The 57546-nt window shown below is 60.2% G+C and carries 55 protein-coding genes and 1 pseudogene (1 of these 56 only partly in view); 20 read left to right on the top strand and 36 right to left on the bottom strand.

Going from position 1 to position 57546, the window contains the following annotated elements; genetic code table 11:
- Nucleotides 1-156: 156 nt before the first annotated feature.
- The 3 genes from OC71_RS20535 to OC71_RS20545 all read right to left on the bottom strand — a co-directional run bounded on the left by OC71_RS20535 (nt 157) and on the right by OC71_RS20545 (nt 3286).
- The gene (locus OC71_RS20535) at nt 157-1815 is read right to left on the bottom strand and encodes a cation acetate symporter (protein ID WP_041072885.1); all 1659 of its coding nucleotides are present in this window, start codon (nt 1813-1815) and stop codon (nt 157-159) included.
- Nucleotides 1812-2123, bottom strand: a complete 312-nt coding sequence (locus OC71_RS20540; RefSeq protein WP_041072887.1) for a DUF485 domain-containing protein — start codon at nt 2121-2123, stop codon at nt 1812-1814. Before OC71_RS20540 ends, OC71_RS20535 begins: the two co-directional genes overlap by 4 nt.
- Nucleotides 2124-2434: 311 nt before the next feature.
- Nucleotides 2435-3286, bottom strand: a complete 852-nt coding sequence (locus OC71_RS20545) for a glycine betaine ABC transporter substrate-binding protein (RefSeq protein WP_041072889.1) — start codon at nt 3284-3286, stop codon at nt 2435-2437.
- Nucleotides 3287-3587: 301 nt separating this feature from the next.
- On the opposite strand from OC71_RS20545, the gene OC71_RS20555 reads away from it, so the two are divergent.
- Nucleotides 3588-5183 (top strand): beta-1,6-glucan synthase, encoded by a 1596-nt coding sequence (locus OC71_RS20555; protein WP_041072891.1) that lies wholly within the window; start codon nt 3588-3590, stop codon nt 5181-5183.
- 93 nt (nt 5184-5276) lie between these two features.
- Here the strand turns inward: OC71_RS20555 and OC71_RS20560 are convergent, their stop codons facing one another.
- Nucleotides 5277-5645: a hypothetical protein gene (locus OC71_RS20560; RefSeq protein ID WP_041072892.1), complete on the bottom strand. Its 369-nt coding sequence runs from the start codon at nt 5643-5645 to the stop codon at nt 5277-5279.
- Between the two features lie 223 nt (nt 5646-5868).
- On the opposite strand from OC71_RS20560, the gene OC71_RS20565 reads away from it, so the two are divergent.
- Both OC71_RS20565 and OC71_RS20570 read left to right on the top strand, forming a co-directional pair.
- Nucleotides 5869-7167 (top strand): serine/threonine protein kinase, encoded by a 1299-nt coding sequence (locus tag OC71_RS20565; RefSeq protein ID WP_041072894.1) that lies wholly within the window; start codon nt 5869-5871, stop codon nt 7165-7167.
- Complete coding sequence (locus OC71_RS20570) at nt 7160-7948, top strand: VacJ family lipoprotein (RefSeq protein WP_041072896.1); 789 nt, start codon at nt 7160-7162, stop codon at nt 7946-7948. Before OC71_RS20565 ends, OC71_RS20570 begins: the two co-directional genes overlap by 8 nt.
- A gap of 177 nt (nt 7949-8125) precedes the next feature.
- Here the strand turns inward: OC71_RS20570 and OC71_RS20575 are convergent, their stop codons facing one another.
- Nucleotides 8126-9040, bottom strand: coding sequence for a DUF808 domain-containing protein (locus tag OC71_RS20575; protein ID WP_041072898.1), 915 nt, complete (start codon nt 9038-9040; stop codon nt 8126-8128).
- 134 nt (nt 9041-9174) lie between these two features.
- On the opposite strand from OC71_RS20575, the gene OC71_RS20580 reads away from it, so the two are divergent.
- The gene (locus OC71_RS20580; RefSeq protein ID WP_007969638.1) at nt 9175-9780 is read left to right on the top strand and encodes a TetR/AcrR family transcriptional regulator; all 606 of its coding nucleotides are present in this window, start codon (nt 9175-9177) and stop codon (nt 9778-9780) included.
- A gap of 128 nt (nt 9781-9908) precedes the next feature.
- Here the strand turns inward: OC71_RS20580 and OC71_RS20585 are convergent, their stop codons facing one another.
- Together OC71_RS20585 and OC71_RS20590 are read right to left on the bottom strand one after the other, a co-directional pair.
- A complete protein-coding gene (locus OC71_RS20585; RefSeq protein WP_041072899.1) occupies nt 9909-10367 on the bottom strand; it encodes a transposase in 459 nt (152 codons plus the stop codon).
- 210 nt (nt 10368-10577) lie between these two features.
- Complete coding sequence (locus OC71_RS20590; RefSeq protein WP_027613943.1) at nt 10578-11018, bottom strand: heme-binding protein; 441 nt, start codon at nt 11016-11018, stop codon at nt 10578-10580.
- A 268-nt stretch (nt 11019-11286) separates the two neighbouring features.
- Between OC71_RS20590 and gcl the strand changes: the two genes are divergently transcribed.
- The 8 genes from gcl to OC71_RS20630 all read left to right on the top strand — a co-directional run bounded on the left by gcl (nt 11287) and on the right by OC71_RS20630 (nt 21105).
- A complete protein-coding gene (gene gcl / locus OC71_RS20595; protein WP_041072901.1) occupies nt 11287-13062 on the top strand; it encodes a glyoxylate carboligase in 1776 nt (591 codons plus the stop codon).
- A gap of 176 nt (nt 13063-13238) precedes the next feature.
- The gene (hyi, locus tag OC71_RS20600) at nt 13239-14021 is read left to right on the top strand and encodes a hydroxypyruvate isomerase (protein WP_041072903.1); all 783 of its coding nucleotides are present in this window, start codon (nt 13239-13241) and stop codon (nt 14019-14021) included.
- A gap of 200 nt (nt 14022-14221) precedes the next feature.
- Nucleotides 14222-15115, top strand: coding sequence for a 2-hydroxy-3-oxopropionate reductase (locus tag OC71_RS20605; RefSeq protein WP_003222962.1), 894 nt, complete (start codon nt 14222-14224; stop codon nt 15113-15115).
- 170 nt (nt 15116-15285) lie between these two features.
- Nucleotides 15286-16560 carry a glycerate kinase gene (locus OC71_RS20610; protein ID WP_041072905.1) on the top strand — a complete coding sequence of 425 codons (1275 nt, stop codon included), beginning with the start codon at nt 15286-15288 and terminating at the stop codon, nt 16558-16560.
- Nucleotides 16557-17972: a pyruvate kinase gene (gene pyk / locus OC71_RS20615; RefSeq protein ID WP_041072907.1), complete on the top strand. Its 1416-nt coding sequence runs from the start codon at nt 16557-16559 to the stop codon at nt 17970-17972. The genes OC71_RS20610 and pyk overlap by 4 nt, the downstream gene beginning before the upstream one ends.
- 200 nt (nt 17973-18172) lie before the next feature.
- Nucleotides 18173-19087, top strand: coding sequence for an urea transporter (locus OC71_RS20620; protein WP_041072909.1), 915 nt, complete (start codon nt 18173-18175; stop codon nt 19085-19087).
- 21 nt (nt 19088-19108) lie between these two features.
- Nucleotides 19109-19933, top strand: coding sequence for an ion transporter (locus tag OC71_RS20625; RefSeq protein ID WP_041072911.1), 825 nt, complete (start codon nt 19109-19111; stop codon nt 19931-19933).
- A gap of 176 nt (nt 19934-20109) precedes the next feature.
- Nucleotides 20110-21105, top strand: a complete 996-nt coding sequence (locus OC71_RS20630) for a sulfate ABC transporter substrate-binding protein (protein ID WP_041072913.1) — start codon at nt 20110-20112, stop codon at nt 21103-21105.
- Nucleotides 21106-21249: 144 nt separating this feature from the next.
- Here the strand turns inward: OC71_RS20630 and OC71_RS20635 are convergent, their stop codons facing one another.
- Nucleotides 21250-21870: a DUF5666 domain-containing protein gene (locus OC71_RS20635; protein ID WP_041072915.1), complete on the bottom strand. Its 621-nt coding sequence runs from the start codon at nt 21868-21870 to the stop codon at nt 21250-21252.
- Nucleotides 21871-22113: 243 nt separating this feature from the next.
- Here OC71_RS20635 and OC71_RS20640 point away from each other — a divergent pair, with 243 nt between their 5' ends.
- Complete coding sequence (locus OC71_RS20640) at nt 22114-23301, top strand: MFS transporter (RefSeq protein ID WP_041072917.1); 1188 nt, start codon at nt 22114-22116, stop codon at nt 23299-23301.
- 54 nt (nt 23302-23355) lie between these two features.
- Here OC71_RS20640 and OC71_RS20645 read toward each other — a convergent pair whose 3' ends face one another.
- Nucleotides 23356-23760 carry a type II toxin-antitoxin system HicB family antitoxin gene (locus tag OC71_RS20645; RefSeq protein ID WP_041072919.1) on the bottom strand — a complete coding sequence of 135 codons (405 nt, stop codon included), beginning with the start codon at nt 23758-23760 and terminating at the stop codon, nt 23356-23358.
- Entirely contained in the window at nt 23760-23972 is a 213-nt protein-coding gene (locus tag OC71_RS20650) for a type II toxin-antitoxin system HicA family toxin (protein ID WP_041072921.1), read from the bottom strand. The genes OC71_RS20645 and OC71_RS20650 overlap by 1 nt, the downstream gene beginning before the upstream one ends.
- Nucleotides 23973-24239: 267 nt before the next feature.
- Here OC71_RS20650 and OC71_RS20655 point away from each other — a divergent pair, with 267 nt between their 5' ends.
- Complete coding sequence (locus OC71_RS20655) at nt 24240-25127, top strand: LysR family transcriptional regulator (RefSeq protein WP_041072923.1); 888 nt, start codon at nt 24240-24242, stop codon at nt 25125-25127.
- Nucleotides 25128-25231: 104 nt separating this feature from the next.
- Here the strand turns inward: OC71_RS20655 and OC71_RS20660 are convergent, their stop codons facing one another.
- The 10 genes from OC71_RS20660 to ccmA form a co-directional block, all read right to left on the bottom strand.
- Nucleotides 25232-25636, bottom strand: a complete 405-nt coding sequence (locus tag OC71_RS20660) for a hypothetical protein (protein ID WP_041072925.1) — start codon at nt 25634-25636, stop codon at nt 25232-25234.
- 27 nt (nt 25637-25663) lie between these two features.
- A complete protein-coding gene (gene ccmI, locus OC71_RS20665) occupies nt 25664-26866 on the bottom strand; it encodes a c-type cytochrome biogenesis protein CcmI (RefSeq protein ID WP_041072926.1) in 1203 nt (400 codons plus the stop codon).
- The gene (locus OC71_RS20670) at nt 26863-27333 is read right to left on the bottom strand and encodes a cytochrome c-type biogenesis protein (protein WP_041072928.1); all 471 of its coding nucleotides are present in this window, start codon (nt 27331-27333) and stop codon (nt 26863-26865) included. Before OC71_RS20670 ends, ccmI begins: the two co-directional genes overlap by 4 nt.
- Nucleotides 27330-27866 (bottom strand): DsbE family thiol:disulfide interchange protein, encoded by a 537-nt coding sequence (locus OC71_RS20675; RefSeq protein WP_041072930.1) that lies wholly within the window; start codon nt 27864-27866, stop codon nt 27330-27332. Before OC71_RS20675 ends, OC71_RS20670 begins: the two co-directional genes overlap by 4 nt.
- Entirely contained in the window at nt 27863-29851 is a 1989-nt protein-coding gene (locus OC71_RS20680; RefSeq protein ID WP_041072932.1) for a heme lyase CcmF/NrfE family subunit, read from the bottom strand. The genes OC71_RS20675 and OC71_RS20680 overlap by 4 nt, the downstream gene beginning before the upstream one ends.
- A 3-nt stretch (nt 29852-29854) precedes the next feature.
- Entirely contained in the window at nt 29855-30310 is a 456-nt protein-coding gene (gene ccmE / locus OC71_RS20685) for a cytochrome c maturation protein CcmE (RefSeq protein ID WP_041072935.1), read from the bottom strand.
- Nucleotides 30307-30483 (bottom strand): heme exporter protein CcmD, encoded by a 177-nt coding sequence (gene ccmD, locus OC71_RS20690; protein WP_003222944.1) that lies wholly within the window; start codon nt 30481-30483, stop codon nt 30307-30309. The genes ccmE and ccmD overlap by 4 nt, the downstream gene beginning before the upstream one ends.
- Nucleotides 30480-31235 (bottom strand): heme ABC transporter permease, encoded by a 756-nt coding sequence (locus OC71_RS20695; RefSeq protein WP_041072937.1) that lies wholly within the window; start codon nt 31233-31235, stop codon nt 30480-30482. Before OC71_RS20695 ends, ccmD begins: the two co-directional genes overlap by 4 nt.
- Nucleotides 31236-31312: 77 nt before the next feature.
- Entirely contained in the window at nt 31313-31981 is a 669-nt protein-coding gene (gene ccmB / locus OC71_RS20700; RefSeq protein WP_003222942.1) for a heme exporter protein CcmB, read from the bottom strand.
- A complete protein-coding gene (gene ccmA / locus OC71_RS20705; RefSeq protein ID WP_041072939.1) occupies nt 31978-32613 on the bottom strand; it encodes a cytochrome c biogenesis heme-transporting ATPase CcmA in 636 nt (211 codons plus the stop codon). The genes ccmB and ccmA overlap by 4 nt, the downstream gene beginning before the upstream one ends.
- Before the next feature lie 197 nt (nt 32614-32810).
- Between ccmA and OC71_RS20710 the strand changes: the two genes are divergently transcribed.
- Nucleotides 32811-34391 (top strand): flagellar hook-length control protein FliK, encoded by a 1581-nt coding sequence (locus tag OC71_RS20710; protein ID WP_041072941.1) that lies wholly within the window; start codon nt 32811-32813, stop codon nt 34389-34391.
- Nucleotides 34388-34717 (top strand): EscU/YscU/HrcU family type III secretion system export apparatus switch protein, encoded by a 330-nt coding sequence (locus tag OC71_RS20715; protein WP_041072943.1) that lies wholly within the window; start codon nt 34388-34390, stop codon nt 34715-34717. The genes OC71_RS20710 and OC71_RS20715 overlap by 4 nt, the downstream gene beginning before the upstream one ends.
- A 92-nt stretch (nt 34718-34809) precedes the next feature.
- On the opposite strand, the gene OC71_RS20720 is transcribed toward OC71_RS20715, so the two are convergent.
- The 15 genes from OC71_RS20720 to OC71_RS20790 form a co-directional block, all read right to left on the bottom strand.
- Nucleotides 34810-35202 (bottom strand): DUF2802 domain-containing protein, encoded by a 393-nt coding sequence (locus OC71_RS20720; protein ID WP_007961680.1) that lies wholly within the window; start codon nt 35200-35202, stop codon nt 34810-34812.
- On the bottom strand, nt 35203-35688 hold the full coding sequence (locus tag OC71_RS20725; protein ID WP_003222936.1) for a chemotaxis protein CheW: 486 nt from the start codon (nt 35686-35688) through the stop codon (nt 35203-35205).
- A 90-nt stretch (nt 35689-35778) separates the two neighbouring features.
- Nucleotides 35779-36738: a CheW domain-containing protein gene (locus OC71_RS20730; RefSeq protein ID WP_041072945.1), complete on the bottom strand. Its 960-nt coding sequence runs from the start codon at nt 36736-36738 to the stop codon at nt 35779-35781.
- Between the two features lie 2 nt (nt 36739-36740).
- The gene (locus OC71_RS20735) at nt 36741-37529 is read right to left on the bottom strand and encodes a ParA family protein (RefSeq protein WP_003222933.1); all 789 of its coding nucleotides are present in this window, start codon (nt 37527-37529) and stop codon (nt 36741-36743) included.
- A 43-nt stretch (nt 37530-37572) separates the two neighbouring features.
- On the bottom strand, nt 37573-38463 hold the full coding sequence (gene motD, locus OC71_RS20740; protein ID WP_003222931.1) for a flagellar motor protein MotD: 891 nt from the start codon (nt 38461-38463) through the stop codon (nt 37573-37575).
- A 15-nt stretch (nt 38464-38478) separates the two neighbouring features.
- Nucleotides 38479-39219, bottom strand: a complete 741-nt coding sequence (locus OC71_RS20745) for a flagellar motor protein (protein WP_007967839.1) — start codon at nt 39217-39219, stop codon at nt 38479-38481.
- The gene (locus OC71_RS20750; RefSeq protein ID WP_041072948.1) at nt 39219-40355 is read right to left on the bottom strand and encodes a chemotaxis response regulator protein-glutamate methylesterase; all 1137 of its coding nucleotides are present in this window, start codon (nt 40353-40355) and stop codon (nt 39219-39221) included. The genes OC71_RS20745 and OC71_RS20750 overlap by 1 nt, the downstream gene beginning before the upstream one ends.
- A gap of 49 nt (nt 40356-40404) precedes the next feature.
- The gene (locus tag OC71_RS20755) at nt 40405-42687 is read right to left on the bottom strand and encodes a chemotaxis protein CheA (RefSeq protein WP_041072951.1); all 2283 of its coding nucleotides are present in this window, start codon (nt 42685-42687) and stop codon (nt 40405-40407) included.
- A gap of 54 nt (nt 42688-42741) precedes the next feature.
- Nucleotides 42742-43530, bottom strand: coding sequence for a protein phosphatase CheZ (locus tag OC71_RS20760; RefSeq protein WP_027613919.1), 789 nt, complete (start codon nt 43528-43530; stop codon nt 42742-42744).
- Nucleotides 43531-43548: 18 nt separating this feature from the next.
- Nucleotides 43549-43920: a chemotaxis response regulator CheY gene (locus OC71_RS20765; RefSeq protein WP_003183998.1), complete on the bottom strand. Its 372-nt coding sequence runs from the start codon at nt 43918-43920 to the stop codon at nt 43549-43551.
- A gap of 167 nt (nt 43921-44087) precedes the next feature.
- Entirely contained in the window at nt 44088-44828 is a 741-nt protein-coding gene (gene fliA / locus OC71_RS20770) for an RNA polymerase sigma factor FliA (protein ID WP_007920004.1), read from the bottom strand.
- Entirely contained in the window at nt 44825-45655 is an 831-nt protein-coding gene (gene fleN / locus OC71_RS20775; protein WP_003222917.1) for a flagellar synthesis regulator FleN, read from the bottom strand. The genes fliA and fleN overlap by 4 nt, the downstream gene beginning before the upstream one ends.
- 113 nt (nt 45656-45768) lie before the next feature.
- Nucleotides 45769-47109 carry a flagellar biosynthesis protein FlhF gene (flhF, locus tag OC71_RS20780; RefSeq protein WP_041072955.1) on the bottom strand — a complete coding sequence of 447 codons (1341 nt, stop codon included), beginning with the start codon at nt 47107-47109 and terminating at the stop codon, nt 45769-45771.
- An 11-nt stretch (nt 47110-47120) separates the two neighbouring features.
- The gene (flhA, locus tag OC71_RS20785; protein WP_041072957.1) at nt 47121-49250 is read right to left on the bottom strand and encodes a flagellar biosynthesis protein FlhA; all 2130 of its coding nucleotides are present in this window, start codon (nt 49248-49250) and stop codon (nt 47121-47123) included.
- Between the two features lie 345 nt (nt 49251-49595).
- Nucleotides 49596-50264 carry a hypothetical protein gene (locus OC71_RS20790; protein ID WP_041072959.1) on the bottom strand — a complete coding sequence of 223 codons (669 nt, stop codon included), beginning with the start codon at nt 50262-50264 and terminating at the stop codon, nt 49596-49598.
- A 209-nt stretch (nt 50265-50473) separates the two neighbouring features.
- Here OC71_RS20790 and OC71_RS20795 point away from each other — a divergent pair, with 209 nt between their 5' ends.
- Together OC71_RS20795 and OC71_RS20800 are read left to right on the top strand one after the other, a co-directional pair.
- Nucleotides 50474-51037, top strand: a complete 564-nt coding sequence (locus tag OC71_RS20795; RefSeq protein ID WP_041072961.1) for an Ig-like domain-containing protein — start codon at nt 50474-50476, stop codon at nt 51035-51037.
- 256 nt (nt 51038-51293) lie between these two features.
- Complete coding sequence (locus OC71_RS20800) at nt 51294-51653, top strand: DUF6124 family protein (protein WP_041072963.1); 360 nt, start codon at nt 51294-51296, stop codon at nt 51651-51653.
- A 628-nt stretch (nt 51654-52281) separates the two neighbouring features.
- Here the strand turns inward: OC71_RS20800 and OC71_RS20805 are convergent.
- Nucleotides 52282-53586 carry a YncE family protein gene (locus tag OC71_RS20805; protein WP_041072965.1) on the bottom strand — a complete coding sequence of 435 codons (1305 nt, stop codon included), beginning with the start codon at nt 53584-53586 and terminating at the stop codon, nt 52282-52284.
- Between the two features lie 251 nt (nt 53587-53837).
- Here OC71_RS20805 and OC71_RS20810 point away from each other — a divergent pair.
- Both OC71_RS20810 and OC71_RS20815 read left to right on the top strand, forming a co-directional pair.
- Nucleotides 53838-54199: pseudogene (locus tag OC71_RS20810) on the top strand (DUF6124 family protein).
- A 796-nt stretch (nt 54200-54995) separates the two neighbouring features.
- Nucleotides 54996-57546, top strand: the 5' portion of a protein-coding gene (locus tag OC71_RS20815; protein ID WP_041072967.1) for a hypothetical protein. Its footprint extends 401 nt past the window's final position; the window shows 2551 of its 2952 coding nt (coding positions 1-2551); the start codon lies at nt 54996-54998; the stop codon falls past the right edge of the window.

Here is a 57546-nt window from a genome sequence, read left to right on the forward strand (position 1 = left end):
CGCCGTAAGGGCGGAACCCTAGGAGGCCGTTACCGCAGCAACGGATATGTACCCCATCCCCCACAAAAAAACACAACCCGCTCGATAACCGCCCACAAAAAGAAAATGCCCCGATCTCTCAACCAGGGCATTCCACTCAAACCATGTAACCAGATCTTAGTGCGAAACCGCCCCACTCGCCCCCAACCCCGTCTGCGAACGCACAAACTGCGGGAAGAACAGCGCCCGCTCGTTCTCGGCCGCCGCCGACTTGTCGGTGATCGAGAAGAACCAGATACCGATGAACGCAATAATCATCGAAAACAACGCCGGGTACTCGTAAGGGAAGATCGCCTTCTCGTGATGCAGAATCTGCACCCAGATGGTCGGGCCGAGGATCATCAGACCCACCGCACTCACCAGCCCCAACCAGCCACCGACCATCGCGCCGCGGGTCGTCAGCTTCTTCCAGTACATCGAAAGCAACAGCACCGGGAAGTTGCAGCTCGCTGCAATCGAGAACGCCAGGCCGACCATGAACGCGATGTTCTGGCTTTCGAACAGGATCCCCAGACCAATCGCCAGCACACCCAGGGCGATGGTGGTGATCTTCGACACGCGAATCTCATCCTTGTCGTTGGCCTTGCCCTTCTTGATCACACTGGCATACAGGTCGTGCGACACCGCCGAAGCACCGGCCAGAGTCAGACCGGCCACCACCGCCAGAATGGTCGCGAACGCCACCGCCGAGATGAAACCGAGGAAGATACTGCCACCCACTGCGTCAGCCAGGTGCACCGCCGCCATGTTGTTGCCGCCGAGCAGAGCGCCCGCTGCATCCTTGAAGGCCGGGTTGGTGCTGACCAGCAGGATCGCGCCGAAGCCGATGATGAAGGTCAGGATGTAGAAGTAGCCAATGAAGCCGGTGGCATACAGCACGCTCTTGCGCGCTTCTTTCGCGTCACTCACGGTGAAGAAGCGCATCAGGATGTGTGGCAGACCAGCAGTACCAAACATCAGTGCCAGGCCCAGAGAGAACGCCGAAATCGGGTCTTTCACCAGACCGCCGGGGCTCATGATCGCCTCACCTTTGGGGTGAACCTTGATCGCCTCGGAGAACAGCATGTTGAAGTCGAAGTTGACGTGTTTCATCACCATCAGCGCCATGAACGAAGCACCGGACAGCAACAGCACCGCCTTGATGATCTGCACCCAAGTGGTCGCCAGCATGCCGCCGAACAGCACGTAGAGGCACATCAGGATACCGACCAGAATCACCGCCACGTAGTAGTCGAGGCCGAACAGCAGCTGGATCAGCTTGCCGGCACCGACCATTTGCGCGATCAGGTAGAACGCCACCACCACCAGCGAACCACAGGCAGACAGCGTGCGGATCTGGGTTTGCCCGAGGCGGTAGGACGCCACGTCGGCAAAGGTGTATTTACCCAGGTTACGCAGACGCTCGGCGATCAGGAACAGAATGATCGGCCAGCCCACCAGGAAGCCGATCGAGTAGATCAGGCCATCGTAGCCAGAGGTGAACACCAGCGCGGAAATCCCCAGGAAGGACGCCGCCGACATGTAGTCGCCGGCAATCGCCAGACCGTTCTGGAACCCGGTGATCTTGCCGCCCGCCGCATAGTAGTCAGCGGCCGACTTGTTGCGCTTGGACGCCCAGTAGGTGATGCACAAGGTCGCACCGACGAACACCACGAACATGGCGATCGCGGAAACGTTGAGTGGTTGTTTGTGGACTTCGCCGGTCAAGGCGTCAGCAGCCCAGACAGCCGGAGCGAATGCTGCAATGCTCAAAAGAGCCAGTAGACGCCGGATCATTGCTGAGCCTCCTTGAGAATCGCATTGTTCAGGTCGTCAAACTCGCCATTGGCGCGTCGCACGTAGATACCGGTCAGGACGAAGGCCGAGACAATCAGCCCGACACCGATCGGAATGCCCCAGGTAATCGAAGACCCGGGGCTGAGTTTCGCTCCGAGCACTTGCGGCCCGTAAGCAATCAACAGGATGAATCCGGAATACAGCCCGAGCATGATCGCCGAGAGTATCCAGGCGAATTTTTCTCTTTTTCTCACCAGCTCCTTGAAGCGCGGGCTGTTTTGAATCGAGAGGTAAATGCTGTCGTTCATTGTTTTTATCCTCGCAGCACAGATTATTGTTGGAACGTATCCACTGTATGCGGCTGCGGAACGGCTTCCAGACGACCTTAGTATTAGAACGACATGACGTTTTCGCCAATTTTCGGACGCTAATTAGCCGAAAGAATTGGAAAGCGGCTTTGAGACAGCCGTAAACCCTGCAAGACGGGACTTGTCGCTGGAAACAAATGTGGGAGCGAGCTTGCTCGCGAAGGCGTCGTGTCAGCCAACATTTCTGTCAACTGTTATACCGCTTTCGCGAGCAAGCTCGCTCCCACAGGGGTCAGGCGTTGTTGGTACTTTTATTTGGTCCAGTCAGCCACGCGGTCCGGGTGCTTGGCGACCCAATCCTTGGCCGCCGCGTCAGGCTTGGCGCCGTCCTGGATGGCCAGCATGACTTCGCCGATCTCGTCTTTCGACGCCCACTGGAAGTTTTTCAGGAACTTGGCCACTTCCGGTGCCTTGGTAGCCAGTTCTTTGCTACCGATGCTGTTTACGGTTTCAGCCGCGCCATACACGCCTTTCGGGTCGTCAAGGAAGCGCAGTTTCCACTTGGCGAACATCCAGTGCGGCACCCAACCGGTGACGGCAATCGATTCGTTCTTCTTCTCGGCACGGGTCAGCTCGGCAATCATGCCGGCGCCGGAACTGGCCTTGAGGGTGTATTTGTCCAGACCGTAATCCTTGATCGCCTGATCGGTCTTGAGCATCACGCCCGAGCCGGCGTCGATGCCGACGATGCGGTTCTTGAAGCTGTCATCGGTCTTGAGGTCTTCGATCGATTTCGCCTTGACGTACTCCGGCACGATCAGGCCGATTTTCGCATCCTTGAAGTTCGGGCCGTAATCGACGACCAGATCCTTGTTCTTCGTCCAGTATTCGCCATGGGTCACCGGCAACCAGGCCGAGAGCATCGCATCGAGTTTGCCGGTGGCCACGCCCTGCCACATGATCCCGGTGGCGACGGCTTGCAGCTTCACGTCGTAGCCGAGTTTTTGCTTGATCACCTCGGCCGCCACGTGGGTGGTCGCGACGCTGTCGGACCAGCCGTCAACGTAACCGATGTTCAGGGTCTGTTTTTCAGCGCTGGCGAATGTGGAACTCATCGCAAGCACCAGAGCGGCACCTGCGCCTAAAAGTCGTCGCATCTTCATCGTTTACTTCCCCGAAATGCTGCGCCCGACGGATGCCGGGCATCGTCAACGTATTGTTATGGTGCACAGCGCCCCCATCACGCCTGACCGCAAACTCGTCCGAACATCAGTCGTCTTTTCTATAAGGGTACTGACGCTTTCGATCATCGGCCTGACGCCAAACGCGACCTGCTCTGTCAGCGACCTCAATACACCGAGAAACGACATCAGAAGGCCATTAATCACCTCTGAATAATTGGCGCCAGACAATCCGCCCGAACTTTGCATGTGCAAATCATGCAGGCCACCAACCCGCGGATAAATGCAGGTAACATGCGTCGCTTTGCAGCCACTCGGCCTGACCATGTCCGCGACCTCCCGCTTCCCGCTTGTTCCTTATCTCTTTGCTTGCCTGCTCGGCCTGTTGGCCCTCGGTGGCTTCTGGTACGGCCTCGGCAAACCGGTGATTCTGCCGGATGCCGCAACCCCGACGCACAAATTGCAATGCGCCTCCTACACGCCGTTCGACAAGGATCAGTCGCCGTTCGACGTGCCGTTCAAACTGCGCCCGGAACGCATGGACGCCGACCTCGCCCTGCTGGCGACGCGCTTCGAATGCATCCGCACCTACTCGATGACCGGCCTCGAAGCCCTGCCGCAACTGGCGCGCAAGCACGGTCTGAAGTTGATGATCGGCGCCTGGGTCAACAGCAACCCGGCGGACACCGAGAAAGAAGTCGACCTGCTGATTGCTTCGGCCAACGCCAACCCGGATGTGGTCAGCGCGGTGATCGTCGGCAACGAAGCGTTGCTGCGCAAGGAAGTCACCGGCGCGCAACTGGCGAAGCTGATCAACAAGGTCAAAAGCCGTATCAAGCAACCGGTCACTTATGCCGATGTCTGGGAGTTCTGGCTCAAGCACCCGGAAGTCGCGCCGGCGGTGGATTTCTTGACCATTCATTTGCTGCCGTACTGGGAAGATGATCCGTCGAATATCGATGTCGCCCTGCAACATGTGGCGGATGTACGCCAGGTGTTCGGCAACAAATTCGCGCCCAAAGACGTGATGATCGGCGAGACCGGCTGGCCCAGCGAGGGTCGCCAGCGCGAAACCGCTCTGCCAAGCCGGGTCAACGAGGCCAAGTTCATTCGTGGTTTTGTCGCGATGGCCGAGAAGGAGGGCTGGCATTACAACCTGATCGAAGCCTTCGACCAGCCATGGAAGCGTGGCAGCGAAGGTGCAGTCGGCGGTTACTGGGGCCTGTTCGATGCCGATCGCCAGGACAAGGGCGTGCTCGCCGGGCCGGTGACCAATGTGCCCTACTGGAAGGCATGGCTGGGCGTCGGCGGCCTGATTTTCCTCGCCACACTGCTGCTCGGCGGCCGGGTGCGCACCACCCGATCGGCATTGATCCTGCCGCTGCTCGGTGCGCTGGCCGCCTGCTCGATCGGCGCCTGGGGCGATCTGGCGCGAGTAACCACGCGGTTTGCCAGCGAATGGCTGTGGGTCGGCATGCTGACGGCATTGAATCTGTTGGTGCTGGCACATGCCGCGCTCAGCCTGAGCGCCCGCCAGGGTTGGCGTGAACGCGCGTTCAGTCTGCTGGAACGCCGCGCCGGATGGCTGGTTGCCGTGGCCGGTTTTGCGGCAGCGGTAATGATGCTGGAGATGGTCTTCGATGCGCGTTATCGCAGCTTCGCCAGCATGGCGTTCATTCTGCCGGCGCTGGTGTATGTGTGCCGCCCGGTCAGCGTGCCGCGTCGGGAAATCGCCCTGCTGACCTTTATCATCGGCGCCGGCATTGCGCCGCAGCTGTATGAAGAAGGCTTGTTGAATCAGCAGGCGTGGGGCTGGGCGCTGGTCAGCGGGTTAATGGTGGCGGCGTTGTGGCGCTGTCTGCGGGTTCGCAGTCGCTGATTAGCAGCAAGATCAAAAGATCGCAGCCTTCGGCAGCTCCTACAGGGTTCACTGCCCCTTGTAGGAGCTGCCGAAGGCTGCGATCTTTTTCTGTCAGGCGCTGCGGGATGCCCGGACCAGCCGCAATCCGGCAATCACCACCGCAAACACCGCCAGCGTCGTGTTGTACAACGCCAGCGCCGGCAACCCGAACACCAGCGCCAGCACCGCCAGCCACCACCCTGCCCGCCCCGGCAGCACAAAACCCAGCAGCGCCGCACCCAGCGCGGTCCAGCCCAACACCTTGAAGTGAATCATCAGCCCCAGGTTCGAACGCACCGTGCATTCCCAGCGGCTCGCCTCATCGACGCAGATGCCGACCCACTGCCCATCCTCCATGAAGCCATAACGCGCGCCATAACTGGCGGCCAGCCACAGCGGCAACAGCACGAGCAGCAGAATCACGGGCAAGCGGCGGGACATGAATCTCTCCAATCAACGAAATCGGCGGCCAGCTTAATCTGCCCGCACGCATTGGCAAGCACTAACAACTGTTAACTGGTCATCCGCGCCTTGCAGAGTGTATCGTCCAGCTACTATTACTCCGAATTCTGCCTGTTTGGTGCCGAGGCATGGCACTTTGGCGCAAGCCCGGTGGTCATAGCCTGCGAACTTCATTCGGCACCTTCCTTTAAGGGATCCAGTCATGCTCCGTTCCTTGCGCTTCGCCGCGCTCTTCAGCGGCCTTATTCTGAGTGCGTCCGCACTGGCGGTGGATATCGATGCCGCCAGTTATGGCTATCCCCTGACCAACCCGTTCGAGGCGACCATCGCCACCACGCCACCGGACCTGCGTCCAGAATTGCCGTCGAACGACGAGATCAATCAGTCCGACCACAGCATCACCCTGCGCCCGGAACGGGCCTTCATCCTCCCGGACAACTTCTGGCCGGTGAAAAAACTCACCTACCGTATCGCCGAGCAGGACAAACCGGCGCCGCTGATCTTCCTGATCGCCGGCACCGGTGCGCGTTATGACAGTTCGCTCAATGAATACCTGAAAAAGCTTTATTACAAGGCCGGCTACAACGTCGTGCAGTTGTCGTCGCCAACCAGCTTCGACTTCATCAGCGCCGCTTCACGCTTTGCCACCCCGGGCATCACCAAGGAAGACGCCGAAGACATGTACCGGGTGATGCAAGCCGTGCGCGCGCAACATCCGAAACTGCCGGTCACCGAGTACTACCTCAGCGGCTACAGCCTCGGCGCGCTGGATGCCGCGTTCGTCGCCCACTTGGACGAGACCCGACGCAGTTTCAACTTCAAGAAAGTCCTGCTGCTCAACCCGCCGGTCAACCTCTACACGTCCATCAGCAACCTCGACAAGCTGGTGCAGACCGAGGTGAAGGGCATCAACAACAGCACCACTTTCTATGAACTGGTGCTGAACAAGCTGACCCGCTACTTCCAGCAGAAAGGCTACATCGACCTCAACGACGCCCTGCTCTACGACTTCCAGCAGTCCAAACAGCACCTGACCAACGAGCAGATGGCGATGCTGATCGGCACCTCGTTCCGCTTCTCGGCCGCCGACATTGCCTTCACCTCCGACCTGATCAACCGTCGTGGCCTGATCACCCCGCCGAAATTCCCGATCACCGAAGGCACCAGCCTCACGCCGTTTCTCAAGCGTGCGCTGCAATGCGACTTCGACTGCTACCTGACCGAACAGGTGATCCCGATGTGGCGCGCCCGTACCGACGGCGGCAGTCTGTTGCAACTGATCGACCAGGTCAGCCTGTACGCGCTCAAGGATTACCTGCACGACAGCCCGAAAATCGCCGTCATGCACAACGCTGACGACGTGATTCTCGGCCCTGGCGACCTGGGTTTCCTGCGCAAGACCTTCGGCGATCGCCTGACTGTTTACCCACTGGGCGGCCATTGCGGCAACCTTAACTACCGCGTCAACAGCGACGCCATGCTGGAGTTCTTCCGTGGCTAAATATCTCCTGCTGATTGCAGCGCTCCTCAGTGCAGGCGTGGCCCAGGCCGACAACAGCAAAGCCAACGCGCCAGTGGTGGTCGACAGCGACGGCTTCAAGGAGCCGCTGTCCAAACTCAAGTTCAACCCGGGGCTGGACCAGCGTGAGTTCGAACGCTCGACACTCAACGCGCTCAACGTCTATGACCCGCTTGAGTCATGGAACCGCCGCGTCTACCACTTCAATTACCGCTTCGACCAATGGGTGTTCCTGCCGGTGGTCGACGGTTATCGCTACGTGACGCCAAGCTTCCTGCGCACCGGAGTGAGCAACTTCTTCAACAACCTCGGCGACGTGCCAAACCTGGTCAACAGCCTGCTGCAGTTCAAGGGCAAGCGCTCGATGGAAACCACCGCGCGCCTGTTGCTCAACACCACCATCGGCATTGCCGGCCTGTGGGACCCGGCGACCGCCATGGGCCTGCCGCGCCAGAGCGAAGACTTCGGTCAGACCCTGGGTTTCTACGGCGTACCGGGCGGCGCCTACTTCGTTTTGCCGATTCTCGGCCCGTCGAACATCCGCGACACCGCCGGCCTGGCCGTGGACTACACCGCCGAATCGGCGATCAACTACCTGAACGTGTCGAAAGTCAGCGAAAACCACCCAGAAATCTGGGCCCTGCGTGCAGTCGACAAGCGCTACCAGACCAACTTCCGCTACGGCCAGATGAACTCGCCGTTCGAGTACGAGAAAGTGCGCTACGTCTACACCGAGTCGCGCAAGCTGCAGATTGCCGAGTAGCTTCAGCGGCAACAAAAAAAGGGCCATTCGATGCGAGTCGAATGGCCCTTTTTCATGGCACAACCAGGATCAAACTGTGGGAGCGAGCTTGCTCGCGAATGCGGTGAATCAGTCAGCATATTCTTCGACTGGCACACCGCATTCGCGGGCAAGCCCGCTCCCACAGGGTTGTTGTGTTCAGCCTTTGATCGCGCACCAGATTTTGCCGACGGCCGAAACCACCGCCAGCACTGCCGCGCCCGCGATAATCCCCGCTACGCCATTGAGCAACACAGGCACGGCAAACCCGGCACTGCCAGCCGCTGCACCGACACTTTCAATCCAGTGATGCACCACCGGAATACCGTGGGTGAGGATGCCGCCACCGACCAGGAACATCGCCGCCGTGCCGATCACCGACAGGCCTTTCATCATGTACGGCGCGGCGCGCAGGATCGCGTTGCCAATGCTTTTTGCTGCTGCACCCGATTTCCGGGTCAGCCACAGACCCAGGTCGTCGAGCTTGACGATGCCGGCCACCAGACCATAAACGCCCACGGTCATGACGATGGCGATGCCCGACATGACGATCACTTGCTGGGTCAGCGATGCGTCGGCCACGGTTCCGAGGGTGATGGCGATGATTTCCGCCGAGAGGATAAAGTCGGTGCGGATTGCGCCTTTGATCTTATCCTTCTCGTAGGCCACCAGATCGGTGGTCGGCTCGGCCACCGCCGCGCTCAGTTGCGCGTGGTCGGCATCATCTTCGGCCTTGCTGTGCAGGAACTTGTGCGCGAGTTTCTCGAAACCTTCAAAACACAGGTACGCGCCGCCGACCATCAACAGCGGCGTCACCAGCCACGGCACAAATGCGCTGATCGCCAGCGCCGACGGCACCAGAATCAGTTTGTTGACGAACGAGCCCTTGGCCACCGCCCAGACCACGGGAATTTCCCGCTCGGCGCGAACCCCGGAGACTTGCTGGGCATTGAGCGCCAGATCATCGCCGAGTACCCCGGCGGTCTTCTTCGCGGCCATTTTGCTCATCAACGCCACATCATCCAGAACGGTGGCAATATCGTCGATCAGCACCAGCAAACTGCTTCCTGCCATGAATCGTGTTTCCTTATGTGAATAATGCCGCGCAGCATACCGCGACTGCGGGCCACACGGGGCATTCTTGAGCCATGCGCGAGGCCGGTGCTACCATGCGCAACCGCCAGAACAGGCAAGGAACCACCGGGTTTATGAGCACAATCCGCGAGCGCAACAAAGAACTGATCCTGCGTGCCGCCAGTGAGGAATTCGCCGACAAGGGCTTCGCTGCGACCAAAACCAGCGACATCGCCGCCAAGGCAGGATTGCCCAAGCCCAACGTTTACTACTACTTCAAGTCCAAGGAAAACCTCTACCGCGAGGTGCTGGAAAGCATCATCGTGCCGATCCTGCAGGCCTCGACCCCGTTCAACCCGGACGGCGTGCCGAGCGAAGTGCTCAGCGGCTACATCCGCTCGAAGATCCGCATCTCCCGCGACCTGCCCTTCGCCTCCAAGGTGTTCGCCAGCGAAATCATGCACGGCGCCCCGCACCTGAGCGCCGACCTGGTCGAGCAGCTCAACAGCCAGGCCAAGCACAACATCGACTGCATCCAGAGCTGGATCGACCGTGGCCAGATCGCCCCGATCGACCCCAACCACCTGATGTTCAGCATCTGGGCCGCGACCCAGACCTACGCCGACTTCGACTGGCAGATCTCTGCAGTTACCGGCAAGGACAAGCTGGACGAGGCGGATTACGAGGCGGCGGCGCAGACGATTATCCGGTTGGTGTTGAAAGGGTGCGAGCCGGACTGATAGACCGCGGTGACCCTATCGCTGGCAAGCCAGCTCCCACAAGGATCTGTTTCGTTCGCAAAGTTTGTGTTCAACACAAGAACCTGTGGGAGCTGGCTTGCCAGCGATGGCGGCAGCTCGGTATCAATTCAAACCCAGATAGCATCCCACAGCGGATAATCACCTAGCCTTTCGACCAATCCTGCCCGCAATGGATTGGCCACCACATAGCGCGCCATCTTCACCAGATCATCTTCCCGCCTCAATGCACGGTCATGAAAACCCTGCTGCCAAAGCGGCCCGCTACGGCCGATGGATAAATTCACTTCTCTGGTTATCAGCGACTTGGTTTCACCCATCAGCCTTCTGAGCGAACAGTTTTCCAGCACAACGAGCCAATGAAAATGATCCGGCATGACCACCCACGCCAGTGACTTTGCCAATCCAAGCTCTTGTGCCCGCCGAAATCGACGAACGACCAATCTGCCCAAAGCGAAGTCAGCAAAGATCGGCTCGCGATCAAGTGTATTGGTTGTCAGTAGATAGATGCGATTGGGCTCGGCATAGCGGCCGGTTCGCAGACGATGTGAAGCGGGAAGATCAGGCAATCCATTGCCCCTTCATGATGAGTTCATCAGAAGGCTAGACCTCAATGATCTGTTTGATTGGTGTGGTCTTTTTTCTTGATGTGTCAGACAGGCCGCCATCGCTGGCAAGCCAGCTCCCACAGAGCTTTGTGTCGATCACAAATCGTTGCCCAATACAAAACCTTGTGGGAGCTGGCTTGCCAGCGATGACTTTCGATCAGCCGCTAAAGATCAAGCCGCCACCCCCGCATCCGCCCGCAAATCCAGCGCCTCCACCGCTTTGATCGCCACCTGCTCATCAATATCCGACAGATCGCCGCTGATGCCGATCGCGCCCAGCACATTCCCCGCCTGATCACGAATCAACACGCCGCCCGGGGCCGGGACGACGCTGCCCTGGCCCATGCTGTTGAGTGCGGCGATGAAGGCCGGGCGTTGTTGGGCGTCCAGCGCCAGCAGGCGTGAGCCCTTGCCCAGGGCGATGGCGCCCCAGGCTTTGCCGATGGCGATGTTCGGGCGCAGCAGGCTGGCGCCGTCTTCGCGTTGCAGGGTGATCAGGTGGCCGCCGGTATCGAGTACCGCGATGGTCAGCGGCGCGGCGTTGATCCCGCGCCCGGTGCTGATGGCTTCGTTGACCAGGTTGACTGCGACTTTCAAGGTTAAAGCGCTCATGGTGCCGTCCTCATTTTGTTATTGGGAAAGTCGTGGAGCTGCGCGGTTGTGCCGCAGCCCGATGCCACAAATAGAACACAATGAGTTATTTTTTTGTATACAATAATTCTCGAAAAGCGCCACATGCGACGAAAAGCCACAGTAAAAATGGCTTCCGACGAATGAAACAGGCGCTTGAGAAAATGGATTGACCTGCGCCGTCCGCCGTGAATACACTCTGCGCAAAGCCACTTGTATACAATTACAAAACGTAAAGAGGCACAAAACCATGAGCAAAATGAGAGCAATCGAAGCCGCCGTTCTGGTGATGCGCCGTGAAGGGGTTGATACCGCTTTTGGCATTCCGGGTGCAGCGATCAACCCGCTGTACTCCGCACTGAAAAAAGTCGGTGGCATCGATCACGTCCTCGCTCGCCACGTCGAAGGCGCGTCGCACATGGCCGAGGGGTACACCCGCACCAAGGCCGGCAACATCGGCGTGTGCATCGGTACGTCCGGCCCGGCCGGTACCGACATGGTCACCGGGCTCTACAGCGCCTCGGCCGACTCGATCCCGATCCTCTGCATCACCGGCCAGGCACCCCGCGCCCGTATGCACAAGGAAGACTTCCAGGCGGTCGATATCACCAGCATCGTCAAGCCCGTCACCAAGTGGGCGACCACCGTTCTGGAGCCGGGCCAGGTGCCTTACGCGTTCCAGAAAGCCTTCTACGAAATGCGCTCCGGCCGTCCAGGCCCGGTGCTGATCGACCTGCCGTTCGACGTGCAGATGGCTGAAATCGAATTCGACATCGACGCCTACCAGCCACTGCCGCTGGCCAAACCGACCGCGAGCCGCGTTCAGGTCGAAAAGGCGCTGGCGCTGCTGGATCAGGCCGAGCGTCCATTGCTGGTAGCCGGTGGCGGCATCATCAACGCCGACGCCAGCGATTTGCTGGTGGAGTTCGCCGAGCTGACCGGTATTCCGGTGATCCCGACCCTGATGGGCTGGGGCACCATTCCTGACGATCACCCGCTGATGGTCGGCATGGTTGGTCTGCAGACGTCGCACCGTTACGGCAATGCCACGATGCTCAAATCCGATGTGGTGCTGGGCATCGGTAACCGCTGGGCCAACCGTCACACCGGTTCGGTCGACGTCTACACCGAAGGTCGCAAGTTCATTCACGTTGACATCGAAGGCACGCAGATCGGCCGTGTGTTCACCCCGGACCTGGGTATCGTGTCCGACGCTGCTGCGGCGCTGACCGTGTTCATCGAAGTCGCCCGCGAATGGCAAGCCGCCGGCAAGCTGAAAAACCGCAGTGCCTGGCTGCAGGATTGCCAGCAGCGCAAGGCCAGCCTGCAGCGCAAGACCCACTTCGACAACGTGCCGGTCAAGCCGCAACGCGTTTACGAAGAAATGAATCAGGTGTTCGGCAAAGACACCTGCTACGTCAGCACCATTGGTCTGTCGCAGATTGCCGGCGCGCAGTTCCTGCACGTCTACAAGCCGCGTCACTGGATCAACTGCGGCCAGGCCGGGCCGTTGGGCTGGACCATTCCGGCAGCGCTGGGCGTGGTCAAGGCCGATCCGAACCGTAAAGTCGTGGCCCTGTCGGGGGACTATGACTTCCAGTTCATGATCGAGGAGCTGGCGGTCGGCGCTCAGTTCAAACTGCCTTACATCCACGTCGTGGTGAACAACTCGTACCTGGGCCTGATCCGTCAGGCCCAGCGCGGGTTCGAAATGGACTACTGCGTGCAGCTGTCCTTCGATAACCTGAACGCGCCGGAACTCAACGGTTACGGTGTCGACCACGTCGCAGTCGCCGAAGGCCTGGGCTGTAAAGCGCTGCGTGTGTTCGAACCGGCGGACATCGCCCCTGCCCTGCGCAAGGCCGAAGAGCTGATCGAAGAGTTCAAGGTGCCGGTGATCGTCGAAATCATCCTGGAGCGTGTGACCAACATCTCCATGGGGACCGAGATCAACGCCGTCAACGAATTCGAAGACCTGGCGCTGGTCGGCAACGACGCGCCAACGGCGATTTCGCTGCTCGACTAACTGCTGACCGCTCCCACTGTGGGAGCAAGCCATGTGGCGAGGGAGCTTGCTCCCGCTCGGCTGCGAAGCAGTCGTGAAGCTTTTGGGGTCGCTTCGCGCCCCAGCGGGAGCAAGCTCCCTCGCCACACAGGCTCGCTCCCACAAGGGGGACCTCACAAGATTTACGGGAGACCACCATGCCGCGTTTCGCAGCCAACCTGTCCATGCTGTTCACCGAACAGGATTTCCTTGCCCGTTTCGACGCCGCCGCCAAGGCCGGTTTCAGTGGTGTGGAATACCTGTTCCCGTACGACTTCAGCTCTGCCGAAATCAAGGCAAAGCTCGAGGCCAACGGGCTGACCCAAGTGCTGTTCAACCTGCCGGCCGGTGACTGGGCCAAGGGCGAGCGCGGTATCGCCTGCCTGCCGGATCGGGTTGAAGAGTTCCGTGCCGGGGTCGATCTGGCGATTGCCTACGCGCAAGTGCTGGGCAACACCCAGGTCAACTGCCTGGCCGGTATCCGCCCGCAAGGCGTCGACGATGCCACTGTGGAAAAGACCTTCGTCGCCAACCTCAAGTACGCCGCCGACAAGCTGCAGGCGGCGGGTATCAAACTGGTGATGGAAGCGATCAACACCCGCGACATCCCGGGTTTCTACCTGAACAACACGGCGCAAGCCCTGTCGATTCGCGAGCAAGTTGGCAGCGCCAATCTGTTCCTGCAATACGACATCTATCACATGCAAATCATGGAAGGCGATCTGGCCCGTACCCTGCAATCGCACCTGGGCGAGATCAACCATGTGCAGCTCGCGGACAACCCGGGGCGCAACGAGCCGGGCACCGGCGAGATCAACTACCGCTTCCTGTTCGAACACCTGGATCGCATTGGTTATCAGGGTTGGGTGGGTTGCGAGTACAAGCCGCTGACCACCACTGAAGCGGGCCTCGGCTGGCTGAAAACTCATAACGCAATCTAAGAACACCACAAAACCCTTGTGGCGAGGGAGCTTGCTCCCGCTCGGCTGCGAAGCAGTCGTAAATCCTGCAAACCGATTTTGTCTGACACACCACAGTGGCTGGTTTTGGGGGTGCTTCGCCCCCCAGCGGGAGCAAGCTCCCTCGCCACAAAGTGTATTCGGCACATTATTTGGCTACACAAAAACAAGAGGATTTTCTCATGGCTAAAATCGGATTTATCGGCACCGGCATCATGGGCCACCCAATGGCTTCGAACCTGCAGAAAGCCGGTCACAGCCTGTTCCTGTCGGCGCACCACGACGCCGCTCCGGCCGATCTGGTCGCCGCTGGCGCCGTCGCCCTGGCCAACCCGCGCGAAGTCGCGCAGGAAGCTGAATTCATCATCGTCATGGTGCCGGATACCCCGCAGGTCGACGACGTGCTGTTCCGCGCCGACGGCGTTGCGGCTGGTATCGGCAAAGGCAAAGTGGTGATCGACATGAGCTCGATCTCGCCGACCGCCACCAAGGCTTTCGCCAAGAAGATCAACGAAAAAGGCGCGCAGTACCTCGACGCTCCGGTATCCGGCGGTGAAGTTGGCGCCAAGGCCGCGACTCTGAGCATCATGGTCGGTGGCGACGCCGATGCCTTTGAACGCGCGCTGCCGCTGTTCCAGGCCATGGGCAAGAACATCACCCTGGTCGGTGGCAATGGTGACGGTCAGACCGCCAAAGTGGCGAACCAGATCATCGTCGCGCTGAACATTCAGGCTGTCGCTGAAGCCCTGCTGTTCGCCTCGAAAAACGGTGCCGATCCAGCCAAGGTGCGTGAAGCACTGATGGGCGGTTTCGCTTCGTCGAAGATCCTCGAAGTGCACGGCGAGCGCATGATCAAGGGCACTTTCGATCCAGGCTTCCGCATCAGCCTGCACCAGAAAGACCTGAACCTGGCCCTGCAAGGCGCCAAGGAGCTGAACATCAACCTGCCGAACACCGCCAACGCCCAGCAAGTGTTCAGCACCTGCGCGGCGATCGGTGGCAGCAACTGGGACCACTCGGCGCTGATCAAGGGTCTGGAACACATGGCCAACTTCTCGATTCGCGACAAGAAGTAATCTGCGCTTCTGGCTCGCTCCCTGTGGGAGCGGGCTTGCCCGCGATGGCATCGACTCGGTCTGCCTGAATGACCGCGGCGCCTGAATCGCTGGCAAGCCAGCTCCCACAAGGATCGCGTCGCTGCACCGTTGTCGTTCCATCCCAATAACAAGAATTCCGGGAGCCCGCCATGTCGGTCGATCCGCAACAACTGCTGCGTGAGCTGTTTGCCACAGCCATCGACGCGGCCCATCCGAACCAGGTCCTCGAAGCCCATCTGCCTGCCGATCGCACGGGTCGGGTGATCGTCATCGGCGCCGGCAAGGCCGCAGCCGCCATGGCCCAGGTGGTCGAGCGCTGCTGGCAGGGTGAAGTATCCGGTCTGGTAGTGACCCGTTACGGTCACGGCGCCCCGTGCGAAAAAATCGAAGTGGTCGAAGCCGCGCACCCGGTACCGGACGCTGCCGGCCTGGCCGTGGCCAAACGCGTGCTAGAACTGGTCAGCAATCTGACTGAAGACGACCGCGTGATCTTCCTGCTGTCCGGCGGCGGCTCTGCCCTGCTCGCCCTGCCGGCTGAAGGCATCACCCTGGCGGACAAGCAGTCGATCAACAAAGCCCTGCTCAAATCCGGCGCGACCATCGGCGAAATGAACTGCGTGCGCAAGCACCTATCGGCGATCAAGGGTGGCCGCCTCGGCAAGGCTTGTTGGCCCGCCACTGTGTATACCTACGCGATTTCCGATGTACCGGGCGACCTCGCCACGGTCATCGCCTCCGGCCCGACCGTGGCCGACCCGAGCACCTCGGCCGAAGCGCTGGCGATCCTCAAGCGCTTCGGCATTGAAGTCCCGGCCTCGGTGCGCAACTGGCTGCAAAGCCCGGAATCGGAAACCGTCAAACCCGGCGATCCAAGCCTGGCCCGCAGTCATTTCCAGTTGATCGCGCGCCCGCAGCAATCGCTGGATGCAGCGGCGGTGAAATGCCGTCAGGCCGGTTTCAGCACGCTGATCCTCGGCGACCTCGAAGGTGAGTCCCGCGAAGTGGCGAAGGTCCACGCCGGCATTGCCCGACAGATCATCAACCATGGGCAGCCACTGGCTGCGCCTTGCGTGATTCTCTCCGGTGGTGAAACCACGGTGACCGTGCGCGGCAATGGCCGTGGCGGGCGCAACGCCGAATTTCTCCTCAGCCTCACTGACAGCCTCAAGGGCCAGCCCGGCGTCTACGCGCTGGCCGGTGACACCGACGGCATCGACGGCTCGGAAGACAACGCCGGCGCAATCATGACCCCGGACAGCTACGCCCGCGCCGCCGCCCTCGGATTGAGCGCCAGCGACGAGCTGGATAACAACAACGGTTACGGCTACTTCGAGGCGCTCGATGCGCTGATCGTCACCGAGCCGACCCGCACCAACGTCAACGACTTCCGCGCCATCCTGATCCTTGAGAACTGCAAATCATGACGCCTGATAAAAAGGTCAAAATCCTCGCCACCCTCGGACCTGCCGTCGATGGCATCGAAGACATCCGTGAGCTGGTCGAGGCCGGGGTCAACATCTTCCGCCTGAACTTCAGCCACGGTGATCACGCCGACCACGCCAAGCGCTATCAGTGGATCCGCGAGGTCGAGCGCCAGCTCAACTATCCGCTGGGGATCCTGATGGATTTGCAGGGGCCGAAACTGCGCGTCGGCAAGTTCGCCGACGGCAAGGTGCAGTTGCATCGCGGTCAGGCGTTCCGCCTCGATCTGGACGCCACACCCGGTGATGAGCGCCGCGTGAACCTGCCGCACCCGGAGATCATCGCCGCGCTCGAAGCGGGCATGGATCTGCTGCTGGATGACGGCAAGCTGCGCCTGCGCGTGGTCACCAAATACACCGACGCGATCGACACCACCGTGCTCGCCGGCGGCGAACTGTCGGACCGCAAAGGGGTGAACGTGCCACAAGCGGTGCTTGAACTCAGCCCACTGACCGCCAAGGATCGCCGCGACCTGAGCTTCGGTCTGGAACTGGGTGTGGACTGGGTGGCGCTGTCGTTCGTGCAACGTCCGCAAGACATTCTCGAAGCCCGCGAACTGATCGGCGACAAGGCCTTCCTGATGGCGAAAATCGAGAAGCCATCGGCGGTTGAGCAACTGCGCGAAATCGCCCAACTGAGCGACGCGATCATGGTCGCTCGCGGCGACCTCGGCGTGGAAGTCCCTGCCGAAAGCGTGCCGCAGATCCAGAAAAACATCATCAGCACCTGCCGCGAACTGGGTAAACCGGTGGTGGTGGCGACGCAGATGCTCGAATCGATGCGTTTCTCCCCGGCCCCGACCCGCGCGGAAGTCACTGACGTGGCGAATGCTGTGGCTGAAGGCGCGGATGCGGTGATGCTGTCGGCCGAAACCGCCTCCGGTGAATACCCGCTGGAAGCCGTGCAGATGATGAGCAAGATCATCCGTCAGGTGGAAAACGGTCCGGACTATCAGACTCAACTCGACGTCAGCCGACCGAAAGCCGAGGCAACGGTGTCCGATGCGATCAGTTGCGCGATCCGCCGCATCAGCAACGTGCTGCCGGTGGCGGTGCTGGTCAACTACAGCGAATCGGGCGCTTCGACGTTGCGCGCAGCACGGGAACGACCGAAAGCGCCGATCCTCAACCTGACGCCGAACCTGCAGACCGCGCGGCGCTTGAGCGTGGCGTGGGGCATTCATTCGGTGGTCAACGATCGCCTGCGTCAGGTCGATGAGGTGTGTTCGACGGCGCTGGAAATCGCCCAGGCGCAAGGCATGGCCGAGCGTGGCGATACGTTGCTGATCACCGCCGGTGTGCCGTTCGGGCAGCCGGGATCGACCAACTCACTGCGGATCGAAACGCTGATCTGACTAGCGACACAAAACCTGTGGCGAGGGAGCTTGCTCCCGCTCGGCTGCGCAGCAGTCGTCGCTTTTAGGGCATGACGGTTTTCACAGAAGAACCGCATTAACCCATGTTGGGGCCGCTACGCGACCCAGCGGGAGCAAGCTCCCTCGCCACAGTTATTGGCAAGACCTTTTGATTTTCCAACTGCCCAGATTTTTTCAACATGCCTGCCAATCATTTCAACACCCACTGCCCCGACTGGGCCGAGGCTTTGCTCAACGGTTTCAGTCAGATATTCCTCCAGCGCCATCCGCTGTGCGGCCTGTTGTGCCTGCTGGCGATCCTGCTCACTGCGCCGGTGCTGTTTGCCGGCGCGCTGCTCGGTGCAGTCGCCGGCCTGCTCACCGCGCAACGGCGCAACTATGCCAAGGCGGATCGTCAGGCCGGATTGTTCAGTTACAACGGCGTGCTGCTTGGCTTGGTGCTCAGCCTGTATTTCCCGTGGTCGCCGATGCTGCCGCCGCTGATTCTGGCGGCCGGTGGCCTCAGTGCGATGGTCACTCAGCAATGGCTCAAACACGTGTACCGCAGCCGATCGATACCGGCCTACACCTCACCGTTTGTAGCAATGAGCTGGGTGTTACTGTTGTTCGCCGAACCGTCTGCGCCGATGACTCACATCGAGATGACCACGCTGAACCTGCTCGCCGCTGAACTGCGTGGACTGGGTCAGGTGATGTTCCTCGGTCATCCGCTGGCCGGCGCGTTGATCGGCATCGGTCTGTTGATCGCCGATCGCCGCGCGTTCTGCTGGGCGCTGCTGGCTTCGGGCATCGGTCTCGCCTCCAGCCTGCTGCACCACGAAACCGCTGCAGCGTTGCTGGGACTGGGCAGTTACAACGCGGTGCTCGCCGCCCTCGCCTTCAGTTCACAGCGTCAACAACCGTGGCTGCCGCTGCTGGGCATCGTCCTGGCGTTGCTGGTCACCCCGCTGTTCGCCGCTCTCGGTCTGGCGACGCTGACCGCGCCATTCATCCTCGCCGGCTGGCTGATCCGTGCCGGGATCCAGATGCTCGGCAAAGCGGCCGTCGACGCCACGCCTTGCGCACAGGGGGACAATCAACCTAGGCTGCGCTGATCTTCAATTCAGGCGTTATCCATGGACAGCAGCAACAGTTGGCGTGAACGGCTTTACGTGATGATTTTCCAGAGCGACACCCTCGCCGGGCGGCGCTTTGACGGCACCCTGCTGTTGATCATCCTCGCCAGCCTGGTGGTGGTGATGCTCGACAGCATCGATAGCATTCACCAGAACTACGCCGATGTGCTGGCCTACATCGAGTGGGGCTTCACAATCATTTTTCTCGGCGAGTACATCCTGCGGTTGTACTGCTCACCGAAGCCGTTGCGCTACGCCTTCAGTTTCTACGGACTGGTGGATCTGCTGGCGATCGTGCCGGGGATCCTGGCGCTGTATTACAGCGATGCGCAGTACCTGCTGATCATCCGGATCATTCGGATGCTGCGAATCTTCCGCGTACTCAAGCTCAGCCCATACCTCAAGCAAGCCAACTATTTGATGTCGGCGCTGCGCGGCAGCAAGCAGAAGATCGTGGTGTTCCTGGTCAGCGTCTGCACCCTGGTGACGGTGTTCGGCACCCTGATGTACGTGATCGAAGGTCCGGAACACGGCTTCACCAGCATCCCCAAAGGCATCTATTGGGCTATCGTGACCCTGACCACCGTCGGCTTCGGCGACATCGTGCCGAAAACCCCGCTGGGCCAGGTGATTTCCTCGCTGGTGATGATTACCGGTTACTCGATCATCGCCGTGCCCACCGGGATCTTCACCGCAGAACTGGCCAACGCCATGCGCGGCGAACAGCTGCAACACGACTGCCCGGTGTGCAAGAAAAGCAGCCATGAACACAGCGCGGCGTTTTGCTCGCGGTGTGGCAGTCAGCTGTTTAAGAAAGTGGAATAAGCACAGAGCTTTTTAATCTTTAAACGACTATGCGTGCCCCGTTATAGTCAGTGGCAATTAAACATCACCCCCTGTAGGAGCTGCCGCAGGCCGCGATCTTTTGATCTTGATTCTCTAAAAACAAAATCAAAGGATCGCAGCCTGCGGCAGCTCCTACACAAAACAAGGAATGCGCAGTGAAAAAACTCTTTGGCGCCTCACTTCTCGCCGCCGGTCTTGCCTTTGGCAGCGTGGCTCAAGCCGCACCGACCCTGCTCAACGTCTCCTATGACGTGATGCGCGATTTCTACAAGGACTACAACACTGCGTTCCAGAAACACTGGCAGGCCGAGCACAACGAAAACATCACCGTGCAGATGTCCTTCGGCGGTTCGAGCAAGCAGGCGCGCTCGGTGATCGATGGCCTGCCGGCTGACGTCATCACCATGAACATGGCAACCGACATCAACGCCCTCGCCGACAACGGCAAACTGGTGCCGGACAACTGGGTCACCCGCCTGCCGAACAACAGCGCGCCGTTCACCTCGGCCACCGTGTTCATCGTCCGTAAAGGCAACCCGAAAGCCCTGAAAGACTGGCCGGACTTGCTCAAGGACGGCGTGCAAGTGATCGTGCCGAACCCGAAAACCTCGGGCAACGGCCGCTACACCTACCTCTCGGCCTGGGGCTACGTGCTGAAGAATGGTGGTGACGAGAACAAGGCCAAAGACTTCGTCGGCAAACTGTTCAAGCAAGCGCCGGTGCTCGACACCGGTGGCCGCGCCGCGACCACCACGTTCATGACCAACCAGATCGGCGACGTGCTGGTGACCTTCGAGAACGAAGCCGAGATGATCGCTCGCGAGTTCGGTCGCGATCAGTTCGAAGTGATCTACCCAAGCGTCTCCGCCGAAGCCGAACCACCGGTGTCGGTGGTCGACAAAGTGGTCGACAAGAAAGGCACCCGCGCCGCCGCCGATGAATACCTGAAATACCTGTGGTCGCCGGAAGGTCAGGAAATCGCCGCCGCCAACTACCTGCGTCCACGGGACCCGGCGGTGCTGGCGAAGTACACCGATCGTTTCCCGAAAGTCGACTTCCTGTCGGTTGAGAAGACATTTGGCGACTGGCGTTCGGTGCAGAAGACCCACTTCAATGATGGCGGGATCTTTGATCAGATCTACAGCCAGTAAGATTTGGCGGACATGAAAAAGGCGACCTCAACAGGTCGCCTTTTTTGTGGCGAACCCCTGTAGGAGCTGCCGAAGGCTGCGATCTTTTGACTTTGATTTTAAAAACCAAGATCAAAAGATCGCAGCCTTCGGCAGCTCCTACAGTTACATCGGCGGCGTGACGCCGTCCTTGCCGGCGGAAATCGATTGCGCGGTCAGCGTGCCGTCCGCGCCTTGCGTGACGAACGTCACGATCTTCACCCCGACCTTGAGCAAACTCCGATCCCCTGGCATCAGGTTGACGATCGGCACATCCTCCGGCACCAGAATCTTCTGCTGCCCGCCCTTGTAGTTGACGGTCAGCACCCGGCCATTGCTCACCACCAGATCACCGACGCTGCCATTGGTCATGCTGCTGCCCTTGGCAAGGTCGAACGGCCGATGGCCGTCGCCGCTGCCGGCCAGTTCCGGCGGGAATACGTGCACTTCCAGCGCCTTGAGCGTGCCGTCCTCTTGCGGCATGGCCGCCGAGCCAATGTAACTGCCGGGTTTGATGTCCTCGATATTGGCCAAGGTGACGGCGCGCACTTTGGTGTCAGCGGTCAATTGAATCACCACGTTCTCGCCGCTGTTGACGTGGACTTTCAACGAGTCAGCGCTGACTCCGGTGATCTCGCCGCGTACGCCGATCCGCATCCCCGGGGCATCCGCAGCCTGTACTGCGCTGGCGCCAAGCAGACCGATCAGGACAATCGTGGTGGTGTGACGCAGCAGCCGACGCAACATGGCAATCCTCCGTTGGTGAACAGTTGAACAGCAGCGGTAAACATAAGCACGCTATCGAAGAAGATGTAAGTGAATGTATCATCGACGCTCTCCGGCCGGACGCAAGGTTCGCCGATGGACGACACCGCGCTTGAAGCCAATCATTCCGCAACGGAATAACTGATATCGATACAAGGCTTCTACCGACACGTCGGTGCGTCCCTTAGCCTCACCGCATTCCCTTTCGCTGGATCGAGAAACCTTATGAACGCTACAACTCACGCAATGACCCGAGGCATGGTGCTGCTGTTCGCCTTCTGCTGCGGTGCCATCGTCGCCAACATCTACTACGCGCAACCGATCATTGGTCTGATCGCACCGGACATCGGCCTCTCCGACACCATGGCCAGCTTCATCGTCTCGCTGACACAGATCGGTTATGCGCTGGGTCTGTTTTTCCTGGTGCCGCTGGGCGACCTGCTGGAAAACCGCCGACTGATGATCATCACCACCGTGGTGGCCATTGCCAGCCTGCTCGGCGCGGCGTTCACCAGTCAGCCGAATGTGTTCTTGCTGATCTCGCTGCTGGTGGGGTTCAGTTCGGTGTCGGTGCAGATCCTGATTCCGCTGGCCGCGCATCTGGCGCCGGAAGAGTCCCGGGGTCGGGTGGTCGGCGGGATCATGGGTGGCTTGCTGTTGGGCATTCTGCTGGCAAGACCGGTTTCGAGCGTGGTGGCTGACCATTTCGGCTGGCGCGCGATGTTCATGATTGCTGCGGCGTTGATGGCAGCGATCAGCGTGGTGCTGGCGCTGACCGTGCCCAAGCGTCAACCGGATCACAGCGCCACATACGGCCAACTGATTGGCTCATTGTGGACATTGCTGCGCCAGCAACCGGTGCTGCGCCAGCGGGCGTTTTATCAGGGTTGCATGTTCGCCACCTTCAGCCTGTTCTGGACCGCCGTGCCGTTGGAGCTGGCGCGTAACCATGGCCTGTCGCAGAGCGAGATCGCGATCTTCGCCCTGGTCGGCGCCATCGGTGCCATCGCCGCGCCGATCAGCGGACGCCTGGCGGACGCCGGCCACACCCGCATCGCCTCGCTGCTGGCCATGCTGTTCGCCAGCCTGAGCTTCTTGCCCGCCTTCATCCACCCGGCCTACAGCGTCATCGGCCTGGCCGTGACCGGCGTGGTACTGGATTTCTGCGTGCAGATGAACATGGTCCTCGGCCAACGTGCGGTCTACTCGCTGGACGCCAAAAGCCGTGGTCGCCTGAATGCGCTGTACATGACCAGCATCTTCATCGGCGGCGCCTTCGGCTCGTCGGTCGCCAGTGCGGTATATGAGCACGGCGGCTGGTTGTGGATCGTAATTGTCGGCAGCGCCTTCCCGCTGCTGGCGCTGGTGCGGTTTTTGAGTGCTTCGCAACGTGGTTCTTTGGCAACTGTGTAGGCATTCAGGTTCGCTCGCACAGGTTGCTCACCGGGCCTGTGGGAGCGATGACGCTTAATACCGAACCAGCTTCTCCATCGCCGCATCCGCCAGAAACGAAGACCGGCTTTTGACATTGTGTTCACGCACATAGCGATCGATGCGCTGGATCACATAGCCTGGCAACGTCACGTTGACCTTCTCGGTCTTGCCCATGTACGGCGAGATATCCAGCTCAAGCATGCCCCAGCCCATGTCGGCAAACTGCGGGTTATTGCGATGGGTCGCTGCCGACGTCGGCATGGGAATCGATTCGCCGTCTGCCGCCATCTCCTGCAGCATGAGATGGGCGACTTCAACGGCTGCGTTGTAAGCGTCCTCGAAGGTATCCCCAGCCGTGACGGCGCCGGGAATGTCGGGTATCTGAATACCGATGGCGGTGTCGTCATCACCCCATTCGATGCAGATCGGATATTGCATTATGGATCTCCCTTGCAGCTGGCTGGCGGGTGGTACAACCCGGCACGCCTCCTGATGCTTTTGACCGTCCCCAGCGGCAAATCCTTTTTCGGGTGGGGAACGGGAATGGTGTACGGGTTGTAACGATGCCTGAAGATGTGATGACTGCCGGTGACTCGATCCAGCGTCCAGCCTGCCTCCTCCAGCTCCTTGATCAATAGCCTGCTTTGCACCTACCGCCTCCTTGCTCCGGCCGAATAAAAGTAACCCTAGAGTTATCTTTACTCAAGCACATGAATCTGCAGAACGACGTTCGGTTGTTTTACCGCATGTGATTGAATGGACGCGGATTACACTCAGCACCCTATTCCCTGTGGGAGCGGGCTTGCTCGCGAAGGCGTCGGATCAGCCAATACATGTGCTGAATGTCAGACCGCTTTCGCGAGCAAGCCCGCTCCCACAAGGGGACTACGACAACTTTCAGATTTGCAGGAAGACTGATGGACCGCCTCGCCGCCATGGAAACCTTCGTCTACGTGGTCGAAACCGGCTCCTTTTCCGCGGCCGCCCGACGCTTGAATATCGGCCAGCCCGCCGTGTCGAAAACCATCGCTCAGCTGGAAAAACGCTTGGCTGTGAGCCTGTTGCTGCGCTCGACTCGCGGCCTGACCCCGACCGAAGCCGGACTGGCGTTTTTCGAGCGGGCCAGACGCGCCATCGACGAAGCCAACGAAGCCGATAACGCCGCCCGTGGCAGCGCCAGCGGTTTAAGCGGCAACCTGCGGATCAGCGCGGCGGTGACTTTCGGCCGCCTGCACGTCGTGCCGCAACTGGGTCCGTTTCTCGATCAGCACCCGCAATTGAACATCGACCTGATGCTCGATGACCGCAATATCAATCTGGTCGAAGAAGGTATCGATGTCGCCCTGCGCATGGGCCCGCTCAGCGACTCTGGTCTCACCGCGCGCAAGATCGCCGACTGTCGCCGCGTAGTGCTCGGCAGCCCGGCCTACTTCGCCTGCCACGGCGAGCCGAGCTGCCCTGCCGATTTGGATAAGCACCAAGGCATCGTCTACAACCTCAGCGGCGGCGCCACCTGGACCTTCACTCAGGGCAGCGAACAACAGACGCAAACCCTCACCGGCCGCCTGCGGGTCAGCGCCGCCGAGGGTTTGCGTGCAGCCGTGCTGGCCGATCAGGGCCTGACCATCGCCTCGCAATGGATGTTCGCTCCGGAGCTGGCAAGCGGCGCGGTCAGGGCGGTGTTGAGTGACTGGGTATTGCCGGATCAGGACTTGTGGGCGGTGTTTCCCACGGGGCGGATGGTCAGTGCGAAGGCGCGGGTGTTTGTGGATTATGTGCAAGGGTTGTTGACCAGCGAACTTTGAAAACAGCAGATCAAAAGATCGCAGGCTTCGCCAGCTCCTACAGGGACATCATCAATGCCCGGCAACACACAAAAAAACGGCGATCCAGAGATCGCCGTTTTTCATTACTGCCCGAACTGTTTGCCCAACCCCGGCGGCACGCCGTGGATGTCGGTGTCTTCCCACGGGCCGTTGGGGCTGATTGAGCGGGTCCAGCCGTTGTTCCAGCGGAAGTAGGTGCGCTGGCGGTAGAAGGTGTTGGGCTGGTCGTCGAGGACGTAGACGCCGAGCTTCTGGTCCCAGTGGCTGTTGCCGCCCGGTGGCGGGGCGAAGCTGGCCGAGGTGCGCGGGACTGGCTTGGACGGTTTGGCCGGGATGCTTTTTCCGGGTGTCGGCGAGGTCGACGGGGTCGGGCTCGGTTGTGACGGCGGGATGGGTGGCAGGTTGGTGGTCGGTTCAGGTCGGTGCACCGCACATGCGCTCATGCTCAAGGCCAATGTAATGACGGTGATGCGGGCGAGGCTGTGCATGGCGGTGCTTTCCTGTGGGTTCCGGGGTTATTGGTCCGGGCTGTCGATGGTCAGTGTTTGCGGCGCGGTGGTGCTGCTGGCCAGCGGGCCGCTGCGACCCACCCACTCCCCGGCGGTCGGTTGACCGGCGCGAGAGATGCGCGCAACCAGTTGGACTTCAGGAAAGTTCGACAGTTTCAACTGCGGCATCATCGCGTCGGCATCGCCCAGTTCGACAGTGACCGGCAGATCGGCCACGGTCAGACGCTTGGCCGCCAACGGTGCCGGTGGGCCGGAAACGGCGCGGGCGAAGATGAACACGCTGTCGCCCGGTTGCACCTTGCCTTTGAGTTCGCTGGCCAGATCGACACGCACCTTGAGCAGTGCGGCAACCTTGGCAGCCGGTGCGGCGGCGACCTTGCCGCCGCTGGCTTCAAGCCGTTCAGTGGCGCGGTTGATGCCGCCCTGCAGGGCTTCGCGGGACTTGTCGTTCTCTGGCAATTGCGCCAGCAGGCGATTCCAATAGTCGATGGCTTGCTGATAACGCTCGCCTTCGAACGCGGCGATGCCGAGCAGACCGAGGCTGGTGACTTCTTTCGGGTCGGCTTTCAGCGCTTCATCGGTCAGGGCCTGGATCTTGTCCGACCACTTTTTACCGTCGGCAAAATACTGCGCCTGTGCCCACTGGCCGAGCAGTTCCGGCTGGCGACCGGCAAGGTTGGCGGCGCGCTCGAACATCTTCGCCGCGTCCGCCGGACGATCTTGGGCCATGTAGGTGCGCCCGAGGAAGTACAGGCCTTCCGCCGAATCCGGTTGCGCCGCAACAGCACGCTCCAGACGCCGGGTCATCTCTTCCATCGACTGCGGTGCCTGGGCGAATTCGCGGGTCAGTTCGACTTTATCGGCAGCACCGAAATGCAGGTACAGACCCAGGCCCAACACCGGCACCAGCACCGCTGCCAACAACGGCAACGGCTTGCCCAGTTTCGACACACGCGGTGCGGCAACGCCCTCGGTATCGGCGAGCAGCTCACGCGCTGCTTCCGCACGACCGCTGTCCATTTGCGCGGCATCGAGTACGCCTTCAGCCTGCTGCGCTTGCAGCTCCGCGACGCGTTCCTGATACAGCGCGACGTTCAGGGCAGTCCGATCCTCTTCACGCTGGGCGCGACGGCCACGCAAAACCGGAATCAGCAGAAAACTCAGGGCGACCAGAAGCAACAGCCCTGCGGCAAGCCAGAAATCAATCATTCTTGGTTTTTATCCAACAGTTGGTCGAGGCGCTGACGTTCTTCGGTGGACAGCGATGACGGGGTTTCGGCGCGCTGACCGCGACGACGGCGCACGATCAGCACAATCACCACCAGACCGCCAAGCAACAGCCCGGCCGGGCCGAACCACAGCAGTGCAGTCTTGGCGTTGAGCGCCGGTTTGTAGCGGACGAAATCACCGTAGCGATCAACCATGAAATCGATGATCTGCTGATTGTCCTTGCCCTCGCCGAGCATGCGGAAAATCTCTTTGCGCAGATCTGCGGCAATCGGTGCGTTGGAGTCGGCGATGTCCTGGTTCTGGCACTTGGGGCAGCGCAGTTCCTTGGTCAACTCGCGGAAACGCTCGCGATCGCCTTCCTTGGCGAACTCGTAGGTGTCAATCGCGGCGTGGGCCACACCGGCCAGACTCAAACCCAAGACCACGGCAGCCATAAAACGCTTCATGGCTTGGCCTCATCGACCAGTGCCTGATATTTGGCTGCGAGTTTTTCGCGCCAGACCTGTTCGTCGATCACCCCGACGTACTTGTCGCGGATGATGCCCTTGGCGTCGATGAAGAAGGTTTCCGGCGCGCCGTACACGCCGAGGTTCAGACCCAGCGAACCTTCGTCGTCACGGATGTCCAGCAGGTACGGGTTGTGGAATTCGGCCAGCCACTTCAACGCATCGGCGTTGGTGTCCTTGTAGTTGATGCCGTAGATCACCACGCCACGCTCGGCCAGTTTGTTCAGTACCGGGTGCTCGACCCGGCAGGAAATGCACCAGGTGCCCCAGACGTTGACCAGTGCCGGTTTGCCGAGGATGTCGGCCTTGGTCAGGGTCTTGTCGCCCTGCACATTCGGCAGGCTGAATTCCGGGAAGGGCTTGTTGATCATCGCCGACGGCAGTTCCGCCGGATCGAGGTACAGACCGCGATAAAGAAACACCGCCACCAGCAGGAAAATCGCCAGGGGTACCAGCATCAACCAACGTCTCATGCAGCCGCTCCTTGCAGGCCGAGGGCTTCACGCACCCGGGCTTTGACCTTGACTCGATAACGCCGATCCAGCGCCGCCAGCAATCCGCCCAGACCGGTCAGCAGACCACCAAACCAGATCCAGCGCACGAACGGTTTGACGTGAACCCGCACCGCCCACGCGCCGTTTTCCAGCGGCTCGCCCAAGGCGACATAGAGATCGCGAGTGAAACCGGCGTCGATCCCGGCCTCGGTCATCATCGAACTCTGCACCGTGTACAGGCGTTTTTCCGGGTGCAGCACGCTGACTTCCTTGCCGTCGCGGATCACCCGGATGGTGCCCTTGTCGGAGGTGAAGTTCGGCCCTTCAAAGTGCTTGGCGCCTTCGAAGACGAAGTGATAACCGGCCAGGTCCATCGACTCGCCCGGCGCCAGACGCAGGTCGCGTTCGGCACTGTTCTGGCTCGACAGCACCACACCGAGGGCGCACACGGCGATGCCCAGGTGCGCGATCTGCATGCCCCAGTAGCTGCGAGTCAGGCTTGGCAGACCTTTGATCAGGCCCTTGTGGCGAGTCTTGTCGAAGATGTCGCGCACACCGGCGAGCAACACCCACGCGGCGAGCAGGAACGTCGCGATCACCGCCCAGTTGAAATCGCCGTAAGCGACACCAGCCACCACGGCCAATGCGACGCTGCCGAGCAGCACCGGGGTCAGCATGTTCGCCAGCCACTTCACCGGGGTGTCTTTCCAGCGCACGATCACGCCGACCGCCATCACCAGCATCAGCAACGCCATCAGCGGGATGAACAGCGCGTTGAAATACGGCGGGCCGACCGAGAGCTTGGCGCCGCTGATCGCATCGAGAATCAGCGGATACAGGGTGCCGAGCAGAATCATCGACGCCGCTACCACCAGCACCAGGTTGTTGCCCAGCAACAGGGTTTCACGCGACCACAGGTTGAAGCCGACCTGGCTCTTGACCACCGGCGCGCGCAACGCAAACAGCGTCAGCGAACCACCGACCACGAACAGCAGGAAGATCAGAATGAACACGCCACGCTCAGGGTCGGAGGCAAACGCGTGCACCGAGGTCAGCACGCCGGAGCGCACGAGGAAGGTACCGAGCAGGCTCAACGAAAATGCAGCAATCGCCAGCAACACCGTCCAGCTCTTGAACACCCCACGTTTTTCCGTGACGGCCAGCGAGTGGATCAACGCGGTGCCGACCAGCCATGGCATGAACGAGGCGTTTTCCACCGGGTCCCAGAACCACCAGCCGCCCCAGCCGAGTTCGTAGTAAGCCCACCACGAACCGAGGGTGATGCCGATGCCGAGAAAGGCCCAGGCGACAATCGTCCACGGCCGCGACCAGCGCGCCCAAGCAGCATCAAGACGACCACCGAGCAGTGCGGCAATGGCGAAGGCGAACGCCACCGAGAAGCCGACGTACCCCATATAAAGCATCGGAGGATGCACGATCAGGCCGATGTCTTGCAGCAGCGGATTGAGGTCACGACCATCCGCCGGAATCTGCGGCAGGATCCGCGAAAACGGGTTGGAGGTGAGGATCAGAAACAGCAGGAAACCGGTGCTGATCATGCCCATCACCGCCAGCACGCGGGCGAGCATGACTTGCGGCAACTGCCGGGAGAACACCGATACGGCGAAGGTCCAGCCACCGAGGATCAACGCCCACAGCAGCAGCGACCCTTCGTGGGCGCCCCATACCGCGCTGAACTTGTAGTACCACGGCAAGGCGCTGTTGGAGTTCATCGCCACGTAACCGACCGAAAAATCGTCGGTCATGAACGCGTAGGTCAGGCAACCGAAGGCAAACAGCAGGAACGCAAACTGGCCCCACGCCGCCGGCTGGGCCAGGCCCATCCACAGACGGTCGCCGCGCCATGCACCGAGCAGCGGCACCACGGCCTGCACCAGCGCGAAACACAGCGCCAGAATCATCGCCAGATGGCCGAGTTCGGGAATAAACAGTGCAGACGTCATCAATCAACCCTCCTTCGCTGGGGTCGGTGCCGATTGACCGCTGTCTTTCAGCGCTTTGGTCACTTCCGGCGGCATGTACTTCTCGTCGTGCTTGGCCAGCACTTCATCGGCCACCACCACGCCGTCGGCGTTGAGTTTGCCCAGGGCGACAATGCCCTGCCCTTCGCGGAACAGATCCGGGAGGATCCCGCGATAGGTGATGGTCACGGCTTTGTTGAAGTCGGTGACAACGAATTTGACGTCCAGCGAGTCCGGCGAACGCTGCAGCGAGCCCTTCTCGACCATGCCGCCGGCGCGGATGCGCGTGTCGTGCGGCGCTTCACCGTTGGCGATCTGGGTCGGCGTGTAAAACAGGTTGATGTTTTCCTGCAGGGCGCTGAGGGCCAGGCCGACGGCAGCGCCGACCCCGACCAGGATCGCCAGAATGAGGGTCAGACGTTTTTTGCGCAGCGGATTCACTTGCCGTTCTCCCGGCGCAGACGACGCGCCTCTTGTTGCAGATAGCGCTTGCGGGCCGCAATCGGTGCGACCACGTTGAGGATCAGCACCGCCAGACAGATGCCGTAGGCCGACCAGACGTACAGGCCGTGGTGGCCCATGGCGAGAAAGTCGCCAAATGAAGCGAAACTCATCGCGCGGCCTCCAGGCTGTTCTGCACTTCTTCTTTGACCCAACTGGCGCGGGCTTCGCGCTTGAGCACTTCAAGGCGCATGCGCAGCAACAGCACGGCACCGAAGAAGCAGTAGAACCCCAGCACCGTCAGCAACAGCGGCAGCCACATTTCAGCGGGCATCGCCGGTTTTTCCGTGAGGGTGAAGGTCGCGCCCTGGTGCAGGGTGTTCCACCACTCCACCGAGTACTTGATGATCGGGATGTTGATCACCCCGACAATCGCCAGTACTGCGCAGGCCTTGGCGGCGCTGTCGCGGTTGCTGATGGCGTTGCCCAGCGCGATCACGCCGAAATACAGGAACAGCAGAATCAGCATCGACGTCAGCCGCGCATCCCAGACCCACCACGAGCCCCAGGTCGGCTTGCCCCAGATCGCGCCGGTGACCAGCGCCACGGCGGTCATCCACGCACCAATCGGCGCCGCGCATTGCAGGGCGACGTCGGCCAGTTTCATTTTCCACACCAGCCCGACCACACCGCACACCGCGAGCATCACGTAGATCGACTGCGCCAGCATCGCCGCCGGCACGTGAATATAGATGATGCGAAAGCTGTTGCCCTGCTGATAATCCGGCGGCGCGAAGGCCAGGCCCCAGACGACGCCGATGCTGATCAGCAGCAACGCTGCGATGCTCAACCACGGCAGGAACTTGCTGCTGATGCCGTAGAACCACTTGGGCGAGCCGAGCTTGTGAAACCAGGTCCAGTTCATACTGTTTCCATCACGGTGCCGCTCATCGATGTGGGCGGTCTCAGGGTCTTTGCTGGTTAAATTTTAACCAGACCTCATTATTCGCCGACGCTGATCTTCAGGCCAGCCGCTATTGCAAAAGGTGTCAGGGTGATCGCCAGGGCGGTCAGGCTACCCAGCCACAGCAGATACCCGGTCGCCGGCATGCCTTGCAAGGCGGCCTGCAAGGCGCCACTGCCAAGGATCAACACCGGGATGTACAACGGCAGAATCAGCAACGCCAGCAACAGGCCGCCGCGTTTCAGACCGACCGTCAGCGCCGCGCCCACCGCGCCGAGCAAGCTCAGCACCGGGGTACCCAGCAGCAAAGACAACAGCAACACTGGCAGGCAGGCAACCGGCAGACCGAGCATCAACGCCAGCAACGGCGAGAGCAGAACCAGTGCGAGTCCCGAGAACAGCCAGTGTGCCAGTACCTTGGCCAGCACCAGCAGGGGCAGCGGGTGCGGCGAAAGGACCCACTGTTCCAGAGAGCCATCTTCGAAATCACTGCGAAACAATCCGTCCAGCGAAAGCAGGACCGACAACAGCGCGGCCACCCAGACTAACCCCGGGGACAGGTTTTGCAAGACTTGAGTTTCCGGGCCGACGGCCAGCGGGAACAATGCGATGACGATGGCGAAGAAAATCAGCGGATTGGCCAGTTCTGCCGGGCGGCGAAACAGCAGGCGGGACTCACGGGCAACCAGCAGGCCGAACACACTCATACTGCCCAGTTCCCCAGATCGATATCGCGATAACCGGCCGGCATCCGGCTCAGCGTGTGGTGGGTGGTCAGCACCACCAGACCGCCGCGTTCACAGTGCCCGGCCAGGTGCTCTTCAAGTTGCGCCACGCCCTGTTTGTCGAGCGCGGTGAACGGCTCGTCGAGAATCCACAGCGGCGGGCTGTCCAGATACAGCCGCGCCAGCGCCACGCGGCGTTGCTGACCGGCGGACAGGGTGTGACAGGGAACATCTTCGAAACCGCGCAATCCTACGGCTGCCAGCGCCTGCCAGATTGCCTCGCGTTCAGCCGGCCGATGCAGGGCGCAGAGCCAGGACAGGTTCTCTTCCGGGGTCAGCAGGTCCTTGATCCCGGCGGCGTGGCCGATCCACAACAGGTTGCGCGCCAGTTCGCTCGGTTGTGCTGTCAAAGGCTGACCGTTGAGCAGCACCTGACCGCTGGTCGGCTGCATCAACCCGGACAACAGGCGCAGCAGGCTGGTCTTGCCGCTGCCGTTGGGGCCGCTGATCTGCACCATATCGCCACTGGCCAGTCTTAATTCGAAATTTTCGAAGAGCAGCCGCAGGTCTCGCTCGCAGGCAAGGGCAACGGTTTGCAGGACAGGACTGGTCAAGGGATCACGGGCCTTATACGGTTCAAGTCGGCTCTGGCGCGGCCGTTAAAGAGATGCAGGATAAATGCAATGACGGTGCGAACCAGAGAGCTGGATCAAACAATTGCTATGTTTTCTGAACGAAGCGCAAGACGCGCGGCATTATACATGGCGTGCCTTACTCCCAAGAGCGCAATTTCCTCAGGTTGTGTCCGCGTATGACAGGCGAAATGAACATCCTCCCGCTTCCGCCCACCACCCCGGCGAACACGCGTCCGCTGGTGATGAGCGGTGAGTTGCTCAAGCTGCTGACCCCGGTCGAAGGCTTGATCGGTGCCGGGCAAAGCGCTCAGGCCGAGGTGTTGTCACTCAAGCAGGCGGATCAGACCTTTCAACTGTTGCTCAAGGTCACCGTCGACGGCGGCCGCCAGACCACCGTGCAAGCCAGCAGCAACCTGCCGTTGCCGACCGGCACCAACCTGGCGGTTACTCAGCCATCGGCGGGCAATCTGGCAATCACCGTGCAGCAGGCCATCGCCAGCAGCGTCGCCGCCCTCACCCGCATCGACACCGCGCAGTTGCCGGTCGGCACACTGCTGCAAGGCAAGGTGCTGACCTCGCAGACACTGCCGCAAGTGCCGGGACAGCCGACGGTGTACCGCTCGCTGGTGAGCCTGCTCAACACCGCACAGAGCGGCGCCACACTGGACATCGACAGCCCGACGCCGCTGCGCATCGGCACCCTGCTTTCGGCACTGGTCGAAGACTCGCAAACCCTCAAGTTCGTGCCGCTGAGCAGCCGTCAGGAGCAATTGGCGGTGAGCCAGCAACTGCTCGGCCAACAGAGTCGCCAAGGCTCGCTGGACGGTTTGCTCAATGCTTTGCAAAACCTGCCGAGCGACGATGATCAGACCTCGCAGGATCTGCGCGCTGCCGTCACGCGCCTGCTCGCCAACCTGCCCGACCTGCAGCAGATGAGCAGCGCCAAAGGCGTGGCCCTGGCCCTGGCCAACAGTGGCGCCTTCCTCGAAGCCAAATTGCTGACCGGACAGAATCCGGCGCTGACCCCGGACATGAAAGCCGATCTGCTCAAACTGATCGCGCAACTGTCCCCGGGTGTGCCGGGCAATGCCAGTTTCAATGCGATCATTGCTGCCAACACCCTGGCGCAAGCGCTGCCGAGTTTCGTGCGCAACGCCCTCGGCACCCTCGGCCAGGTCAGCGCCAAACCCGTGCCGAGCAGTTTCCCGCTGCCCGACCGCCTGCTGCAAAGCCAGGACGGCGAAGGCGATCTGGAACATCTGCTGCGCCTCGCTGCAGCCGCCGTGTCGCGCCTGCAAAGCCATCAGTTGTCGAGTCTGGAACAGACCGGGGTCACCGATGACGGCCGCCTGCTCAGCACCTGGCAGTTGGAAATCCCCATGCGTAACCTGCAGGACATCGTGCCGTTGCAGGTCAAGTTCCAGCGCGAAGAAGCGCCGGAAAGAGAACCGCAACCCAACGAACGCCGCGACGAGCGCGAGCCCAAACAGCAACTGTGGCGCGTCGATATGGCGTTCGATATGGAGCCGTTGGGGCCGATGCAAATTCAGGCGCAGCTGATTGCCGGCAGCCTGTCGAGCCAGCTGTGGGCCGAGCGCCCGTACACCGCCGACCTGATCGAAACCAACCTGTTCGCGCTGCGCCAGCGCCTGCTCGATCGCGGGCTGAACGTCGGTGATCTCGACTGCCACCTCGGCACCCCGCCGCAAGGCAATCAAACCCGTCTCGAACACCGCTGGGTCGACGAAACCGCATGAACGATTCCACTGCTCCACGCCAGGCCATCGCCCTCAAATACGACGGCAACCACGCCCCGACCCTCACCGCCAAGGGCGACGAGGAACTGGCCGAAGAAATCCTGCGCATTGCCCGCGACTGTGAAGTGCCGATCTATGAAAACGCCGAGCTGGTGCGGCTGTTGGCGCGGATGGAGCTGGGCGACAGCATCCCCGAAGAGCTGTACCGCACGATTGCCGAGATCATCGCGTTTGCGTGGAATCTGAAGGGAAAATTCCCCGAGGGACAGGATCCGGATGCGCCGATGGTCGAGAAGGACGTTACCGCGCGCGGGAATGATTATTAAGCCTTGAAAGCAAAAGATCGCAGCCTTCGGCAGCTCCTACAGGGAAGCGCGTTCCAATGTAGGAGCTGCCGCAGGCTGCGATCTTTTGATCTTCAGCTTCTGTGCAACTTGCGCATCAACTCCGCCTCAGCCTGGGTCAAACCGCAGGACTGAGTCAGCTCATCGACGCTCGCGCCCATGCCCACCAGTTTCGCCGCCTGGGCGAACGACAGGCTAGATGGGTCGCGCTGCTCCAGCGCAACTATCTTGTCCGGCAACGGGCCGACGACCGAGCGCAGCTCGTGCAGGGCTTCGCCCATGCGCACGTTGCCGTTCTGATAGTCGTCGACACGCTTGGCCAGGTCTTTGATGCGCTGATCACGCAGCGCGTCGCCCTGGGCCTGTTGCGCCGCGATTACGCGCTGCGCCTTGATGTACGCCAGAAACATTGCCAGCGTGCCTGCCCAGAAGAGGAACAGGACAATGACCGCCACCTCGAGAATCAATCAGATGCTCTCCAGTTCCGACCATTCTTCTTCGCTCATCATCTTGTCCAGCTCGACCAGGATCAGCAACTCGTTGTTCTTGTTGCACACGCCTTGGATGAACTTGGCCGATTCTTCATTGCCGACGTTCGGCGCGGTCTCGATTTCCGACTGACGCAGGTAAACCACTTCGGCCACGCTGTCGACCATGATCCCGACCACTTGCTTGTCGGCTTCGATGATGACGATACGGGTGTTGTCACTGATCTCGCCGCTGTTCAGGCCGAAGCGCTGACGGGTGTCGATCACGGTGACCACATTACCGCGCAGGTTGATGATGCCCAGCACGTAGCTTGGCGCACCCGGTACCGGAGCGATTTCGGTGTACCGCAGGACTTCCTGAACGCGCATCACGTTGATGCCGTAGGTTTCGTTGTCCAGCTTGAAGGTCACCCATTGCAGGATCGGATCTTCAGAACCTTTTGCATTCGTCGCCTGACTACTCATACCCTGACCCCTCGAAAAAACCGCACTGGGCGGTGTGTGTTCTGTGTGGAGGCATTGAAAAATGCCATCGCCTGATTGTTATGTCGGCTGCTATGTCGATTTATGTAGCGGCTTGTGGCCGCCCATGTGCTTTGCCCCGCCGCTGGCGATCAACTCGGCCAGCGCGGCTACATCAAGTAATGCACACATGTGCTCGATCACCGTGCCGGCGAGCCATGGCCGCTGACCCCGGTGACTTCTCCATTTGATTTCATTCGGATCCAGACGCAACGAACGGCTGACCTGATGCACCGCCAGGCCCCATTCGTAACCTTGTACCGAAATCACGTACTGCAGGCCCTGACGGAAGTCATCGCGATAGCGATCCGGCATGACCCAACGCGCCGTGTCCAAGACTTTCAGATTGCCGGCCTGGCTCGGCAGAATCCCGAGGAACCATTCCGGCTGCCCGAACAGCGGCGTCAACTCGTGGCCGGCCAGCGAATAGATTGAGCCCAGGCACACCAGCGGCACCGCCAGCGTCAGCCCGGCAACATCGAACAACAGGCACTCGAACGCTTCGGCAGCCCAGGCCGGACGGCCATTGGTGTCCACCGGAGGTGGCGTGTTGCTTGGCGGCAGGTGAACTTCCACCACCGGCGGCACCAGCGTCTGCTCGACGGGTGCCGGCGCAACTGGCGCAGGTTCGGCCACGACCGGTTCCGGCGCGGTTTTCAGCAATTGGGTTTGCAGCAGCGGTGCGAGTGTCGAAACCGGCGCGCGTGGCGGCTCGGCTTCTTCGATCAACGCCACTGGCGCCTTGGCGATCGGTGCGGCGGCAGGCGCGACAACCGGGGCGGCAGGTTTGGCGGCTTTCGCATCACGCGCCTGCTCTTCCAGTACCGCAGCCTGAAACTCATCCAGCGCCGCAGCACTTTCGGCCACCTCGACCGGCGCCTCGACCGGCATTTCCACTGGCGGCAACTCGTCAGGGATTTCCTGCAGCAAGCTGTCCAGATAGGACTGCAACGCCAGTTGCGGACGCGACGTCAGTTTGATCGGCCGATTCATGCTCAAGCCACCTGCGGAACAAGTTGCTGCGCCAGCAGATGCTTGAGCAACGCGCGGTACGCCAGCACGCCACGACTCTTGCCGTCGAACTGCGAAGGCGTGACCCCGGCCCGGCTGGCATCACGCAGACGGGTATCGACCGGGATGTAACCCTGCCAGATCTCTTCCGGAAACTTGTCGCGCAGCACGCGCAAGGTGCCCAGCGACGCCTGGGTGCGGCGGTCGAACAGGGTCGGCACGATGCTGAACGGCAGCGCCTGTTTGCGCGAGCGGTTGATCATCGCCAAGGTGTTGACCATGCGCTCCAGACCTTTGACGGCCAGGTGCTCGGTCTGCACCGGGATCACCAGTTGCTGGCTCGCGGCCAGGGCGTTGACCATCAACACGCCGAGCAACGGCGGGCTGTCGATGATCGCGTAATCGAAGTCCTGCCACAGCTGCGCCAGACTCTTGGCGATCACCAGGCCCAGACCGCTTTGCCCTGGCGACTGGCGCTCAAGGGTGGCCAGCGCGGTACTGGACGGCAACAGGGAAATGCGTTCGTCGCTGGTCGACAACAGCAACTGCCCGGGCAAGCCTTGCGGCACGCTGCCCTTGTGCAGAAACAGGTCGTAGTTGCTGTGTTCCAGGCTGTCGGGGTCGTAGCCGAAATAGCTGGTCATTGAGCCGTGCGGGTCGAGATCGACCACAACCACGCGCTTGCCCGCCTCCGCCAGCAATCCGGCTAAAGCGATGGAAGATGTGGTTTTACCGACACCACCCTTTTGATTGGCGACTGCCCAGACTCTCATTCGGTTCGTTCCTCCCGGCCGAGATCCTCGACCGAGACATAGCTCAGCGTATTAATGCGGGCGACGGAGAATTGACGGCACTCTCGCGTCCCGGCGTCTTGACCGGGGTCGGTGCAGTTTGTGTGCCAGCACGCTTCAATGCGGCGTCCGGTTGCGCATTGGCGGTCCCGGTACCGGTCAGACTGCGGCGCACATCGAGATTGCGCGACACCACCAGCACCACACGACGGTTTTTCGCCCGACCTTCGGCGGTGGCGTTGTTGGCCACCGGCTGAAACTCGCCGTAACCCACCGAGGCAAGACGCCCGGGGTTCACGCCCTGCATCGCCAGCATCCGTACGATGCTCGCCGAACGCGCCGAGGACAGCTCCCAGTTGGTCGGGTACTGCGCAGTGCGGATCGGCTGATCGTCGGTGAAGCCTTCGACGTGGATCGGGTTGTCGAACGGTTTGAGGATCGCCGCGACCTTGTCGATGATGTTGAAGGCGATGTCGCTCGGCATCGCGTCGCCACTGCCGAACAACAGGCTGGAGTTGAGTTCGATCTCGACCCACAACTCATTGCCGCGCACAGTCATCTGGTTGGAAGCGATCAAGTCGCCGAACGCGGCACTGATGTCATCGGCGATGCTTTTCAGCGGATCGCTGGCCCCGGCGATACCGGCGTCGACCTGCTCGCTGTCCTTGACCAGCGGCTTGGCCGGGGTGACGGTTTTCGGTCGTTCCTCACCGATCGGGATCGGCTTGAGCGAGCGATCGGAGTCAGTGAAAACCCCGATCAGCGCTTCGGAAATGACTTTGTACTTGCCTTCGTTGATCGACGAGATCGAGTACATCACCACGAAGAACGCGAACAGCAGCGTGATGAAATCCGCGTAGGACACGAGCCAGCGCTCGTGATTAACGTGTTCTTCCTGATGCCTGCGGCGAGCCATAGTCCATTACCCCCATCAATCCATGAAGCCCTGAAGCTTCAGCTCGATAGAGCGAGGGTTTTCACCTTCGGCGATCGACAAAATACCTTCCAACAACATTTCGCGATAACGCGACTGCCGCAACGCGATTGACTTGAGCTTGGCCGCCACCGGCAGCAACACCAGGTTGGCACTGGCCACGCCGTAGATGGTCGCGACGAATGCCACGGCAATGCCGCTGCCCAATTGCGTCGGATCAGCGAGGTTGCCCATCACATGGATCAGGCCCATCACCGCACCGATGATGCCGATGGTCGGCGCGTAGCCGCCCATGCTTTCGAAGACTTTGGCCGCTTCGATGTCGCGGGCTTCCTGGGTGTAGAAGTCCACTTCGAGGATGCTGCGGATCGCTTCCGGCTCGGCGCCGTCGACCAGCAGTTGCAGGCCTTTGCGCGAGTAGTTGTCCGGCTCGGCATCGGCGACGCCTTCCAGGCCGAGCAGGCCTTCCTTGCGCGCGGTGAGGCTCCAGTTGACCACGCGGTCGATGCCGCCAGCCAAGTCCACCCGTGGCGGAAACAGGATCCAGGCGAGAATCTGCATGGCGCGCTTGAAGGCGCTCATCGGCGATTGCAGCAGCGCGGCACCGATGGTGCCACCGAGGACGATCAGCGCCGCCGGGCCGTTGGCCAGCGCGCCGAGGTGGCCGCCTTCAAGGAAGTTGCCGCCGATGATGGCGACGAACGCCAGGATAATCCCGATAAGGCTTAAAACATCCATCAGATACACGCCTCGACGATGTGCTTGCCGATGTCGTCCAGGCCGTAGACCGCGTCAGCCAGATCGGCTTTGACGATGGCCATCGGCATGCCGTAGATCACGCAGCTTGCTTCGTCTTGGGCCCATACCGAGCTGCCGCCCTGCTTGAGCAGACGTGCGCCTTCACGGCCGTCGGCGCCCATGCCGGTAAGGACCACCGCCAGAACTTTGTCGCCGTAGGACTTGGCCGCCGAACCGAAGGTGATGTCCACGCACGGCTTGTAGTTCAGACGCTCGTCGCCCGGCAGGATTTTCACCGCGCCACGGCCGTCGATCATCATTTGCTTGCCACCTGGGGCCAGCAGCGCCAGGCCCGGACGCAGGATGTCGCCATCCTCGGCTTCCTTGACGCTGATGCGGCACAGCTTGTCCAGACGCTCGGCAAACGCCTTGGTGAACGCCGCGGGCATGTGCTGGATCAGCACGATCGGTGCCGGGAAGTTTGCCGGCAATTGGGTCAGCACCCGTTGCAGGGCAACCGGACCACCGGTCGAGGTGCCGATGGCGACCAGTTTGTAGGCTTTGCGTTTCGGAGCCGGCGACGAAGCGCTGGCGGCTGGCGCGCGAGCAGGTGCTGGAGCTGGAGCCGGACGCGTCGGAGCAGCAGTGCTGTGGCTGCTGAAACTCGAAGCCGCCGGGGCTGGCGCAGGCGTCGGTGCAGCGGCCGGAGCCGGCGCACTGTAGGCACTGAAACGACGGTTACTGCGCGAGATGCTGTGGACCTTCTCGCACAGCAGTTGCTTGACCTTCTCCGGGTTACGAGAAATGTCTTCGAAATTCTTCGGCAGGAAATCCACCGCACCGGCGTCCAGCGCATCCAGGGTCACCCGGGCGCCTTCGTGGGTCAGCGAGGAGAACATCAACACCGGGGTCGGGCAGCGCTGCATGATGTGCCGCACCGCCGTGATGCCATCCATCATCGGCATCTCGTAGTCCATGGTGATCACGTCCGGCTTGAGGGCCAGGGCCTGATCGATCGCCTCTTTACCGTTGGTAGCCGTGCCGACCACCTGGATGCTCGGATCCGCTGAAAGAATTTCCGAGACGCGGCGGCGGAAAAAACCCGAATCGTCCACCACCAGGACTTTGACTGCCATAAACACTCCATTAGGTGCAGCGGGACGTCGTCGCCCCGCCGCCCCGGATTCAAATACGCTTCGTCGCGTAACGCTTGAGCATGCTTGGAACATCGAGGATCAACGCGATGCGGCCGTCACCGGTGATGGTGGCGCCGGACATGCCCGGAGTGCCCTGCAGCATTTTGCCCAATGGCTTGATGACCACTTCTTCCTGGCCGACCAGTTGATCGACGACGAAGCCGATCCGCTGGGTGCCCACCGACAGGATCACCACATGGCCTTCGCGCTGCTCTTCGTGAGCGGCAGAGCTGACCAGCCAGCGCTTGAGGTAGAACAATGGCAGCGCCTTGTCCCGCACGATCACCACTTCCTGGCCATCCACCACGTTGGTGGTCGACAGGTCGAGGTGGAAGATTTCGTTGACGTTGACCAACGGGAACGCAAACGCCTGATTGCCGAGCATGACCATCAGGGTCGGCATGATCGCAAGCGTCAGCGGCACCTTGATGACGATCTTCGAGCCCTGGCCCTTGGTCGAGTAGATGTTGATCGAACCGTTGAGCTGGGAAATCTTGGTTTTCACCACGTCCATGCCGACACCGCGGCCGGACACGTCGGAGATCTCGGTCTTGGTCGAGAAACCCGGGGCGAAGATCAGGTTGTAGCACTCGGTATCGCTCAGGCGATCGGCCGCGTCCTTGTCCATCACACCGCGTTTTACCGCGATCGAACGCAGGACGTTCGGGTCCATGCCCTTGCCGTCGTCGGAGATCGACAACAGGATGTGGTCGCCTTCCTGCTCGGCGGCCAGTACCACGCGACCGCCACGGGCCTTGCCCGAAGCTTCGCGCTCTTCCGGCGACTCGATGCCATGGTCGACCGCGTTGCGCACCAAGTGGACCAGCGGGTCGGCCAAGGCCTCGACAAGGTTTTTGTCGAGGTCGGTTTCTTCACCCACCAGTTCCAGGTTGATCTCTTTCTTGAGCTGGCGCGCGAGGTCACGAACCAGACGCGGGAAGCGCCCGAAGACCTTCTTGATCGGCTGCATCCGGGTCTTCATCACCGCGGTCTGCAAGTCCGCCGTGACCACGTCGAGGTTCGACACGGCCTTGGACATGGCTTCGTCGCCGCTGTTGAGACCCAGGCGCACCAGGCGGTTACGCACCAGCACCAGTTCGCCGACCATGTTCATGATTTCGTCGAGACGCGCAGTGTCGACACGCACGGTGGTTTCGGCTTCGCTCGCCGGTTTTTCCGGCGGCGGAGCAGCGGCAGCACGGGCCGGCGCCGGTGCAGCAGCGGCGGCCGGTTTTGGCGCTTCGGCTTTCGGCTCAGGCTTGGGCGCTGCTTTCGGTGCTGCAACCGGCGCAGCCGCGGCCTTGGCGGCAGGCGCAGCCACGGTCGATGCGGTGCCCGCAGCAGCGGCGCCAACGTCGGTGAACTTGCCTTTACCGTGCAATTCGTCGAGCAGCGATTCGAATTCGTGATCGCTGATCAGGTCGCTGCCGGCAGCCGCGGCCGCCGGTGCGGCAGGCGCAGCCGGTGCCGAAGCAATAGCCGATTCCAGCGCTTCAACGGCGAAGTTGCCCTTGCCGTGCAATTGATCGAGCAGTGCTTCAAATTCGTCGTCGGTGATGTCCGAGCTGTCGCCCGCCGCCGGTGCCGCCGGAGCAGCCGCAGTCGGTGCAACGGCGTCTGGCGCGAACTGGCCTTTGCCGTGCAGTTGATCGAGCAACGACTCGAATTCGGCGTCGGTGATTTCATCGCTGGCGGCCGTATCGGCAGCCGGCGCAGGTGCAGCAGCGGCCGGGGCTTCGGCTTCAGCCTTGACGGCGTTCAGCGAATCCAGCAGCTGTTCAAATTCGTTATCGGTGATGTCGCCCGAATCGCTTGAATCACCTTCGACGACCAGTTCTTCGATCATCTCGGCAACCGGAGAAGCCGGGGCTTCGTCGGCCGATTGCGGTTCAGCCAGACGCGCCAGCGCGGCCAGCAGTTCCGGGGTGGCCGCCGTGATCGGCGCACGTTCACGGACTTCGCTGAACATGCTGTTCACCGCGTCCAGTGCTTCGAGCACCACGTCCATCAGTTCTGCATCAACGCGACGCTCACCCTTGCGCAGGATGTCGAATACGTTTTCGGCGATGTGACAGCACTCCACCAGCTCGTTGAGCTGAAGGAAGCCGGCGCCCCCTTTTACAGTGTGGAAACCGCGAAAAATTGCATTGAGCAGATCTGCGTCATCCGGGCGGCTTTCCAGCTCGACCAGTTGCTCGGACAGTTGCTCAAGAATCTCGCCGGCCTCAACCAGGAAATCCTGAAGGATCTCTTCATCGGCGCCGAAGCTCATTAATGGGGTGCTCCTACAGGTCTAAAAACCCAAAAAACCTAAAATTCCAAAACTCTAGAATCCGAGGCTGGATAACAAATCGTCCACATCGTCCTGACCGGACACAACGTCTTCTCGTTTATCGGCATGAATCTGCGGACCTTCACCCTGCGAGAGATGTTTTTGTGGATCTTTTTCTGCAAGCATCGCGGCACGGTCGTGTTCGATGCCCGCAAAACGGTCAACCTGACTGGCCATGAGGACGAGTTTGAGCAAATTGCTTTCGACTTCGGTGACCAGTTGGGTCACACGCTTGATCACCTGACCGGTGAGGTCCTGGTAATCCTGAGCCAGCAGGATGTCGTTCAGGTTGCTCGACACCGCACGGTTGTCCGTGCTGCTGCGTGACAGAAAACCGTCGACCCGGCGCGCCAGTTCGCGGAACTCTTCAGCCCCGACTTCACGACGCATGAAGCGGCCCCAATCGGTGCTCAGCGCCTGGGCTTCTTCAGCCAGGCCATTGACCACCGGGGTGGCGCTTTCCACCAGATCCATGGTGCGGTTGGCCGCGGCTTCGGTCAGCTTGACCACATAGCCCAGGCGTTCGGTGGCGTCGGTGATTTGCGACACTTCCTCGGCCTGCGGCATGTGCGGATCAATCTGGAAGTTGACGATCGCACTGTGCAGTTCGCGTGTGAGCTTGCCCACTTCCTGATACAGGCCACGGTCACGGGTCTGATTGAGCTCATGGATCAGTTGCACAGCGTCGCCGAACCTGCCTTTTTCAAGGCTCTCGACCAGTTCGACCGCGTGTTTTTTCAGGGTCGATTCGAAATCGCCCTGTGAAGATTCGTTATGCTCCATAGCTCCCCCGCGCGTTCATCAGCCGATGCGTTCGAAAATCTTCTCGATTTTTTCTTTCAGCGCCTGAGCCGTGAAAGGTTTGACCACGTAGCCGTTCACGCCGGCCTGGGCCGCTTCGATGATCTGCTCGCGCTTGGCTTCGGCAGTCACCATCAGCACGGGCAGGTGCTTGAGTTTTTCATCGGCACGCACGTGGCGCAGCAGGTCGATACCGGTCATGCCCGGCATGTTCCAGTCCGTTACCAGAAAGTCGATGCTTCCGCTGTTGAGCACCGGAATGGCAGTGGTGCCATCGTCGGCCTCGACGGTGTTGGTGAACCCCAGATCACGCAGCAGGTTCTTGATGATCCGCCGCATCGTTGAGAAGTCATCAACGATGAGGATTTTCATGTTCTTGTCCAATTCGACCTCCAAGCAGTCTTAAACGCGCCCAGCACCTGGACGCGCCATTTCAATCAATCCGGCAAAGCACTCGATGACTGTCTGGAGCACAACAGAGCAAGACCGGTGCCGTTCTTCACCGCACCAGCCTCGTTCGCAGTGTCCCCACACTGCCTTCAGCGCGCTCGCCACTCCCCCAAACGCCCCCGCAAACGGGCCGCGCACTGGCTGTGTAACTGGCTGACCCGCGATTCACTGACGCCAAGGACTTCACCGATTTCCTTGAGGTTCAGTTCTTCGTCGTAGTACAGCGCCAACACCAGTCGCTCACGCTCCGGCAAATTGGCAATCGCGTCCGCCAGCGCAGCCTGGAAGCGTTCATCTTCCAGATCGCGTGACGGCTCAAGATGAGCACTGGCGCCATCCTCGTGCAGCCCTTCGTGTTCGCCGTCCTGCAGCAGGTCGTCGAAACTGAACAGCCGGCTGCCCAGCGTGTCATTCAAAATCCCGTAGTAATCATCGAGACTCAATTGGAGTTCGGCCGCAACCTCGTGATCTTTAGCATCACGGCCGGTTTTAGCTTCAATTGAGCGAATTGCGTCGCTGACCATACGGGTGTTGCGGTGAACCGAGCGTGGTGCCCAATCCCCCTTGCGCACTTCATCGAGCATCGCGCCGCGGATCCGAATGCCCGCGTACGTTTCGAAACTGGCGCCTTTGCTGGCGTCATATTTGGTCGAGACTTCGAGCAGGCCGATCATCCCGGCCTGAATCAGGTCTTCAACCTGCACACTCGCCGGCAAGCGCGCCAGCAAGTGATAGGCAATGCGCTTGACCAGTGGCGCGTAACGCTCGATCAACTCGTACTGCGCGTCACGTGCCGATTTCTTGTAGTAGTTCATACCGCTGGCGGTCATAACACAGGCCCTGCCGTTTGCTGCACGAGGCGCTCGACGAAAAACTCAAGGTGCCCACGCGGGTTGGCAGGCAGCGGCCAGGTATCGACCTTCTGTGCGATCGCCTTGAACGCCAGCGCGCACTTGGAACGCGGAAAGGCTTCATAGACCGCTCGCTGCTTCTGCACTGCCTTGCGCACGCTTTCGTCGTACGGCACCGCGCCGACGTATTGTAAGGCGACGTCGAGAAAGCGATCCGTGACCTTGGTCAACTTGGCGAACAGATTGCGCCCTTCCTGCGGGCTCTGCGCCATGTTGGCGAGGACGCGGAAGCGGTTCATGCCGTAGTCGCGATTGAGCAGTTTGATCAGCGCGTAGGCGTCGGTGATCGAGGTCGGCTCGTCGCAGACCACCAGCAACACTTCCTGCGCCGCGCGCACGAAACTGACTACCGAGTCACCAATGCCCGCAGCGGTGTCGATCACCAGTACATCGAGATTGTCGCCGATGTCGCTGAAGGCCTGAATCAGACCGGCATGTTGCGCCGGGCTCAGGTGCACCATGCTTTGGGTGCCGGAAGCGGCCGGTACGATGCGGATCCCGCCGGGGCCCTGCAACAGCACGTCGCGCAGCTCGCAGCGGCCTTCGATCACATCGGCCAGCGTGCGTTTGGGGGTCAGTCCCAGCAGAACGTCGACGTTCGCCAGCCCCAGGTCAGCGTCCAGCAGCATGACCCGACGGCCAAGCTCTGCCAGCGCCAGAGACAAGTTCACTGACACGTTAGTCTTGCCGACGCCACCTTTGCCGCCGGTCACCGCGATCACCTGTACGGGATGCATGCTGCCCATGTTATTTCTTTACCTTGTCTTGCATAGACGGAGGCCACATTACTGGCTGCGCGTTCACAACCGGAACAATGCATGGCAGACCATCGATGTAGGTACAAAAACTGTTCATTACCTCAGCCAACCTGCTTGGTCGGGCTGTGGTAGATATCAGCGAACATGTCAGCCATGGCTTCTTCGCTGGGTTCTTCCTGCATTTGCACGCTGACGGCGCGGCTGACCAGCTGATGACGGCGCGGCAGATGCAGATCATCCGGAATCCGTGGGCCATCGGTCAGGTACGCGACCGGCAGTTCATGACTGATCGCCAGGCTCAACACTTCGCCAAGGCTGGCCGTCTCATCCAGTTTAGTCAGGATGCAGCCGGCAAGCCCGCAACGCTTGTAACTGTGATAAGCGGCGGTTAGAACCTGTTTCTGGCTGGTGGTTGCCAGCACCAGATAATTTTTTGAACGGATGCCACGCCCGGCCAGACTTTCCAGCTGCATGCGCAGCGCCGGATCGCTGGCCTGCAGGCCGGCGGTATCGATCAGCACCACGCGTTTGCGCAGCAGAGGGTCCAGCGCCTGAACCAGCGATTGGCCCGGATCGACGTGGGTCACCGGCACGTTGAGAATCCGCCCCAGGGTCTTGAGTTGCTCCTGCGCACCGATGCGGAAGCTGTCCATGCTGACCAGCGCCACATTCTGCGCGCCGTACTTGAGCACGTAGCGCGCAGCGAGTTTGGCCAGGGTGGTGGTCTTGCCCATGCCGGCCGGGCCGACCATGGCAATCACTCCACCCTCTTCCAGCGGCTCGACTTCCGGTACGGCAATCATCCGCGCCAGGTGCGCGAGCAGCATGCGCCAGGCCTGACGCGGTTCTTCGATGTCGGTGATCATCGCCAGCAGGTCGCGCGACAACGGCCCGGACAGACCGATGCGCTGCAGGCGGCGATACAGATTGGCTTGCGCCGGACGGCTGCCTTGCAGCTGGTTCCAGGCCAGGGTGCCGAGCTGCACTTCCATCAGCTCACGCAGACTGTTCAATTCGAAACGCATCGAATCCAGCGCACGCGGATCGACACCCGCCGATGCTGGAGCAGCTGCCGGCGCCGGACGCGCCGGGGCGGCGTAGGTCGGTTCGCTCAACGGCTCGGCAGCGGTCAGTGGCAGGCCGGCCGTCAACGGCAGCCCGGCAAAGATCTGGCGATTGCTATTGCCATCGGCTTCGCCACGCAGGCTCAGTTCGGCCTGAGCGGTGACGATGCGCGACTGGGTCTTGCGCAGTTCGTCCTCGAGTTCCATGTTCGGAACCCGTGGCGCCAGCGCCGACAACTTGTAATCCAGCGCCGCCGTCAGCTCGACGCCGCCGGCAATGCGGCGGTTGCCAATGATGGCGGCATCAGCGCCCAGCTCATCACGAACCAGCTTCATGGCCTGACGCATATCGGCGGCGAAAAAACGCTTAACTTGCATAAACCACTACCTCAGCCGTTGGGCCCTACTGTCGCAACGATGGTCACTTGCTTGTTGTCCGGAATTTCCTGGTAGGCCAACACGTGCAGCCCCGGGACGGCGAGGCGACCGAAACGCGAGAGCATCGCGCGGATCGGGCCTGCTACCAACAGGATCACCGGTTGACCTTGCATTTCCTGGCGCTGCGCCGCTTCGATGAGCGAACGCTGCAGCTTCTCGGCCATGCTTGGCTCCAGCAGAACGCCCTCTTCCGAGCCTTGTCCTGCCTTCTGCAGACTATTGAGCAATATTTGTTCCAACCTTGGTTCCAAGGTGATCACAGGCAGCTCGGAGTCAGTGCCTACAATGCTTTGGACGATGGCGCGGGATACGCCGACGCGTACGGCGGCCACCAAAGCGGCGGTATCTTGACTCTTGGCGGCGTTGTTGGCGATGGCTTCGGCAATGCTGCGGATGTCGCGTACCGGCACGTGTTCGGCCAGCAATGCCTGCAGCACCTTGAGCAATTGCGACAGCGACACCACACCTGGCACCAGCTCTTCAGCCAGTTTCGGCGAGCTTTTGGCCAGCAATTGCATGAGTTGCTGCACTTCTTCGTGGCCGATCAGCTCACTGGAGTGTTTGTACAGAATCTGGTTCAAGTGCGTCGCGACCACGGTACTGGCGTCGACCACGGTGTACCCGAGCGATTGCGCCTGCGCGCGCTGGCTGACTTCGATCCACACCGCCTCCAGGCCGAAAGCCGGATCTTTGGCGGTAATGCCGTTGAGCGTGCCGTAGACCTGCCCCGGGTTGATCGCCAGTTCGCGATCCGGGTAGATTTCGGCTTCGGCCAGGATCACGCCCATCAGGGTCAGGCGGTAGGCACTCGGCGCCAGATCGAGGTTGTCACGGATGTGCACGGTCGGCATCAGGAAGCCCAGGTCCTGCGAGAGCTTCTTGCGCACGCCCTTGATCCGCGCCAGCAACTGCCCGCCCTGATTGCGATCCACCAGCGGGATCAAGCGATAGCCGACTTCCAGGCCGATCATGTCGATCGGCGTCACGTCATCCCAGCCCAGCTCCTTGGTCTCCATGGCGCGGGCCGGCGACGGCAGCAGTTCCTGCTGACGCTGAACCTCTTGCAGGGCCTGGACCTTGGCGACGTTCTGTTTTTTCCAGAACAAGTAAGCACCACCGGCAGCCAGTGCGGCCATGCTCAGAAACGAGAAATGCGGCATGCCCGGAACAAGCCCCATGACCGCCATCAGACCCGCCGCCACTGCCAATGCTTTGGGCGAAGCGAACATCTGCCGGTTGATCTGCTTGCCCATGTCTTCCGAACCGGAAGCACGGGTCACCATGATCGCTGCCGCTGTCGATAACAACAGTGATGGCAATTGCGCCACCAAACCGTCACCGATGGTCAGCAAGGCGTACACCTTGCCGGCGTCGGCAAAGTTCATGTTGTGCTGGAAGATACCGACCGCCATGCCGCCGATGAGGTTGATGAACAGGATCAGCAGACCGGCAATGGCGTCACCACGCACGAATTTGCTGGCACCGTCCATCGAACCGTAGAACTCAGCCTCTTGCGCGACTTCCTGACGGCGCGCCTTGGCCTGGTTCTGGTCGATCAGACCGGCGTTGAGGTCGGCGTCGATCGCCATTTGTTTGCCGGGCATTGCGTCGAGGGTAAAGCGCGCGCTCACCTCGGAAATCCGCCCGGCACCCTTGGTCACCACGACGAAGTTGATGATCATCAGGATCGCGAACACCACGATACCGACCACGTAGTTACCGCCGATCACCACTTCACCGAAGGCCTGGATCACCTTGCCGGCGGCGGCGTGGCCGTCCTGACCGTGGAGCATCACCACCCGCGTCGAGGCCACGTTCAACGCCAGCCGCAGCAGCGTCGCCACCAGCAGAATCGTCGGGAACACCGCGAAATCCAGCGGCCGCAACGCGTACACGCAGACCAGCAGGACGACAATCGACAAGGCGATGTTGAAGGTGAAGAACACGTCCAGCAGGAACGGCGGCACCGGCAGCATCATCATGGCCAGCATGACCAGCAGCAACAACGGCACGCCCAGATTGCCTCGACTGAGGTCGGCAACATTCGAGCGAGCAGTGTTGAATAACTGAGAGCGATCCACCGGTTTTCCCCGTTCCTTTAAAGCAAACTTTTGACGCCCGAAGCAGGCGCACGGCGGCTACTGCAAGAAGCCTTCCAACTTTTGCCGGGGATTGAAACAGAAGGGTTTATCGGGAAGATTTCGGCGTCTGGACTGACGCTTTCGCGAGCACGCCCGCTCCCACAGTCGATCTTCAGTGAATACAGAACAGGTGTATCACACAGCTCCTGCGGGAGCGGGCTTGCTCGCGAAGGGGGCCAGCAGCGACATCAAAGAATAAGCAGCCGCAGCCAGACGGCTTATGCGCTTTGGAGTCGGGCTCTGTATGGATCGGTCGCTGCATAACCTGTGATCTTACAATGCTGGTTACTGCGCGATCAGAATCTGCTTGGGCGAAATTTCACCGAAGCCTAGCTGCTTGCTATCGATGTACCGCGTCCCCCGAAATAGTTGCTCTCCGTCGATCTCGACAAAGTCCTCGTCCATGTACATGAGCACAACCCTGGTCTGTGGCGCTCGAATCTGTGGAACCTCCATGTGGCCCTCCATCAGATTGAGCGCCCAATGAAATTGCATAACCGGCAGATCACCAATTTCAATCTGGCGCCTGCCCTCCAACGCCCGGAAATCTCGGTGCGCAGTGATCCGTAACTTGGGCCCGACCGCCTCGAACTGCGGCTTGCCATAACGTACCTCCAAATCACGCCCCGTCGCCCATTTATCCATGTAGTTTCGTGGCGAGGTGAACAGCCTGAACAACGCCTGATTATCGCGAATGTCTTCTTCAGTTCCGAACAGATAGTTGTAGGCGTAGTGGTAAGCCAGACCGTCGAGCTCAGGCCTGATGGCGTTGACCGGGTTATCCAGATAACCCGGGATAAAAACGTGAGCCATGTGCACAAAGTGGGTAAAGTCCAGTTCCAGCTCGAAGGTGACTTCGTATCGGATCGACCTTTCCTTCAGGTTTTCCTCCAACCTCCCTGAAACATATTCCACATTCATCCCTTCAAGTTTTTTGTAGATTCGGTCCGCCATGATCGTGCGCTCTTTGCCCAGGGATTATTCCCAAGTGCATGGCAGCGCAGTTGCGAGATGACGTCTACTGTCAGATCTGACAGGTCATCACCACCATCCGTCTGAAAACCCCATCCACCTGTCAGACCTGACAGTAGAACACCGATTCCTTGAATGCTCTGATTCGACGACCCGAATCTATCGGGCACTTCACTGGACAGGAGCTGACCATGGAAAAGCTGACAATCGATGAATCATTGCTGTCACTGGTTGCGTGGCATTTCAGGAACGAGGATACCCCTCCCCCGAACCCACCTGCAGGTGCATTCGCGACAAGAACCGCTACCGGGGGACGAAAGCCGTACACTTATCACTCGAGCAACAACACTGTTGTCGACATCGACAAAGATACTGGAAAGGTAATTTCCCGCGGAAACGGAGGCGCAACAATCACGGTGACGGACAGCGACAGACAGACGGCCAGTTACCCTGTGCAAGCTTCAAGTGTGCATTATGTTTTTGGCACAGGAATCTTCGGCACCTATACAAGCTGCGCTGATGCCGCCACTGCGCAGGGGGGCAGCATACCGTCACTGGCAGAATGGCGGTCTTACAGGGACAACTATCAGGGCGCTGACCAGCCAGATGAATGGTGCTGGACCTCCACCCGTGCTGATAAAGAACGGCGCTGGGCTATCAACCCCAAAAGCGGTGAAGAGAAGCAATTACTGGATATCGCGATTGGCGGAGGGACCGCGAACGGCTTTGGGATGAGGCTGGCACCCACCCTGTAAACAAGTCACAACCCTCCTTATCATTTTGTCGTACTGACAAGGAGGGTTGTGACTGGATTCGATCTCCCAAACGAGCCCATTACCGTCGCAGCTGACACACGTCAGGCATCACGGCGCAAATCCGGCGGGATTGGCAATGTTCGAGCAAGCACTGCTCGTTGATTGAAAGCGCTCCACCGGTTTGCCCCGAACCTTGAAAGCATACGTTTCGTTTAGCAGCGATGGCTGACGGCTCCATTTCTCAAGGAGCTTCACCATGATCAAACCAACACCCAACCCACCCGAAACCGACCCCACCTCCCCCTACGAATCCCTCGATTCGAAAAAGCTCCACGATGCCGCCGACCGCGCGCTCGACCACTACCTTTGTGCGCCCGGATCCACCCCACCGCCGCGCAGAACCCGCAGGATGTACGCCGTGACCGCCGACTTCAAAAACGAAGAACTGCTGGCCGATGCCTGCGAAACACTCGCCTCAGCCAGAACCATCGCCAATGAATTCGCCCACCTCATACCGGCCTCGCAGCGACGAACGCTATTGGGGATCGCGCAACTGATCATGCTGGGAGAGCTGGCGGTGAATCGGGCGCTGGATAATCTGGAGTTGGCAGGCTAAGAAGACAGGCAAGAACCTGTGGTGAGGGGATTCATCCCCGATCGGCTGTGCAGCAGTCGTAGATCCTGAGCTCGCGGTATTCCTGAAAGATCGCAGTGACAGGTTTTAGGGCCGCTGCGCAGCCCATCGGGGATGAATCCCCTCACCACAATGACCTCGGCAAGAGCGGGGCAATCATTGGGTCGAGCATAAAAAATCGCCGCCCCGCTGCTGGGCATCGCACAGCTGATCATGCCCGGCGCGCTGGCGGTGTATCGCGCGCTGGATAATCTGGAACTTCGACTAAGGTCGGTAATGTTCGAGCGTGCGCTGTTGATTGACTGAGAGCGATCTACCAGTTTCTCCGCTCCTTTAAAATAAAGTTTTGACGCATGAAGCAGACGCAGAACGGCTACCGCAAGAAGCCTTCAAACTTTTCCAGAGAACGGAATACGCGTTGTTTTTCGGTGAATCGAGCCCAAGCGGTGATGGATTGCTCTTGCGCGGCCACCACGCCGAAAGTGGTAGCAACGTGGCACAAGTGATTCACCTGTGCCACGCTACAGAAGGTCTGGAGCAATAACATTCTGGAGCAATAACATAATGGCGGATAGAACGGAGTAACCACCGGGCGCTTCTGCTCATGGATTCAACCGTACATAGCCCAGATATCACCATTGTCCTTCTGGGTTGAGAGCGCTCGAACAGCATCTATTGGTATTTCAACGTCACGAACAAGCGACCAACTGCGAGCGTCATATACAGAAACGAAACTTTCCTCATAATTGTAGCAATAAACCAGTTCCCCATCAGCACTGAGAGTCAGCGACCTCACATGCATCTCAACTGTTTTCTTTACACCGTTGCTTACCGTATCGATAACAGTGATGCTGTCACCACCAAATGCGTAAAGTTCCTGGCCATTGGGGCTCAGTGCCAGATTCCACGGTGATTCTGCTGGTATATGCCTGACATTACCGTTGCTTGTATTGACAGCAAATACCCCTTGCGCCTCGCCACGCACCCCTAGGCAGCCAACGTAGACTTCATCTCTGAGTGGATTTAAAGCGATCGAAACTGCAACATTACCTACAGCGATTCTATTAACGACCTCCTGCGATTCTGCATTGACAAAAATCAGAGAACTTTTAACCAATCCTTCGTCCAGACCTACAACAAAAAGTTGCTTCGCATCATGACTTACTACCAGGCCGCGAACCGTGCCAACATAGGCTCCCATCTCCAACCTGTCCGATTCAACGTCGAGAATATAAATGTTTTCTTTAAACCCAGAGGCCAAATACAACAGTTTCTCGCTGGCACTAAAACCTCCAAGATACATATCTTCAGGACTGTAACGCTGGACAATCTTGCGCGTCTCAAGATCAATTTTATTAACCGATTTAGCGCTAGCAAACATGAATTTGCCGTCGGGACTGAACAACGTTTGCCTAAACCCTGGAGTAAAACGAAACACGTCATCGGCAATTTTCTGAGTACTTACACACGTCTCAAAACTCACATCAATGCTTGCATAAATGTGATCCTCTCCCGCATCCACCTCGAATCCTAGATGGGAAAGCGGCATGGTTTTCACCCGCAGGGAAGCTTGATGTGGGCTTTGCCGCAAGCCAACTCCCTTCTGCTCTACCTGATAGCAAAGCACGTGAACACCGTGAGGAAGCAGGTCGCCCCCCACTGAAAATCTGATGCCTGTGCCTGCCTCCCCGGACTTCAGTGTGTGAGTGGCAATTACTTTACCGTCCAGTACTAACTGAACTTCGCTGCCCACCTTCGCAAGTTTATCGCGCACTAAAACGCTCACCCCTTCACCCGGGTAAAAACCTCGTCTAGCAGCGCGGAGGTTTAGCGAGTCGGCTTGATTTTTCGTCCGTTGTTTACCTTGAACTTCAATGGAGAGGGCAGACGTTGCATCATCAATGATTACGCTCATGAGAAAACTCCTGTCGTTAGAGGAATGCCCATGAAGCGCCCACTGATGCATGGCCACAACTGTCAGACCTGACAGGTAAGTGTCGAAATCCGACAGACGGACAGCGCTTGATAGGCAACCAGGCACTGACGACTGGTTTCGTTTGACGTTACAGAAGGCGTACACCAACTGTGCGGCGCCAACGAGCAAGCAAACCGCAAATGTATAGCAGAGAAATGTGGCAGCTCAGTAGACTCTAGGAGTCTTCAACCATGATTAAACCAACAGCCACCCCCCCCCGCAACCGACACCACCGCCCCCCTACGAATCCTTCAATTCAAAAAAACTCCACGAAGCCGCCGACCGTGCCCTCGACTACTACCTCTGCCCGCCCGGCGCCACGCCGATTCAACGTAAAACCCGCTCGATGTACGCCGTGACCGCCGACTTCAAAAACGAAGAACTGCCGGCCGATGCCTGCGAAACACGCGCCTCAGCCAGAACCATCGCCAATGATTTCGCCCACCTCATACCGGCGTCGCAGCGCAGGACGCTGCTGGGCATCGCACAACTGATCATGCTCGGGGAGCTGGCGGTGAATCGGGCGCTGGATAATCTGGAATTGCCGGGCTAAGAAGGCAGGCAAAAACCTGTGGCGAGGGAGCTTGTCGAATCGTCACACCGTCCCGCTCGGCTGCGCAGCAGTCGTAAAACCCTGAACTCGGGGTATTTCTGAAAGATTGCAGTGACAGGTATTGGGTCTGCTGCGCAGCCCAGCGGGAGCAAGCTCCCTCACCACAATGACTGCGGCAAGAGCCGAAGTTTCATTGGGTCAGGTGGGGAGCTGGCGGTGAGTCGAGCGCTGAATAATCTGGAATTGCCGGGCTAAGAGGACAAGCAAGCCCTGTGGCGAGGGAGCTTGCTCCCGCTCGGCTGCGCAGCAGTCGTAAAACCTGAGCTCGCAGTATTTCTGAAAGATTGAAGTCCGGGGCCGCTGCGCAGCCGATCGGGGCGGTGCGACGTCTCGCTAAACCCCCTCACCACAATGACCGGAGCGGCAGAAGACTGCGATCTTTTGACGTTGAGGGATCAGTCAACCTCAACCCGCCAATATAGCGACGAGCCCTGATTGATATCGCAAGCTGCCAACCTCCCCTCCGGTCGTTGTGAATGGTGCAGGTCCTGCTAAGTAATTGAGAGCGACCCACCGTTTTCCCAGATTCTTTTAGAGCATTTTTTTGGCGGCCGGAGCGGGCGCACGGCGGCTATGCCAAGCAACCTTCCTACTGTTGCATCGGGTGCAATCTTTCGCCTTTAGTCGTCACTTTGATCACCGTTCGTCGCCACCTGTCAGATCTGACAGGTGCGCAATTCCTCCAATCCGCGCTCAATAACTCCATCACCCAGCCCTCCTGACCGGAGTTCGCCAAATGTCCAGCCAAGCAGACCCTACCCCTCAAGCCCTCAGACCTCCGTATTTTCCGGCGCTGGTCAGCCTCAGCCCTGCCGAACACTATAACGGCGGCGTCCCCATCAGAGCCGTGGAAGGCGATCTGCAAGGCATCATCCCCGCCTGGCTGACCATGTCCATTGGTGATCATGCCGAAGTGTTCTGGGGTAATGACAGTGCAGCGGTTTGGAGCAAATCCATCGAGAACGACGCCGAGCTCAACCAGGATGTTGCTTTCACCATTGCCAAGGACCACGTGCTTGAGGGGGATGCCACGCCAGTCTTCTACCGGATCACGCGCAAGAACCAGACCCCGGAGGACTCGACCCCCGTCATGACCTTGCTGGTCAAACTCACCCGTCCCGGCGAGTACGATGACATTCCCGGCGATGACGGCCACTCCGATCTCAAGTTCTCCCTCTCCCATGACGAGGTCGATGAGACCCTGTCGCCCAGCGGGGTGACGATGCACATCGTGCCCTACCGCAACCTCGCCCGATACGACCGCATTCTCGCCCGCTGGGGCAGCCAGCAAGTGGTGCATGTCGTTACGCCCCAGCAGGCCCAGGACCCGATCGGCCACCCGATCGAGGTCGTTTTCAGCCGTGCCGTTATCGAGGCGGCAGGAGACGGAGCGCGCGTGGCGGTGGCTTATCAGGTCATTGATCGCTGCGGCAACTACCCGGACGAGCGTGCGCCGTGGTCGGCGACGCGTCATCTATTAGTCGACCTGGAGGGCAATCGGCTGGACGAACCGCAGGTGCTGGTCAGCGGCATTCCAACCAATAGCATCGACCTCGATCAGCTCGGGGACGACGATGTGAACACCCGCGTGTACATCACCAAGGACGATTTTGCGGTGGGCGACAAGGTGCTCCTGACCTGGATCGGTACCCCGGCGCAAGGCTCGCAGATCATCGTCGGACCGCTGGAAAAAGAGGTGTTGTACGTGCCCTTCCAGCTCGATTTCACCATCCCCAACGCCGCCGTCAAAGCCATCGCCAAAGGCGCCGCCTCGGTCGGCTATGTGCGCCGTCGCAGCGGTGAAAGCGACCTTCCTTCGAAAAATGTCAGTGTCACGGTGATTGGCGACATCAGCCAGTTGGCCGCCCCTACCGTCGACGAAGCACCCGGCGGGACGTTGCCACCAGAAACCACGTGGGCAACCGTCAACATCCCTTGGTATCCCGGGCGCAATAGCAGTGACCTGATCAACTTGATCTGGTGGGCCCGGACGCCCGGCAACGACACCGTTTATTACGAAGATCCCCGTCCGGTCGGCAACGTAGCGGACAATCAGCCCGTCCTGCGCAGTGTGAGCAATGCCGAAATCCAGCGCTTCAATGGCCTGAACGTCAAGGTCTATTACATCGTCACCAACAGCGAAACGGGGCTGTTGAGCGTCCGCGAGTCGCTGCCGTTCATGATGCAGGTCGGCGTGCCCTTGCCGGCGTTCGACCGGCCGGAAGTCGAGGGCGCAGATGCCAACGACGTGCTCGACCCGGACAACGTGCCACCCACCGGCGCCACGCTGGTGGTGCCGTACCTCGGCACCCAGGACAAGGATCGCGTGAACTACCGTTGGCGCGGCTCCGCCAGCGGCGGCAGCATCAGTGATCATGTCGACCTGATCCCCGCCACCGCCGGCCGGCCGGTACGCATCACCGTGGATAAAAAATACGTGACCGCCAACCTCAACGGCACGGTGGTCGCGGATTACAGCATTCAGCGCGGCAACGTGCCGCTGGGGCAATCCCGGGAATTGACATTGCGCATCGGCACGGCGCTGACCGAGCTACCGCCACCGTTTCTTGTAGCACCGGCCATCGATCCGATTGATGTCCTGGCCTACCCGAACGGCGTGACGGTGCGCATCGAATTCCTTGAAGCATTGAGCGGCGACAAGGGACGCCTGGTGGAGGTCAATCCACCAGCAGGCTCGCCGCAGTTTCCACTGGTGGAGTTCAACAGCAACAAACGGGTGAACACGGTGTTGAGCCAGACGTTTCTCGCGGCAAGGCAAGGCAAGGAGATAAAGCTGCACTGGAATTTGAATCGCAATGGAGGGCAGGCAGGAAAGTCAGGTCTATTGGAAGTGAACATATTGAAGATTGCAGATGAGGACGCACGACTCCCTACTCCCTTCATCAATCGCGCCTCCGGCGACAATCTTGACGTAACGAAGCTAGAGCCAACAGACACAATATCTGTCACCCCCTGGCCGCACATCCCTGGCGAATTAATCTCGTTAGTACTGGAAGGGGAATATTTTGACGGCACTGATTTCGAATCGGAGCTGGTCAAAAACGAACCAACCACACCTCCCGGCTTCAGCACTCTTCTGCCGCTTGAAGAATTAAAAAAACTAAAAAACAACAGCAACCTCAACATTAAATTTAATACATCCACCGACACTTCAGGCGACTTGATAACAACCAAGTTCCCAGAGAGGAATTACAAAATACAAAACGCGATACTTGAAGAAAACTTCGATGAGGTACCGATTCAATCAATTGGCTTTAACGGAACAA

The sequence above is a fragment of the Pseudomonas sp. W15Feb9B genome, assembly GCF_000828175.1.
In the GTDB taxonomy this organism is placed as follows: Bacteria; Pseudomonadota; Gammaproteobacteria; order Pseudomonadales; family Pseudomonadaceae; genus Aquipseudomonas; species Aquipseudomonas parakoreensis.

Bases quoted from the DNA above. Each gene is read 5' to 3' on its own strand.
- OC71_RS20680 (WP_041072932.1), bottom strand. From the start codon at position 29,851: ATGACGTCTGCACTGTTTATTCCCGAACTCGGCCATCTGGCGATGATT.
- OC71_RS20745 (WP_007967839.1), bottom strand. From the start codon at position 39,219: ATGGATGTTTTAAGCCTTATCGGGATTATCCTGGCGTTCGTCGCCATC.
- OC71_RS20805 (WP_041072965.1), bottom strand. From the start codon at position 53,586: ATGAGCGTAATCATTGATGATGCAACGTCTGCCCTCTCCATTGAAGTT.
- OC71_RS20710 (WP_041072941.1), top strand. From the start codon at position 32,811: ATGACAGGCGAAATGAACATCCTCCCGCTTCCGCCCACCACCCCGGCG.
- OC71_RS20800 (WP_041072963.1), top strand. From the start codon at position 51,294: ATGATCAAACCAACACCCAACCCACCCGAAACCGACCCCACCTCCCCC.
- OC71_RS20635 (WP_041072915.1), bottom strand. From the start codon at position 21,870: ATGTTGCGTCGGCTGCTGCGTCACACCACCACGATTGTCCTGATCGGT.
- OC71_RS20695 (WP_041072937.1), bottom strand. From the start codon at position 31,235: ATGAACTGGACCTGGTTTCACAAGCTCGGCTCGCCCAAGTGGTTCTAC.
- OC71_RS20620 (WP_041072909.1), top strand. From the start codon at position 18,173: ATGCCTGCCAATCATTTCAACACCCACTGCCCCGACTGGGCCGAGGCT.
- OC71_RS20625 (WP_041072911.1), top strand. From the start codon at position 19,109: ATGGACAGCAGCAACAGTTGGCGTGAACGGCTTTACGTGATGATTTTC.
- motD (WP_003222931.1), bottom strand. From the start codon at position 38,463: ATGGCTCGCCGCAGGCATCAGGAAGAACACGTTAATCACGAGCGCTGG.
- OC71_RS20655 (WP_041072923.1), top strand. From the start codon at position 24,240: ATGGACCGCCTCGCCGCCATGGAAACCTTCGTCTACGTGGTCGAAACC.
- ccmB (WP_003222942.1), bottom strand. From the start codon at position 31,981: ATGAGTGTGTTCGGCCTGCTGGTTGCCCGTGAGTCCCGCCTGCTGTTT.
- OC71_RS20755 (WP_041072951.1), bottom strand. From the start codon at position 42,687: ATGAGCTTCGGCGCCGATGAAGAGATCCTTCAGGATTTCCTGGTTGAG.
- OC71_RS20660 (WP_041072925.1), bottom strand. From the start codon at position 25,636: ATGCACAGCCTCGCCCGCATCACCGTCATTACATTGGCCTTGAGCATG.
- OC71_RS20575 (WP_041072898.1), bottom strand. From the start codon at position 9,040: ATGGCAGGAAGCAGTTTGCTGGTGCTGATCGACGATATTGCCACCGTT.
- OC71_RS20725 (WP_003222936.1), bottom strand. From the start codon at position 35,688: ATGAGTAGTCAGGCGACGAATGCAAAAGGTTCTGAAGATCCGATCCTG.
- OC71_RS20790 (WP_041072959.1), bottom strand. From the start codon at position 50,264: ATGGCGGACCGAATCTACAAAAAACTTGAAGGGATGAATGTGGAATAT.
- fliA (WP_007920004.1), bottom strand. From the start codon at position 44,828: ATGACCGCCAGCGGTATGAACTACTACAAGAAATCGGCACGTGACGCG.
- pyk (WP_041072907.1), top strand. From the start codon at position 16,557: ATGACGCCTGATAAAAAGGTCAAAATCCTCGCCACCCTCGGACCTGCC.
- OC71_RS20540 (WP_041072887.1), bottom strand. From the start codon at position 2,123: ATGAACGACAGCATTTACCTCTCGATTCAAAACAGCCCGCGCTTCAAG.
- OC71_RS20560 (WP_041072892.1), bottom strand. From the start codon at position 5,645: ATGTCCCGCCGCTTGCCCGTGATTCTGCTGCTCGTGCTGTTGCCGCTG.
- OC71_RS20555 (WP_041072891.1), top strand. From the start codon at position 3,588: ATGCAGGTAACATGCGTCGCTTTGCAGCCACTCGGCCTGACCATGTCC.
- flhF (WP_041072955.1), bottom strand. From the start codon at position 47,109: ATGCAAGTTAAGCGTTTTTTCGCCGCCGATATGCGTCAGGCCATGAAG.
- OC71_RS20730 (WP_041072945.1), bottom strand. From the start codon at position 36,738: ATGAATCGGCCGATCAAACTGACGTCGCGTCCGCAACTGGCGTTGCAG.
- OC71_RS20675 (WP_041072930.1), bottom strand. From the start codon at position 27,866: ATGAGACGTTGGTTGATGCTGGTACCCCTGGCGATTTTCCTGCTGGTG.
- OC71_RS20565 (WP_041072894.1), top strand. From the start codon at position 5,869: ATGCTCCGTTCCTTGCGCTTCGCCGCGCTCTTCAGCGGCCTTATTCTG.
- OC71_RS20715 (WP_041072943.1), top strand. From the start codon at position 34,388: ATGAACGATTCCACTGCTCCACGCCAGGCCATCGCCCTCAAATACGAC.
- ccmI (WP_041072926.1), bottom strand. From the start codon at position 26,866: ATGATTGATTTCTGGCTTGCCGCAGGGCTGTTGCTTCTGGTCGCCCTG.
- OC71_RS20580 (WP_007969638.1), top strand. From the start codon at position 9,175: ATGAGCACAATCCGCGAGCGCAACAAAGAACTGATCCTGCGTGCCGCC.
- OC71_RS20605 (WP_003222962.1), top strand. From the start codon at position 14,222: ATGGCTAAAATCGGATTTATCGGCACCGGCATCATGGGCCACCCAATG.
- gcl (WP_041072901.1), top strand. From the start codon at position 11,287: ATGAGCAAAATGAGAGCAATCGAAGCCGCCGTTCTGGTGATGCGCCGT.
- ccmD (WP_003222944.1), bottom strand. From the start codon at position 30,483: ATGAGTTTCGCTTCATTTGGCGACTTTCTCGCCATGGGCCACCACGGC.
- OC71_RS20670 (WP_041072928.1), bottom strand. From the start codon at position 27,333: ATGAAGCGTTTTATGGCTGCCGTGGTCTTGGGTTTGAGTCTGGCCGGT.
- OC71_RS20750 (WP_041072948.1), bottom strand. From the start codon at position 40,355: ATGGCAGTCAAAGTCCTGGTGGTGGACGATTCGGGTTTTTTCCGCCGC.
- OC71_RS20640 (WP_041072917.1), top strand. From the start codon at position 22,114: ATGAACGCTACAACTCACGCAATGACCCGAGGCATGGTGCTGCTGTTC.
- OC71_RS20535 (WP_041072885.1), bottom strand. From the start codon at position 1,815: ATGATCCGGCGTCTACTGGCTCTTTTGAGCATTGCAGCATTCGCTCCG.
- OC71_RS20545 (WP_041072889.1), bottom strand. From the start codon at position 3,286: ATGAAGATGCGACGACTTTTAGGCGCAGGTGCCGCTCTGGTGCTTGCG.
- OC71_RS20645 (WP_041072919.1), bottom strand. From the start codon at position 23,760: ATGCAATATCCGATCTGCATCGAATGGGGTGATGACGACACCGCCATC.
- OC71_RS20795 (WP_041072961.1), top strand. From the start codon at position 50,474: ATGGAAAAGCTGACAATCGATGAATCATTGCTGTCACTGGTTGCGTGG.
- hyi (WP_041072903.1), top strand. From the start codon at position 13,239: ATGCCGCGTTTCGCAGCCAACCTGTCCATGCTGTTCACCGAACAGGAT.
- fleN (WP_003222917.1), bottom strand. From the start codon at position 45,655: ATGGGCAGCATGCATCCCGTACAGGTGATCGCGGTGACCGGCGGCAAA.
- OC71_RS20760 (WP_027613919.1), bottom strand. From the start codon at position 43,530: ATGGAGCATAACGAATCTTCACAGGGCGATTTCGAATCGACCCTGAAA.
- OC71_RS20765 (WP_003183998.1), bottom strand. From the start codon at position 43,920: ATGAAAATCCTCATCGTTGATGACTTCTCAACGATGCGGCGGATCATC.
- OC71_RS20590 (WP_027613943.1), bottom strand. From the start codon at position 11,018: ATGAGCGCTTTAACCTTGAAAGTCGCAGTCAACCTGGTCAACGAAGCC.
- OC71_RS20735 (WP_003222933.1), bottom strand. From the start codon at position 37,529: ATGAGAGTCTGGGCAGTCGCCAATCAAAAGGGTGGTGTCGGTAAAACC.
- OC71_RS20610 (WP_041072905.1), top strand. From the start codon at position 15,286: ATGTCGGTCGATCCGCAACAACTGCTGCGTGAGCTGTTTGCCACAGCC.